Origin of the sequence: Oribacterium sp. Sow4_G1_1, assembly GCF_052116105.1 — a bacterium.
Lineage (GTDB): Bacteria > Bacillota > Clostridia > Lachnospirales > Lachnospiraceae > Oribacterium.
Window position 1 is genome coordinate 1 of the sequence record NZ_JBQKLS010000009.1, and the last position, 57,671, is coordinate 57,671.

General features: G+C 53.5%; 41 protein-coding genes (1 of these 41 running past the window's edge). 4 read left to right on the top strand and 37 right to left on the bottom strand.

The window, feature by feature from the left end:
- Positions 1 to 832 (top strand): ExeA family protein (locus ACTQ52_RS06970; protein ID WP_441982168.1); only part of this gene is annotated, 832 nt, incomplete at its 5' end.
- A gap of 265 nt (positions 833 to 1,097) precedes the next feature.
- Here ACTQ52_RS06970 and ACTQ52_RS06975 read toward each other — a convergent pair.
- The 12 genes from ACTQ52_RS06975 to ACTQ52_RS07030 all read right to left on the bottom strand — a co-directional run bounded on the left by ACTQ52_RS06975 (position 1,098) and on the right by ACTQ52_RS07030 (position 18,745).
- Complete coding sequence (locus tag ACTQ52_RS06975; protein WP_441982169.1) at positions 1,098 to 1,958, bottom strand: IS1595 family transposase; 861 nt, start codon at positions 1,956 to 1,958, stop codon at positions 1,098 to 1,100.
- A 122-nt stretch (positions 1,959 to 2,080) separates the two neighbouring features.
- Positions 2,081 to 2,605 carry a hypothetical protein gene (locus ACTQ52_RS06980; RefSeq protein ID WP_441982170.1) on the bottom strand — a complete coding sequence of 175 codons (525 nt, stop codon included), beginning with the start codon at positions 2,603 to 2,605 and terminating at the stop codon, positions 2,081 to 2,083.
- A 244-nt stretch (positions 2,606 to 2,849) separates the two neighbouring features.
- On the bottom strand, positions 2,850 to 3,065 hold the full coding sequence (locus ACTQ52_RS06985) for a DUF3791 domain-containing protein (RefSeq protein WP_410043510.1): 216 nt from the start codon (positions 3,063 to 3,065) through the stop codon (positions 2,850 to 2,852).
- Positions 3,062 to 3,532, bottom strand: coding sequence for a DUF3990 domain-containing protein (locus ACTQ52_RS06990; RefSeq protein ID WP_410043509.1), 471 nt, complete (start codon positions 3,530 to 3,532; stop codon positions 3,062 to 3,064). The genes ACTQ52_RS06985 and ACTQ52_RS06990 overlap by 4 nt, the downstream gene beginning before the upstream one ends.
- Positions 3,529 to 3,768 carry a DUF3791 domain-containing protein gene (locus ACTQ52_RS06995; protein ID WP_410043508.1) on the bottom strand — a complete coding sequence of 80 codons (240 nt, stop codon included), beginning with the start codon at positions 3,766 to 3,768 and terminating at the stop codon, positions 3,529 to 3,531. The genes ACTQ52_RS06990 and ACTQ52_RS06995 overlap by 4 nt, the downstream gene beginning before the upstream one ends.
- Before the next feature lie 300 nt (positions 3,769 to 4,068).
- Positions 4,069 to 4,857: a metallophosphoesterase family protein gene (locus tag ACTQ52_RS07000; RefSeq protein WP_441982171.1), complete on the bottom strand. Its 789-nt coding sequence runs from the start codon at positions 4,855 to 4,857 to the stop codon at positions 4,069 to 4,071.
- A 155-nt stretch (positions 4,858 to 5,012) separates the two neighbouring features.
- A complete protein-coding gene (locus ACTQ52_RS07005) occupies positions 5,013 to 8,060 on the bottom strand; it encodes a type III restriction-modification system endonuclease (protein WP_441982172.1) in 3,048 nt (1,015 codons plus the stop codon).
- Complete coding sequence (locus tag ACTQ52_RS07010) at positions 8,044 to 9,135, bottom strand: PDDEXK nuclease domain-containing protein (RefSeq protein WP_441982173.1); 1,092 nt, start codon at positions 9,133 to 9,135, stop codon at positions 8,044 to 8,046. Before ACTQ52_RS07010 ends, ACTQ52_RS07005 begins: the two co-directional genes overlap by 17 nt.
- 13 nt (positions 9,136 to 9,148) lie before the next feature.
- Positions 9,149 to 11,164, bottom strand: a complete 2,016-nt coding sequence (locus ACTQ52_RS07015; protein WP_441982174.1) for a site-specific DNA-methyltransferase — start codon at positions 11,162 to 11,164, stop codon at positions 9,149 to 9,151.
- A gap of 13 nt (positions 11,165 to 11,177) precedes the next feature.
- Complete coding sequence (locus tag ACTQ52_RS07020) at positions 11,178 to 14,813, bottom strand: YobI family P-loop NTPase (RefSeq protein WP_441982175.1); 3,636 nt, start codon at positions 14,811 to 14,813, stop codon at positions 11,178 to 11,180.
- Positions 14,814 to 14,840: 27 nt separating this feature from the next.
- The gene (locus ACTQ52_RS07025; protein ID WP_441982176.1) at positions 14,841 to 15,491 is read right to left on the bottom strand and encodes a DUF4391 domain-containing protein; all 651 of its coding nucleotides are present in this window, start codon (positions 15,489 to 15,491) and stop codon (positions 14,841 to 14,843) included.
- 23 nt (positions 15,492 to 15,514) lie between these two features.
- Positions 15,515 to 18,745 carry a helicase-related protein gene (locus ACTQ52_RS07030; protein WP_441982177.1) on the bottom strand — a complete coding sequence of 1,077 codons (3,231 nt, stop codon included), beginning with the start codon at positions 18,743 to 18,745 and terminating at the stop codon, positions 15,515 to 15,517.
- Positions 18,746 to 19,305: 560 nt separating this feature from the next.
- On the opposite strand from ACTQ52_RS07030, the gene ACTQ52_RS07035 reads away from it, so the two are divergent.
- Positions 19,306 to 19,521 carry a DUF3791 domain-containing protein gene (locus ACTQ52_RS07035; RefSeq protein ID WP_441982178.1) on the top strand — a complete coding sequence of 72 codons (216 nt, stop codon included), beginning with the start codon at positions 19,306 to 19,308 and terminating at the stop codon, positions 19,519 to 19,521.
- A 207-nt stretch (positions 19,522 to 19,728) separates the two neighbouring features.
- Positions 19,729 to 20,982 carry an ATP-binding protein gene (locus ACTQ52_RS07040; RefSeq protein WP_410043502.1) on the top strand — a complete coding sequence of 418 codons (1,254 nt, stop codon included), beginning with the start codon at positions 19,729 to 19,731 and terminating at the stop codon, positions 20,980 to 20,982.
- A gap of 552 nt (positions 20,983 to 21,534) precedes the next feature.
- On the opposite strand, the gene ACTQ52_RS07045 is transcribed toward ACTQ52_RS07040, so the two are convergent.
- The 19 genes from ACTQ52_RS07045 to ACTQ52_RS07135 form a co-directional block, all read right to left on the bottom strand.
- The gene (locus ACTQ52_RS07045; protein ID WP_441982179.1) at positions 21,535 to 23,397 is read right to left on the bottom strand and encodes an AAA family ATPase; all 1,863 of its coding nucleotides are present in this window, start codon (positions 23,395 to 23,397) and stop codon (positions 21,535 to 21,537) included.
- A 220-nt stretch (positions 23,398 to 23,617) separates the two neighbouring features.
- Positions 23,618 to 24,319 carry a histidine phosphatase family protein gene (locus ACTQ52_RS07050; RefSeq protein WP_441982180.1) on the bottom strand — a complete coding sequence of 234 codons (702 nt, stop codon included), beginning with the start codon at positions 24,317 to 24,319 and terminating at the stop codon, positions 23,618 to 23,620.
- Positions 24,320 to 24,499: 180 nt separating this feature from the next.
- Entirely contained in the window at positions 24,500 to 24,874 is a 375-nt protein-coding gene (locus ACTQ52_RS07055; protein ID WP_410043499.1) for a bifunctional adenosylcobinamide kinase/adenosylcobinamide-phosphate guanylyltransferase, read from the bottom strand.
- Positions 24,875 to 24,990: 116 nt separating this feature from the next.
- Complete coding sequence (locus ACTQ52_RS07060; RefSeq protein ID WP_441982181.1) at positions 24,991 to 25,791, bottom strand: adenosylcobinamide-GDP ribazoletransferase; 801 nt, start codon at positions 25,789 to 25,791, stop codon at positions 24,991 to 24,993.
- Positions 25,792 to 25,916: 125 nt separating this feature from the next.
- On the bottom strand, positions 25,917 to 26,447 hold the full coding sequence (locus ACTQ52_RS07065) for a bifunctional adenosylcobinamide kinase/adenosylcobinamide-phosphate guanylyltransferase (RefSeq protein ID WP_441982182.1): 531 nt from the start codon (positions 26,445 to 26,447) through the stop codon (positions 25,917 to 25,919).
- A 14-nt stretch (positions 26,448 to 26,461) separates the two neighbouring features.
- Positions 26,462 to 27,865, bottom strand: a complete 1,404-nt coding sequence (locus ACTQ52_RS07070; RefSeq protein WP_441982183.1) for a nicotinate-nucleotide--dimethylbenzimidazole phosphoribosyltransferase — start codon at positions 27,863 to 27,865, stop codon at positions 26,462 to 26,464.
- Between the two features lie 57 nt (positions 27,866 to 27,922).
- Positions 27,923 to 29,443, bottom strand: a complete 1,521-nt coding sequence (locus ACTQ52_RS07075) for a cobyrinate a,c-diamide synthase (RefSeq protein ID WP_441982184.1) — start codon at positions 29,441 to 29,443, stop codon at positions 27,923 to 27,925.
- A 24-nt stretch (positions 29,444 to 29,467) separates the two neighbouring features.
- Positions 29,468 to 30,793: a precorrin-6y C5,15-methyltransferase (decarboxylating) subunit CbiE gene (gene cbiE, locus ACTQ52_RS07080; RefSeq protein WP_410043494.1), complete on the bottom strand. Its 1,326-nt coding sequence runs from the start codon at positions 30,791 to 30,793 to the stop codon at positions 29,468 to 29,470.
- 58 nt (positions 30,794 to 30,851) lie between these two features.
- Entirely contained in the window at positions 30,852 to 31,931 is a 1,080-nt protein-coding gene (locus tag ACTQ52_RS07085; RefSeq protein ID WP_410043493.1) for a precorrin-6A/cobalt-precorrin-6A reductase, read from the bottom strand.
- 32 nt (positions 31,932 to 31,963) lie between these two features.
- Positions 31,964 to 32,869 carry a precorrin-3B C(17)-methyltransferase gene (locus ACTQ52_RS07090; protein ID WP_410043492.1) on the bottom strand — a complete coding sequence of 302 codons (906 nt, stop codon included), beginning with the start codon at positions 32,867 to 32,869 and terminating at the stop codon, positions 31,964 to 31,966.
- Between the two features lie 14 nt (positions 32,870 to 32,883).
- Positions 32,884 to 34,323, bottom strand: a complete 1,440-nt coding sequence (locus ACTQ52_RS07095) for a TIGR02679 domain-containing protein (protein ID WP_441226602.1) — start codon at positions 34,321 to 34,323, stop codon at positions 32,884 to 32,886.
- A complete protein-coding gene (locus tag ACTQ52_RS07100) occupies positions 34,313 to 38,545 on the bottom strand; it encodes a TIGR02680 family protein (protein ID WP_441982185.1) in 4,233 nt (1,410 codons plus the stop codon). The genes ACTQ52_RS07095 and ACTQ52_RS07100 overlap by 11 nt, the downstream gene beginning before the upstream one ends.
- Positions 38,546 to 38,653: 108 nt before the next feature.
- Positions 38,654 to 39,769, bottom strand: coding sequence for a TIGR02678 family protein (locus tag ACTQ52_RS07105; protein ID WP_441982186.1), 1,116 nt, complete (start codon positions 39,767 to 39,769; stop codon positions 38,654 to 38,656).
- Positions 39,770 to 39,771: 2 nt separating this feature from the next.
- The gene (locus tag ACTQ52_RS07110; RefSeq protein WP_441982187.1) at positions 39,772 to 41,253 is read right to left on the bottom strand and encodes a TIGR02677 family protein; all 1,482 of its coding nucleotides are present in this window, start codon (positions 41,251 to 41,253) and stop codon (positions 39,772 to 39,774) included.
- Positions 41,254 to 41,311: 58 nt separating this feature from the next.
- Positions 41,312 to 41,623, bottom strand: a complete 312-nt coding sequence (locus tag ACTQ52_RS07115) for a hypothetical protein (RefSeq protein ID WP_410043487.1) — start codon at positions 41,621 to 41,623, stop codon at positions 41,312 to 41,314.
- Positions 41,623 to 42,921 carry an AAA family ATPase gene (locus tag ACTQ52_RS07120; protein WP_441226606.1) on the bottom strand — a complete coding sequence of 433 codons (1,299 nt, stop codon included), beginning with the start codon at positions 42,919 to 42,921 and terminating at the stop codon, positions 41,623 to 41,625. The genes ACTQ52_RS07115 and ACTQ52_RS07120 overlap by 1 nt, the downstream gene beginning before the upstream one ends.
- Before the next feature lie 243 nt (positions 42,922 to 43,164).
- Positions 43,165 to 44,571: a cobalt-precorrin 5A hydrolase gene (locus ACTQ52_RS07125; RefSeq protein ID WP_441982188.1), complete on the bottom strand. Its 1,407-nt coding sequence runs from the start codon at positions 44,569 to 44,571 to the stop codon at positions 43,165 to 43,167.
- A 107-nt stretch (positions 44,572 to 44,678) separates the two neighbouring features.
- Positions 44,679 to 45,473: a precorrin-4 C(11)-methyltransferase gene (gene cobM / locus ACTQ52_RS07130; protein ID WP_441982189.1), complete on the bottom strand. Its 795-nt coding sequence runs from the start codon at positions 45,471 to 45,473 to the stop codon at positions 44,679 to 44,681.
- Between the two features lie 322 nt (positions 45,474 to 45,795).
- Positions 45,796 to 46,584 carry a ZIP family metal transporter gene (locus ACTQ52_RS07135; protein ID WP_441982190.1) on the bottom strand — a complete coding sequence of 263 codons (789 nt, stop codon included), beginning with the start codon at positions 46,582 to 46,584 and terminating at the stop codon, positions 45,796 to 45,798.
- An 873-nt stretch (positions 46,585 to 47,457) separates the two neighbouring features.
- Between ACTQ52_RS07135 and ACTQ52_RS07140 the strand changes: the two genes are divergently transcribed.
- Entirely contained in the window at positions 47,458 to 48,462 is a 1,005-nt protein-coding gene (locus ACTQ52_RS07140) for an SGNH/GDSL hydrolase family protein (RefSeq protein ID WP_410043482.1), read from the top strand.
- A gap of 56 nt (positions 48,463 to 48,518) precedes the next feature.
- On the opposite strand, the gene ACTQ52_RS07145 is transcribed toward ACTQ52_RS07140, so the two are convergent.
- The 6 genes from ACTQ52_RS07145 to ACTQ52_RS07170 form a co-directional block, all read right to left on the bottom strand.
- Positions 48,519 to 50,159 carry a cobalt-precorrin-5B (C(1))-methyltransferase gene (locus tag ACTQ52_RS07145; protein ID WP_441982191.1) on the bottom strand — a complete coding sequence of 547 codons (1,641 nt, stop codon included), beginning with the start codon at positions 50,157 to 50,159 and terminating at the stop codon, positions 48,519 to 48,521.
- Positions 50,156 to 51,073 (bottom strand): ABC transporter ATP-binding protein, encoded by a 918-nt coding sequence (locus ACTQ52_RS07150; protein WP_441226611.1) that lies wholly within the window; start codon positions 51,071 to 51,073, stop codon positions 50,156 to 50,158. The genes ACTQ52_RS07145 and ACTQ52_RS07150 overlap by 4 nt, the downstream gene beginning before the upstream one ends.
- The gene (locus ACTQ52_RS07155; RefSeq protein ID WP_410043479.1) at positions 51,070 to 52,065 is read right to left on the bottom strand and encodes a FecCD family ABC transporter permease; all 996 of its coding nucleotides are present in this window, start codon (positions 52,063 to 52,065) and stop codon (positions 51,070 to 51,072) included. Before ACTQ52_RS07155 ends, ACTQ52_RS07150 begins: the two co-directional genes overlap by 4 nt.
- Before the next feature lie 60 nt (positions 52,066 to 52,125).
- Positions 52,126 to 54,348 (bottom strand): ABC transporter substrate-binding protein, encoded by a 2,223-nt coding sequence (locus ACTQ52_RS07160; protein WP_441226612.1) that lies wholly within the window; start codon positions 54,346 to 54,348, stop codon positions 52,126 to 52,128.
- A 2-nt stretch (positions 54,349 to 54,350) separates the two neighbouring features.
- Complete coding sequence (locus ACTQ52_RS07165; RefSeq protein WP_410043477.1) at positions 54,351 to 54,959, bottom strand: thymidine kinase; 609 nt, start codon at positions 54,957 to 54,959, stop codon at positions 54,351 to 54,353.
- 130 nt (positions 54,960 to 55,089) lie between these two features.
- Positions 55,090 to 57,671, bottom strand: the 3' portion of a protein-coding gene (locus ACTQ52_RS07170; RefSeq protein ID WP_441982192.1) for a glycoside hydrolase family 3 protein. 199 nt of this gene lie beyond the right edge of the window; only the last 2,582 of its 2,781 coding nucleotides appear in the window; the start codon falls outside the window, past its right edge — the gene reads right to left on this strand; its stop codon occupies positions 55,090 to 55,092.

The window sequence follows — 57,671 nt, forward strand, 5'->3', positions numbered from 1 at the left end:
AAGGAGGGACGCGCTCATGTATGAAGCATTCTTTGGCATGACCCATACGCCATTCACCAGGGACCTTCCACCGGAGTGCCTGTACGAGACGAAAGCGATGAGTGATGTGCTCGGTCGTCTGATGTACGTTGCCGACAAGAAGCTGTTTGCAGTGATCACTTCAGAACCGGGCTGTGGCAAATCCACACTGCTCCGTAAGTTCGATGCCATGCTTCCGAAGGACAAGTACATCCTTCTGTACCTGTCTGATTCCAAACTTACACCGAAGTGGTTCTATAAGGGCCTTCTGGAACAGCTGGGCATCGATTCGGGCTTCTATCGTGGAGATGCCAAGCGCCAGCTGCAGGCATCGATCGAAATCATTCAGGGCGTCCAGAAAAAGCGGGTGGTCTGCATACTCGACGAGGCGCACCTCCTCGATAAGGAAATGCTCGAGGAGTTCCGCTTCATGCTGAACTACAAGTTTGACTCTGAGAGTCCGATGGCCCTGGTGCTTGCCGGACAGACAGAACTCTGGGACCGCAAGCTGAAGCTGCAGCGATACGCCGCGATACGGCAGCGGATCGATATCTACTGTACGGTGCCACCTCTCGACCGGGCGGAATGCGAGGACTACATCAATGCGCACATGCAGTACGCGGGCTGCACGCAGAACATATTTACCGACTCGGCCATCGATCGGATCTACCAGATCTCGAACGGTGTTCCACGGATGGTGAACCGTGTCTGCGAAAAGAGCCTGATGTATGCCAGTCAGACACAGAAGCGACTGATCGATGACCACATGGTCAGTTATGTGGCAGAACACGAAATGCTTGTTGTGAATGAGTAAGCGAACGCCGCCGAAGACGACCTCCGGCGGCGATAACCCATACGACATTCATGACGCAAAGTTGAGCAGTTCAGCGACAGCTCATGAGAGCAGCTCCGTGACAGCTCATGAAATCAGCAACAGGATTTCACGATACTTGGTCATAAATGGCCTCCTTATAATAAATTTACATCGAATCCGATGTATGAATTCATTATAAGAAAGGTCGTTCGGTGCGGCTATACTCCCGGAATGGTGCTGTCATCTTATCCGGAATGGTGCTGCTCTAGCTCCGGTTTACTGCTGCAAAATGGCCCATAATATTCAAACTATTAATCTTTTGGATATTCAAGCTTCCTACAGAATGCTTTCCTCTTGGGATTTGATGCAGATCTGCACCGACTGATTTGCTAAAACGTCTGTAGGCAGTGGCTGAATCGGATACAATAACAGACCCTGGAGTAATATTTCCCGCAAACGCTTTTGACAGCGTCGGCGCATTGATTTTTCCTCGATTAGTTATTTTGGCTACATATTTCCCGTCAGAATCCATGAGGCAAGGAATGCAAATTTGCTCACGCGAAATGCCACGCAAAGACGCGCTGCTGCCTCTGCTACGGCTGTCTCGTGCCGCCGGCCACACCGCATGGTTTCCTTTATAAGAATCTTTAAAAAATGTTTCGTCAGCCTCTATGGTCCCTTGCAGCTCCATGTTATTGCTTAATTCAATCAAGGCGTCGAACACTTTATTTCGCCACCTGAAAGCTGTGGTTTGAGATATACCGCATCTGCCGGTCAGTTCATTGATTGTCGCATCCATTAAAAGCATCTCCAAAAATGTCCGCCATGTTGACGAATTCTTTCGTGTACGCTGAAGCGGAGTACAAGTATTGGCGGTAAAGTTTTTACCACAGTCTTTACAGCGATACATTTGGTGACCAGCAACATTTTTGCCATTTTTGACGGCTTTGCCAGAGCAATACGGGCACTCGTATCCGCTAGTCTTCTTATGCTCTAATAAAGCCTCTGAAATGGTCGGGCTCTTTAACATGACAGTAGCGATCTCGTCGTTGATAATTCGGAGCTCGGCATCAGAACAAGAATTAATAAACATTAATACAGATGGCAGATCTACGGTCTTTGGCATAATTATACCTCCTACGTGTATTATACCAGAAAGTAGCGTAGAATCCTATGTTATGTATAAAAGAGCCTTTAGTTATGTCGTAAGAATCAGGACAGAGTACCGTCCCCTGATCCTACTAGTTATTAACTAGCTGGAAAAGCAATCGCAACTGTATCTGTTTTTTCAATATAAGTAATTGTGCAAGTCTTACCTTTCTTAGGTGACATGGCAGACACATCTATGCCTGCAATTTCTTTAATACTAGTATTCTGCCATCCGTCCTGAGCCTGCTTAAGGGTAACAGTACCAGTCCATATACCTGTATTAGCATCACCGTCGGTATATTTAATGGAGTAAACAGTAGCGGCAGTTTTAATAGTGCCCCGAGAAGCACTTTCAGTAGAGCCCTTTTCATTTGTAAGAGCGGCAGTCATAACTTCTGCATAGCATGCACGAATGTTTGCTTCATCAGTAGCTTCTCTAGATTTCTCCAACTGCGTAGTGAAAATCGGAATGCTAATTGCCACCAGCACGGCCACGACACCAGCTGGCGTGACGAGCTCGGCGACCTCAATCGGAACCCCGACTACCGCAAGCGCATCGGCGACAAGGCCTGCTACCTCGTGCTGTTTGAAGGATTGAATGCACGAACCGGGAATTGACCACACAGGGGAGTCTGCGCGAGCAGACTCCCCTCATTTTGACCATCTGCGATGGAATCAACTTATGAAAGCAGTTCTGGTCATGAAGCAAGTTACCAGCAAGTTAAATCAGGCACTTCCTGCTCTACTGATCTTTCGAAAAAGCGCATGAAAACGTGCTTCTTTTTAAGCGCCTTTCGAAAGATCAAACACAAAAGCAAATTACCGGCAAGTTACTTCCCCAGGCTTGACTCAAATGTCCCACAGATGATCACATAGTCTTCTCCGCATATTCCTGTCCCAGTTCCTCTGCCAGATATGCGTCGCTCATGCAATGCATATCTGAAACGCCGTCATGAATCAGCTGATAAACCTGGGAATGATAAAAGAAATCCAACCCCGCATCCAGCGAAAGCCCCTGCTGTTTGGCAAAGCACTCAATGACACGACTATATTTTTTCTGAAGCAAAATTGAATTTGCTGTCATAGTTTTTCACTCCCTTCAAAATGCAGCAGCGACAGTGCCTTATCTGTGCGGAAACAGATTTGCAGGTTCGGTTTTTCATACCGCAGGCGGTTGATTGCTTCCGTCTTATCAATCAATCCGTCAAAGAACAGCTCCACAGTATTAAATACCTTATCATTGGCAACACCACCTACAACAAGATCATAATCTGTCAAATCTTTTCCGCTACGGCAGTTCAGGATAAAATCCAGCCATTCTTCGGAATAAGAATCGAACTTCAACGTTTTCAGTTCGACTTCCCGTTTTTCATCGTACTCATATCGAGAGATAATGCCGTCTTTACCACGACGCTTGAACTTGCTACACCACTTCGCCGCCTGTTCATACAGAGGCGTGGCATAGAATCCACACCCGAAGTCTACATTAAGGCGAGAATGAACTAAATCCGGTTTTTTAATTTCCACAAAAGAACCATGATAGATTATCATACTGTCACGCCCCTTTCTTTCATCACATCCAGGAGGTCGTCAACGATGTATTCACGGCTCTGCGTATGCAGTACTTCATATTCCGGCACGATGTAACCGTTCAAAATATCACTCTGTTCAGTAAATGCCTTATAAACACGCTCTGCATTCACACCCAGCTTCGCCGCTACATTTTCAATGCAAAATACAGCGAATTCCAGCTCACTGGCATTTTTGATTTTTTCATCTGTCATCATGCGTAAGCCCTCCTTTATCAGGCACTTCAAATGCTCTTTAACCGGCAGTACTTTCTCATACTTCACTTGCAAAAGTCTGCTTCCTTTTTTACTTTATGTTGCATATTATACCATATCCAGGTATAAATCCATCTCAGATACGAGAACGAGAAGAATCCCGACTCCGAAAGCGCATCGGAGACATGGCCTGCTACCTCGTACTGTTTGAAAGCCTGAACGCACGAACCGGGAATTGACCAATATCAGAGAGCCTGCAACTGCAGGCTCTCTGCGTACTTTTTTCACTTGTTTTTTCTTTCGTCACTCCACCTGCAGGATCGAATAATATATCGCCGTTTCCCTGTCGTTTATTCTTCGATCCTCATGATGGTGTCCGAAGAACCATTCCCGGTACGTCACCGTCTGTCTGAGCTCTTCAAAATATTTATTTAAAGGGTCTGCGGTGATTCCGCCTCCCAGCAGGACGAGATCCGAAATCGGTCCATCGTGCGATATGATAAAATCCACCTGCATGTTATGCTTCTTAAGATTCTCAAGTCCGGCATCCATTTCGTCCTGTGTCGGCATCTCTGCCCTCCACCAGTTCTGGTTTTCGATTCTCGCGGATGAGTAATAATTTCTAACCATTTTCAGCTTTCCATAAAGGTGTGGATCATCCTTCTGTAGAATTCCGGCAGTGTAATCCTTCTCTAACTCCTCTTCGCTTGCGAGCCCGGCGATATCATGTGATCGCGCACCACCGAAAGCGAACACTGCAGTTCCGTTCAGATCGAAAATCTCTCCACGCATCAGATGGATGACATGATCTCTTACGAGGTGTACATTTCCCCCATGCCAGGAACGGACCGGCAGTGCATTTAAACGGTCGAAATTCTCGTGGTTTCCATCAATGAATAAGGTTGTAAAGTTCTTATCATTCAGCCCGTCAAGCAGATCGTTTTCCTCTTTGTTTTCTTTCAGCGACCAGAGCATTCCGAAATCTCCACAGATGATCACATAATCCTCTCGTGTCATTTCATTCTGCACAGGAAATTCTTCTACTGAAAATCGGTCGGGATCTCCATGGATATCCCCGGTAATAAAAATCATATACTCACCCAATTTGATTTCTAAAACATTAAGAGTCAATGCTATTTCGGCACAGTCTTCTCCGCATACTTTAACCGACAGTTCCTTTTTATTGAATATCCGAAACGGTGTTTCGGATATTCATCTCCTATAGCTCAGATAAATCTTAACCGGACTCATCTTGTAACCAGCTCCAGCAGGCTCTGATAGCTGTCTACCACATCATAAACCACTTCACCATTGCTGATTGCCTTGAAATGCTCTCTGGCACAATGAATCTTGGACTCTTCGATCAAGCGCAACTGCATCGAATTCATCGAGCCCTTCGTTTCGGCCACAAAATAGATATGCTTGACTGTTCCCTCATAGAACGCGATCGCCCAGTCAGGATTATAATGCCCTACAGGTGTTGAAATGTAGAACCCGTCCGGAAGCTTCACATAGACCGCAACATTTGTATTCGTGTCCAGTTCCGTAGCAAATTTCTGCTCATTGCTGGAGTCGTATACGATATGGTCGTACAGATGCTTCTTTGCCTTCATGGCATTCACACCGAGACGGCCCTTGATGGTCGGATCCGTGAAAACATCCGTGCCATAGTGATCATCCATCACATCATAGGTAATGTGCTCAATAATCGCCGTAGCCTTTTCATCATTGATAAGAGCCGCTGCTTTCATGATAAATTCTTCCGGATTATCCTTAAACTGATTGAATACACTCGGTTGAATGCCCTTCAGAATCTGAATGACCGCCTTGCGGGTAAGTCCAGTTTCCTCCACAAGCTTTCCGATCAGATCATATTTCACATTTGTACTGACCGTTTTGGTGCTACCATAGCTTGCAGACTTCTCTTTTACAAAGGAAGTTCCGGATGCCAGCGCTTCCTTTGATTTGATCGTCTCCATGGTTCCGGTTTCCACTTTGAAGACAATTTTCGATACTCTGAGTTTGCAGTCAAGCGACTGAATGGCCTTGCGGATCAGCTCCTCGGTATCAAAGTCAACCACGTAGGTAGACTTGGAATTGATCTTCGCCCACAGTGCCTTAAATTCAGGCATTGCAAGCTTATTCTCATCCACATGCAGCTCCACGTTATTGCTCCGGGCATTTTCAGGCACCATGGATCTGCCGTCATAGATGGTGTCGATGATTTCAATGATAGAAGCCGCTGAGTCCGCCACCTCCTCGGCGACCTTGATCTCATGATTGGCCTTGTCGGCATAATATTTATCGGTGAGAATGCCTTTCCGGTCAATATAGCCATTGACAATCAAATCAAAATGGATAGCTCTTGCTGTATCCTGATCGACAACCTGCTCATTGCCCTTATCATCCTTAATCACCTTACCAACAAACAGATCTTCCGTAACTGCACGAGGTCGATCCGCCACAGCTTCAGCGATTTCTGTCTGCAGTCCCTTCGCGAAACTGTCATAGCTTTCACTGGCAATGACAGTCAGCACATTGACATTCTGAACGTCTTCGCCCAGCACGTTGGCGTCCATACGCTCACCGTCCTGATTAACGCAGAGACGCAGGCCACGTCCGACTTCCTGCCGCTTACGCACCTCACTATTGCTCTGCTTCAAGGTGCAGATCTGGAATACATTCGGGTTATCCCAGCCCTCTCTCAACGCAGAATGAGAGAAGATAAAACGAACCGGAGAGCGCTTCGGATCGCGATCCAGCAGCAACTCCTTGTTCTTCATAATCAGCTCATAGGCATCGACATCATCCGTCGTAGTTTCCTTGCGGCCCACCTTGGAGTCAATCATCTTGCCCTTTTTGTCGATAGAGAAATATCCGGCGTGCGTCTTCTCCGCTGGAATCGCCTGCAGATACTTTATGTAGTCATCCTCGCCGATACCGATCTGCAAATGTCCGACGATGTCGTTATACTCCTCAACAAACATCTGCGCATAGATACCGTCTGTCGCCTGTCCGGCTTCATCATAGACGCGATATTTTGCCACTTCATCGATGAAGAACAGGGACAGCACCTTGATGCCCTTATAGAAAAGCTCGCGTTCTCTCTGAATATGAGACAAAATCGTCTCTCTGATCTGAATGCGTCGTAACTGGTCTTCGCTGACCTTACCGATCACATCACCGGCATAGATTTTGATGCCGTTCAGAAATTCAACGGAATCATCGCGTCCGTCGATGCGGGATACCACAAAGCCCTGTTTATACTCTTCCATATCGCCGGAGTTATCGTATAGATTGTAACCTTCCGAAACGGTACGGGTGATCTTGCGAATACCACTTGCACCCTTAAAATCAAACTGAATCGTCGCCGTAGGCGCAGCCTTTGAAAGGTTTATACCTTCCAAATAAACATAGCTTTCTGTTGCCGTACTGCCGGATTCCTCGATGCCCTTTACAGCAATCTTCTTTACCAGTCGCTTGTTATACGCCTCCATCGCATCCAGACGGTAAACCATGTTGTAAATGCTGTCGCTCTTATGGGTAGCGGAATAACGAAGGGTCAGCAGCGGATGGAACTGCTTCAGATTCTCCTTGGTCTGCTTCCCTTCTACAGACTGCGGCTCATCGATAATCAGAATCGGATTCGTCTTCGCGATGATGTCAATCGGTCTCCGGGAACGGAACTCATCCAGCTTCATGCTGATACGTCTTGCATCCTTACCTCTTGCGTTGAACGCCTGAGAATTGATGATCATGGCGCAGATGGAATTATCCGAGGCAAAACGATCAATCTCCGTCAGCTGTGCAGAATTATAGATGAAGAAACGTACCTTCTTACCATATTCCTCCGCAAAGTGCTCCTGCGTTACCTGAAAGGATTTGTACACGCCCTCACGGATGGCGATAGACGGTACAACTACGATAAACTTCGTCCAGCCATAATGCTTATTCAGTTCATACATGGTCTTTATGTAGGTATAGGTCTTACCGACGCCCGTCTCCATCTCAATGGTCAGGTTGAAGTGCCCCTCCAGCTTTTCCGACGGCTTGAGCTGATTCGTCCGCTGCACCTTTTGCAGGTTTTCCAGAATGATTCGATCAGAAAGCTCTGGCACGATCTTATGGTTGCTCCAGCCGGTAAAATCCTCATCATCGGTCAGCGTCTGCTGGTAATACCCATTTCCTCTGTCCATCATGTATGAAGGCGTCAGATATGGCTGTCCGGCGAAAACATCCACCACGGCCTTCGCTGCATCAGCCTGAAATTTCTGATGCTTAAATCGTAGTCTCATCGTCTTCGCCTCCATTCTCATCTGATACCTGTTCTTCCAGCAGTTTTTGCAAAGCTTGCTTACTCGGTAGTACTGTCTCATATTTACTTGCAAAAATCTGTGTATTATCCTCTGGCAGCGTCATTTCTACAACAGCGTTGTTCTTGTCTCTGCACAGCACGATTCCGATCGTAGGATTCTCATCCGGCAGTTTCACCTTCCGGTCATAGTAGTGAACATACATCTGCATCTGACCGATATCCTGATGCTTCAATTCGCCGATTTTCAAATCAAACAGAACAAAGCAACGCAGCAGACGGTTATAGAAAACGAGATCTACCATGAAATGCTCTTCGTCAAAGGTGAACCGCACCTGCCTGCCGATAAAGGCAAAACCGGTACCAAGCTCCAGCAGAAACTGCTGCAAATTGTCGATAATGCGGCTCTCCAGCTCGCTTTCAGAGTATTCCGGCAGTTCTTTCAAACCAAGAAACTCCAGAACATATGGGTCTTTGACAGCATCTTTTGCTGTCTCAACCGTCTGTCCTTCCAGTGCCAGACGGTAAACCTTCTCCTTATCCGTACTAAGTGCGAGGCGTTCGTAGAGCGAACTGTTATATTGCCGTTTCAGCTCGGTGAGGCTCCAGTCATTTTTTATGGATTCAATCTCATAAAAATGACGTTCGTCTATATTTTCTATCCGCATGAGCTTGAGATAATGAGACCAGCTCAGATAGAACTTTCTACCAGTGCTGACTTCAGGAAGATTCTCGAATTGGTCAGACAGTGTCTGACCAATTCGATCCTGCGAATAAACCATGTAAAACTGACGCATTTGCTTCAAATTTGTTACCGAAAAACCTTTTCCATATTTCTCACTAAGGTATTTGGACAGTTCCCGCAAAATCTGCTTCCCATAGACGGCTCTGTTTTGCCCATGCTGTTCTTCCTCAACGATCATTCTGCCGATTTCGTAATAGGCATAGACCATGGCGAGATTGACGGCTGTTTTTGCATTCTTTCTAGCCTGCGCCAGCACTTCGGAAACGCTTTCCAGGAAGATTGGACTGATTGTCGTTATTTCGTTTTTGCTCATACTCTTCCTCTCCTTACAGCACCTTCACAGAAGTATCCGGTGCCAGTTCTTTGAAAATCTGGGTTACATTAATTTTAGCCGGGCTGCCCGTAAAGCTGCTGTCACGGAATACGGCACGCAGTGGCTGGCGCTTTGCAATCGCCTTAATCACACTGTCAGGAATATTCTCGTCAAAGCAGGCAATCAGGTCGCCATCATTATAGTTATGCACCGTGCATCCATCGATACTTTCAGACTGGTACGGTAGCGACAGCGGTAATCCCCACTCCAGAAGGCAACCAAACAACAGGTCAAGGTCGGTACGATCTTCCTTAATGTTGCTCTCCAGCTGATCAAGAAAATTCTGCTGATAATCCGCAGGCGCGTAATACACATCCTTCATGTTGGTGTCATCCAGCTTGAAAACGCGGAAACCTCCATCAAACTTTGCATCCGGATGTTCCTCGGCAATCTTCTTGGCTGCACGACGGATACGCTCTAGTCCAACCTCACAAAGAGATGGATATAAAGGAGATTTGCTTTCTTCTCTGATTTGTACCAATATATAGTGCATTTTTTTGGATTCCTCAGCATTTTTCTTCATTACCGAATGTGCTGTTGTTGATGAACCGGAAAAGAAATCCAGTATCAATCCATTTTCATCAGAAGCAATCTCAAGAATTCGATCAATCAAGCGCGTAGGTTTAGGGGTGTCAAATGGTATATTACCATCAAATAATGCCTTAACTTCTTTCTTTGCTTCATCCGTATGACCAGTTTCTGTAAAGGGCCAAAAATTCGTTGGAAGCCGTCCTCCCATATCATCAAGATAGGTTTTTCTTCGTATTCCACCTTTTCCTCCATTTGTGAAATAAAAGTATGGCCAATTTCCTCTGTCCATAACCGCTTGAGCCTCTTTTCTCGATATTTCAAGAGGCTTTGTTAAAACTATTCCCTTAACATCTTTTCTTACATCTTTTACTTCGATGCCACATACCCTAGCACGTTTTTCTTCATCATTCAGATTTCTCAATTCATATCCACACCATTGTTGCAGATTTTCAAGCATTTGTGATTGTCCTAAAGACCAACATCTACTTGTAGTAGGGTACATAAGTTCACCAGTAAAGGGATGCTGTATTGCATATACCATTCCTTGATGAGTCACAGCGCCCGGAGCAGTAACCGAACTACTTGTCCAAGCTCTTTGGTCGTTGTCAGGGTTTTTATATATAGAGTTCATTTCTGCGGTGCGTGGTAGTTTTCTAGGGCTCCACCCAGGCAACTTGCTGTAAATGATAATGTGTTCCACTTCATTTACTATTCCTGTCGAATCATTTCTAGTCGAATAAGTTCTCTGCCACGAAACATTCGAAACAAAGCAACTTGCCCCAAATATTTCATCACATATCTTTTTAAGATTGTCTGCTTCGTTATCATCTGTAGAGATAAAAATTGCGCCTTCATCAGCTAACAAATTTCTTGCAAGCATAAGCCGTGAATACATCATTGAACACCAATCCGAATGAAATCTTGGATTTGAAATATTATTTTCACAGAATCGTCTATTGCCCTCATCATCGAACAATTCAATTTGTTCTTCATATACGTCCTTATCAGATGTGAAATTATCATTGTATACAAATCGGTCTGAACCAGTGTTGTAGGGTGGATCAATATATATTACTCTTACCTTGCCGAGATAGCTCTCCTGCAACAGCTTCAGCACTTCCAGATTATCACCCTCGATGTAGAGGTTCTCCGTGTTGTCCCAGTTAACGCTCTCTTCTTTGCAAGGACGCAGTGTTTTTCGGATCGGCTTATTAGCCTCTACGATAGCCGCCTTTTTGCCTACCCAAGTAAATTCATAAGCTTCATCACCCTCAATTACATCTCTGGACAGCATCTGCCGCAGCAGGTCAAAGTTAATAGCCTTCTTTGGCCTACCATACGCATCCTTCGTCTCAGTAATGCAGTTCGGGAATAAATCCCCGATTTTCTCTATATTCTGTTCGGTCATATCAATGGATTCCATACGCATTTTGTCCATTAGTGTTTTCCTCCTATTTTACCTGCTTAATATGCAGCCTTAGAATTTTTCTTGTTTTCTCACAATCTGTGGCTACATCGAAGTATTTTTCAGCTTTTTCTTTCCAGCTCGTAAGATAACCAATCTTCTTCAAGTGTTCTGCCAATTCCCTGTTTTTATCCTTTACTGGCAAACTAACTTCGTGTCTCCGAGAACGATCACTAAGCTCTGAATATGGTGCACTGAGCTCTGCAAAATACTGTTCAAGATCTTCTGCGTTTAGTATTGTGCAATAATCGAGCAGCAGCTCAATGTGGTCTTCCTGAGCAGTACAATTCCATGCAGCCTCAAAAATATCCTTTGAAACAGGTAAATCATGTACCTTCATTTGCATGGCAATTTTTTCTGTCATGTAGCTTTCCGCATAATCGCAGAATAGTTGATGTCTGTTGCTTGCAGCAAAATCATCGTTAAAGATCAACTGTTCCAGCAGACTTGAAGTCATGGGAATGCTATCGCTCAAGCTCATATAGTCTTTCTGATTTTTCAGGATGAACTTAATTCCAATCTCAAAGGAAGCATCGTTTACCGCAGTATACCTGTCAGCAGTAAATTCAAAATAATTGCAGTCAACCATGATATTCAGTGTAGGTTCTGCGATCGACGAAATTTCAAGGTCGAATTTCTCCAACCGCAAAACAGGAAGGAGTTTTCGCTCAATTTCCTGCTCAAAATCTGCTTCGATAAATGCTTTTATAAAGCTATCATTGACAACCACTGCATCTATCTCAGCCAGTTCTCCTGCGTTTAAATCTACATATTCCTTCAACGCCTCGCTAAACTGGTACACTTTCCAATAGTCAAAAACATTCTCCCAGCTTATCTTTACGGCATTTTTCTTTAACAGTGCATTCCAAACCGACATCCACGCATTTTTGTTGGCTCGCACATGTTCACCTGCGCAATCATCAATGTAGTCTATGCAAAAACTCTCTTGCTCAACCAGTTTGACCTGAATTTCTGTTTCCCCTTCAAGCCTAATCAACATATCTACTATATCTTCCGGGCTGTCAGATAAGTTTCTATGCGCAAGAACAATTTCATCAACAAACTTTACCATGTTGTCCTGAACATACTGTAGCAATGCCGGATAGTTTAGTGCGATCAATGCAGAATAAGGCTTCCCTTCAAACTCGTCAAGGAAATCGCTGTTCTTATACGCAATTATAGCCTTGATCATTTCTTCATTTATCACATAGTGGCGATTTTCAAAAATGCTATCCAATACATTGAAAGGAACCGTAGCTGTACGGAGTGCTGGAAAATGCACATCCAATCTGTCTATAACAATAATAATTTTTTCGTTATTGCAATCTCTCAGTTTTTGGAGAATATCGGAATGCTCTTCAAAATAATGTGTCATGCAGCTGTCTATATTCTGCGCCTCGATCGTTGAAATCTCCGACTCAGACAATATATTTTGCAGGTACATAAGCTGATGATCATATGTCAGTGTTTCGTCCGCTGATATATATGCCCACATGCCAGTCCAATTTTTAGATAACAAGCGAATGAATAACGGTAATTTTGATGTCTGATTTACAAACTCATCAATAAAACGCCAGCTGAGCTCATCACCATCGGCCAACTGCTGAATGAATGCCATTAGTTTTTCAGAATTTTCTTCTCCTAATAGTTCTTCCAAAAGGTCAAAATTATAGATAGCTTTTTGCTCGAACTCATATTCTTGTAAGCGCTCGACAACCATTGGGATTTTCGTCAGGTGATACTCAAAATCCAGCGGTGCTTGATTTTTTATCGCCAGAATAAAATTCATGTCATCCTTTGTAATGCTTGTTCCCTTGAAATAGTTAATATAACTTGCATACTTTTCATCAATATAACCACGTCGCAACAGAAAAACGAGCAGCTTATTGGCCTTCACATTCTCAGAGAAGACTTCATTTATAGGATATACTTTTAACAGTTCTACAATGGACATCCCAAATAGTTTGTGCTGTCTTTCGCGAAGTTCCTCTAACTCTGCCTGTAAGTTTTCCAGCCCCTTATCTCTAACTTCTTTTATCGCCTTCCATCGTTCAACATAAGCGGCCATAATTTCAGCATCAATAGTAGTATATGTTTGATTATGATTTTGGTTCATGTAGTAAATATATGTATAGTTTTCCTGCATAAGCCGAACCATATCATAATCATCACTCATAATTGTATTGGTTTCTACACTCGATGAATTCCAATTACTATTTCTAAAACTATCAAATTTATAGGGTCCGCCCATCAATGTTCCCAACATAGCGTACTTAAGCTCTCGCATGGACTTGCAGGTATCATTTTGGGCACGTTGGATAACTGAAGCGTAGTTATCAATGATATCCTGGATGCTCTGTTTCTTTCTTGCAATAAAGTCGCTCTTATCCATAAACGCTTTTTTCAGAATGCCTTTTTCGTTCTGAATATCTGCAAAATCACTCGGATACAAGTTTTTAAATACCAACATTGCAAGCATCTGCTCATCTGACAAGGAAAGTTCTTGGGACATGCGCAATGTTTTTTTATAGACAACAAACTCGTTGTAGATATTCTGAAGAATACGCATATCATAGATGAACGGCGATATATCAAGCACAAACCCCTGAGAAACATCATGCTCAATTCCATTTTCTTTTGCTTCCTGAAGCCTCTGAAGCAAAATTTCCCCTGAGTTAGTTGAATTTACCACCGGAATAACCGGAATGATGAAGTCAAAGAATTTGGTTCGATCTTCTTTAGAAAAAATATCATCTCTGACTGCATACACAAAGACGATCGGTTTAGCCTTTATGGCATCATCATTGTTGAGAAGATTATTCAATTCACGCAGATGGACAAAGATTTTCGGATCGTCTAAGCGATCCAAATCCTCAAAAAAGACAGTTCTATAGCCTGTCTCCTCAAAGAAATACATGATTTCATCAAGATTCCTGTTGAAAACAGAATCTGCTTCCTCAACACCATTTTGAACAATTGTATCGGTAGGCAGCTTAATCTCCTTCACTCTAAATTTTGAAATTGCTGTCCGATACAAGCAGGTAATAATCCATGCAAAAAAAGCAAATAGCAGGACTGCCGCGATTTTGGTAAAAAGAGGAGTTGGTAGTCCTGATGGAACTAAACTCTCAATCACTTTCATAAACTTGTCACAGGTGGTCGGTGTCATTACCTCCATGAAAAACAATATGACAAGCATGGCAACGAGAACGTAGAGAAAGGTTTTAAACTTCTTAATCGGATGGAGCTTTCTATAGCGACTCTGTGGAATTCTACCCGGCTTCACTTTATAGAAGAGTTGCTTTAGAATACCTTTTTCCACCTCATCAGCATCTACCTGGATCTTTCCATTTGGATCATCTGTTGCAGTGTTTCCTTTTAAGAATGTTGCCATGGATATTTTGAGAGCTGAAGATCGAATCTTTTTATGAGTAGACTTGTCTTCGTCATTTTTACGCAAAAAAGTTTCTATTATGCTGCTCTTTCCTGCACCATAAGGTCCTGTCAACGCAATATTCTTTACTTTTTTATTCTGAAATGCCCAATTTAACGCTTCAATATATTCATCTCCGTTTTCTATACTGTCTATTGGAGTTAAATCTCTATATTCAGAATAGGCCATTATATCTCACCTCTCTATCCTGCTATTTTAAGCATTAACAAGTGCCTTCTTCAGTTTCTTCATCTCCGCCTTCAGCTCCATTTTCCGGTTGAGCTGCTTTTCCTTTTTCATCTTTAGTTCCAGCGCAGTAATCTGCTTCTCAATCTGCTTTCGCTGTTTCTGCTGTTCTACGCTTTCCTTCAGCGTCGTGTTTTCACCACCGGCAAGCTGTCCCCCTGCAATCTGCCAGATGAAATTCTCATATACTGCATCGATCGTCAAACCTTCCAGATGCAGTGGCAGTTCTTCCTCTGTACACCACTCTGTGCAGTAATATCGGTCAACCTTAAAGGCTGACTTACCGGAACCTGCAGTTTCTTTATATCCCATGGCAGCTTGATATTTCCCGTCATATCCCAGCAGGAACAGGATGTGATACGGTATCTCCCGGTCAATCAGACGAAGGACATTTTCATCGAGCGCAGTCGATGTAAGCCTGAGCTCGAATACCTCGATTTCTGTGACCAGCTCACCGGGTGAGAGATTCAGTGTGGTCGCTGCCAGCTTATTTCGCCAGTAGATGATTTTAATCTGCTCTGCGAATGCCGCTTTGATGGCCGGCGTGACAGACAGATGTTCGTAAAACTTCTGCTTCGGAATCCTCTTGTTGAACTCCGTCGACTTCGGTAACCCCAGCACGACGCACACCTCCTCACATAAGATTATTTCACAACCAGAAAACAGATCAGTTCAAAATCATCCAGTCCAGACACTGCACTCATCAGGGCTGAGGTGCCTCCTGCAGAAAACAGGCTGTCAATGTCGCTTTCTTCTTTCACATCGATGATGGAATTGATTGCTTCACTCAAGAGCTCCGACATATCCGCCATGTTGCGTCCATCGTCGGTTTCACGATTGAAACGCTCATATACTTCCGATATCGGCCTATTTTTTCCACGGCAGAGTAGACGTACATCATCCAGCAGCTTCTTCGGATTCAGATAGTCACAGATGATCTCTCCATCGGTGCCGATATATACCATATAAAACGGATGAATTCGATTGCGGTTGTCTACGTTGACGCTGTCGTTGATGTTTTTCAGGACGAAAATCACACCCTCCGGTAGCTCTTCCGTGGCCGGAACGACCGCATGGAGTCCGCGCGGTTTCTTATCCATATCGCCGTTACGCTTCATATAATCCAGCAGATCGAGGCGGAATTCGTTTAAGCCCAGGTCCATGATGGAGATACCATCTGACATATCTTCGATATCCACGACTTCTTCCTGGAGCCGCTTGAGCTGTGCCTTACGATACTCCAGGTCACCCTTCTCCTCCGGATTGATCAGGTCATCGTCGCCCGTGGAGGTCATAACCGTAATCTTCATACGGGTCTCCACACGAGACTTCAGATTGATATAGTCGTCCAACGTAAGATCCGGCCAGAAGTTCACCAGCTGAATCACCTTATTCCGGCTTCCGATACGGTCGATACGACCGAAGCGCTGGATGATGCGAACTGGATTCCAGTGGATATCGTAGTTGATGAGATAATCGCAGTCCTGTAAGTTCTGACCTTCTGAGATGCAGTCGGTAGCGATCAGGATGTCGATCTCATTTCTACTGTTCGGCATCAGCGCATCGCGGTCTTTGGAGATCGGCGAGAAACAGGTCAGCACATTGTTCAGCGTTGCCTGAAATCCTTTGATCGTTGTGCGTCCGTCGATGGTTCCGGTAATAACTGCCGTATCCAGTCCATACTTATCTTTTATGTATCTGCTCACATGGTCATACAGGTACTCCGCCGTATCCGAGAATGCAGAGAATATGAGCACTTTTTTATTATCCGGGTTGATGGGATTCGTAATCTTCTCATCCAGCAGACGCAGAAGCTCCTGCAGCTTCGTGTCGTGCTTCGGCGTAATATCCGCCACCATCAATGTCAGCAGTTCCAGCACATCGGCATCCTGCTGCAGTTCCTTCCGCCAGCTCTTCCAGTCCATATCAGCAAGCTCGATTTTCACCTTCTTACCGACTGTAAAGAGCTCTGTGTTTTCATCATCGATATCCCAGTCATCTCGAGCTGCTTCATACATGGATATGTCTGCGGAACCATATTTTTCGAAGCGGTTGATGGCGTCAATCGTACCCTCGATCAGCTCCTTGATGCGCGTCAACGTCAGCTGGAAGGAATTGACAGAGCTTTCCAGCCGCTTCAGAAGATTGATGCTCATAAGGCGCTGAATACCGCGCTCTCGTCCAGTCTGCGTCAGATTCTCGCCCTTGTTGTGGGTGAGGTCCTTATACTTCTGCAGCTTACTTGGAAAGATGTAGTTCGACGGCGTATACACGCACAGCGTCAGCTGCATCAGCTGGTCATAAATCTCGTTGTAATTGATCGCATTATTCAGGTCTGTCAGGCATGGGCGCAATGAGATCGGCTTCAATCGTTCCGGAAATTTTCCGATTTCCTTCGTGTCGTAATACTTTTCGATATGCTTACGAGACCGGGCAATGGTGACACTGTCCAGCAGCTCGAAGAAATCAAAATCCAATGTCCGAAGCAGCGCGTCCGTGGTACGCTGTTCCGGCTCCAGCTTACTCCACGCGTTGAACGCCTTCTGCGCCTGCTTGAAGATATCTTCAAGGCTCTTTGTAGTATTCAGCCGCTCATCCAGATTCTCAGCATTGCCCTCATAGGCTATGGCGAGCTGATTCTTCAGGTCCACGAAACGATTGTTGACCGGCGTTGCGGAAAGCATCAGAACTTTCGTTTTTACACCGGCACGAATGACCTTTTCCATCAGCTTCTGATAGCGGTTCTCCTGCGTGTTGCTGTGGGTTCCGATACCATTGCGGAAATTATGCGACTCATCGATGACGATGAGATCATAGTTTCCCCAGTTAAGGCGGCCCAGGTCCAGTCCGTTAGACATGCCACCATCACGAGACAGGTCGGTATGAAACAGCACATCATAATTCAGTCGATCCGCAGCGATGGGATTATTGACGTAGTTATCCTTATAAGTATTCCAGTTCTCTGCCAGCTTCTTTGGGCAGAGAACCAGAACCGATTTATTCCGGTTTTCGTAGTACTTCACGACTGCCAGTGCGGTGAAGGTTTTACCGAGACCGACGCTATCCGCGAGGATGCAGCCGTTGTACTTTTCAAGCTTATTGATAATCGCGAGGACAGCATCCCGCTGGAAATCATAGAGCATACCCCAGATCTTACTCTGCTTAAATCCGGTCGCCTCGTTCGGAAGCACATCCTCCGAAATATCATCCAGGAACTCGCTGAAGACATGGTACAGGGTCATGAAATAGATGAATTCTGGAGAATTTTCAGCATAAACTGTACTGATGTTTTCCATCACCACGTCCGTGACATCCTGCATTTTTTCACGGTCATTCCACAGCTGGTCAAACAGCTGCATATACTTCTGGGAAAATGGAGTCTCCATGCAGTTGACCAAATTGTAGGTATTGTTACCGCGCTCACATCCGAGGTCGACCGTGGTGAACCCGGCCATCGGCGCATACGCTGTCTGTGCATCTTTCGCATCGACAGTCATAAAACCCATCATGTTTTCGCCCGTCGTGTTCGACTTAAATCTTGCTTTCCTGCGAATCCAGTCTGCGCATTCCTTCGCAATCGCACGCTGAGTCATCTCGTTGCGAAGCTTAATCTCAAATTCTGTACCGTACAGGCTGGTTTCTCTAGAAAGGCGAGGAATATAAAACTCGCGCTTCTGCTTCTCTGATTTTTCCTCGACAAAAGTTGGTGACGTGAAAATAAACCGGAATTCCTCTACGGATTCCAGCTGTTTCTTTAATTCCTGATATGCATACATAGAGAAGCAAGCGGCTGCAACAGAAATCCTGCTTCCACGCTTTATCTCCACCCGCAGATCATCGCGGACAGTATTCGTGATGTTATCTAATACTTTCATGTCACCCACTCAATCACTCGTTCTGGCTTCATCTTTCGGTGTCATCGCCCCATTGTCCGGGCCATAAAACATATTGTAAAATTATATCATATTCACTTTGCTAAGTAAGCCAATAATAGTGACTTGTCGGCTGCGCCATTGTCCGCGCCATCTTCCTTCCATGAAACACGCACCGATATCTACCGGCTCCGTGATGAACTTGCAGCCAGAAGCATTGGCCTATGGGCGCAAAGCGTCACAAGGCTGGATCGTGGAGTCACGGAGCTCAGGTCGCATAAGACAGGACGAAGGTGGACTCTGCAGCTCTAGGGCACCGATCCCTATGACCTGGTGCAGGCTTTCATCTTTTCCAGTGCCCACGAGCGGTCGATGTACGGTCTGTCTTCATAAAGCTCGTATTCGCCTCCTGACAATTATGTTGTAGCAGAGGGATCAGGCAAAATATTGTACATGGCTCGCAAATCCTGGTCGAGACATGTTAAAATATGGAAAACAATGACATTAAATCCAGTCCTCCGTTAAAAGGGGCGATGGAGAAAAGCCGTTTTAAGGAGATTCTGATGGATGAGAATAGTTTTTCCTTCACGATTTACATGATACATGCCTGCGCTAATCGTTGGAATGTCGCGCCTTCACGGGTGTATCAAGCGTTGAAAAAAAGCAGCTGCCTGGACCGGTATCTGCTCCCGAGCTATGACATCCTCCATACACAGAGTACGGATTATGTGGTGCAGGATATCGAGGAGTATCTGGAGGAGAGGGACGTACCTGTATGAACGGAGATGTGCTCGAAAAATACTACAAAGAGGCACTGTAGTTTAAAGCCATAAAGAAACCAGGCTTGCGATGAAGCTATGAAAGATTTTTGCGTATAACCGCAATAATCTTTCATATGCTGCTTGCAAGCCAGCCCCGCTCGGGGTATGATGCTATTAAAGATTTTTGCGTATAACCGCAAAAATCATCGATAGGAGGTATGCTATATGGAAATCAAAAGAGATCGCTACCTGAATACACTCATCAGCAAGGAGCATAACGGTCTTATTAAAGTTATTACCGGTATGCGCAGATGCGGTAAGTCTTATCTTCTTTTTACGCTCTTTAAGGAGCATCTGCTGTCAGAGGGTGTAGCTGAAGATCACATCATTGAGATCGCTTTTGATGCTTTCGAAAACAGGAAGTATCGCGATCCTGATGTACTGTACCCATATCTGAAAGAGCAGATCAAAGATGATGCGATGTATTATGTACTGCTTGATGAGATACAGCTGCTTGGCGAGTTTGAATCTATTCTCAACAGCCTGATTCGTATGAAAAATGTGGATGTTTATGTGACCGGAAGTAATGCCCGTTTTCTTTCAAAGGATGTCATTACGGAGTTCCGAGGACGCGGCGATGAAGTGCATATGCATCCCTTAAGCTTCGCTGAATTCATGTCCGTCTATCAGGGTACGAAGCAGGACGGGTGGAATGAGTATATGCTTTATGGCGGTATTCCTCTGGTGCTTGAGTTTACCACCCCGGATCAGAAAATTGCGTTTTTGAAATCTCTCTTTGAGGAAACCTATATTTCAGATATCGTTGGCAGGCATCATATTCGCAATAAGGCAGAACTCGAGGACCTTTTGAATATTCTGTCCTCGGCGATCGGCTCTCTGACCAATCCGGAAAAACTGTCTGCGACATTTCAAACGGTTAAGAAAAAAAAGATCAGCACTTCGACACTCAGGCGGTATATTGATTATCTCTGTGATTCCTTCCTGATTGACAGCGCTATTCGATATGATGTGAAGGGAAAGAAATATATTGATACACCGGTAAAGTATTATTTTACGGATATGGGGCTTCGCAATGCCAGGTTGAATTTCCGTCAGATTGAAGAAACGCACAGCATGGAGAATATCATTTTCAATGAGCTGAAAATGAGGGGCTTCAATGTGGATGTAGGTGTGATCGTGCAATACGAAACCAATGGTAAAGGCAACGGCACCCGCAAACAGCTGGAAATTGATTTTGTCTGCAACCAGGGTTCTAAGCGCTATTATATCCAGTCTGCTTATGCGATTCCTGATCAGGCTAAAATGGAGCAGGAACAGCGATCTCTGATGTTGACAGGAGATTTCTTCAAGCGATTGATCATCACCAAAGACACACCTGCCCCTTATTACAATGAGTCCGGCGTACTGATTATGAGTGTCTATGACTTCCTGCTGAACCAGAACAGTCTGGAATATTAATCGCTTCATGAGGTCACTTTATGGGACAGCCCCATTAAACCATCCGTCGAATGACAAACCCTGTCCGCCGCCGACCCGCGCAGCCCCGTGACTGCGCCCAGGCGTAAACATTGACAATCAAATACCGTACGAGACTTTACTATTCATGCTTGTGCATGGCTTCGGTTAAGGTTTATCGTAAATGCTTATCGGTTATCGGTTACTTCTTATCTGTGAAGGTGAAATGTTTCTAAATATTCAGGTCTGAGAACCATATCTGTTTACATTCTGTAAACGCTGTCTCGTAGAAAACCTGCAGGAAACTGCGTGCAGAGGTTCGGTTTCAAGCACAGACGGAGGGGTGTCACAGGGCACTCCTCTTCTTTTTATGCGTGGACACTTTATGGGGTCTGACCCCATCTTCCGATCTGTTCGTTACGGCAGCCTGCATTGGCAACTGAATCGGTAATCAGCTGATGCTGCTGAGGATATCAGAACCCGCAGAGGTAATCATAGAACTCCTGAATTTAACGGGTCTGATCACACGAAGAGATCCCTAAAGGTCTGTACTGCTTAATTCATACAGATATCAAGTTCCTTTCCGGAAAAAGCGATGCCAAACTTCAGCGTTCGGCTGACTCCATTTTCCTGCAGTTCTTCTTCGTAGTGATTCGTTTCGATCTGCGCCATGGCTTCTTTCGCCAGTAATTCCAGAGACTGACTGCGCAGATCCTTTTTCCATTTCATTTCCATGATGATACCAGGATACTGTTTGCTGCGTGGAATCATGCAGATATCATATCGGTCCTTGCCGGATTCTCTGTTTGACTTTATTTTGTACTGATTATCCATTAAAGCGATCAGGCCGAGCACCAGGCCATGATAAAAGCCTTCTGCACCTGCATCATGAAAACTGATGCAGTGATGCAGATAATCTGAGATAGCCTGCTGCAGCTTTTCACAGTCATTTGCATACAGGCTTTCTGCGATGCGGTTTGCAGTAGTTTTATTGATCTCGCCAGTATGCAGAAAATGCGATAATATCTCAGAGGCATATACCGCAGCGATTTCTTTGTTTGGGATCAGGACTTCGCACAGGTATGAGCCGTCAGCCTGCAGTTTCCTGCTGGAGGCTTTTAAATAGCCGGCGACCAACAGCAGGCTGTAGACATTTTCCAGATGCTGTGTCAGGGATCTGTAGATGACATTTTGATCGATTCTGGCGATCGCAGGCTTCCCCTGCAACAGAAGGTACAGCTTCTCTGTGATATCATCGGTCGCAGCATTCAGAACGTCCTCCAGGATTTCGTTTCGGCCTGTATTCGCCCAGTAGGCCTGCGGCATGCACCCATTGGCAACATAGTTAACGACAGACCATGGATTATAGATATCTCTGGTACCGAACAGGTATCCATCGTACCACGCTCTTAATTCCTGCTCTTTGTCCAGGACGCCGTAATAACGTAGCATCTCGCGTACCTCTTCCACGGTAAAGCCGAAGTACTGGTCGTAAGCAGCGTCCAGAACCGTGTTTACGGACAGATTATTCAGACCGCTGAAGATACTTTCCTGCGCGATTCGCAGGATGCCAGTCAGGAATCCATAGGACAGATTTCGGTTATCCTTGAAGGCACCCGAAAAGAAATTCCGCATGAATCCGATGATTTCCTCATAGAAATTTTTCGAATATCCCTCTTGGATCGGCGTATCATATTCATCGATGATGATAATCGGCGCCTGATGGTAATGCGCAGTCAGCATCTTCGAGAGTTGTTCCAGCGAGGCAGCGAGGTCCACCTCATCCGCGTTTCCGCTTAAGATCTGGCGGAAGAACTCCTTGTCGTAGTCCGCGATCGTGTCGTCGGTCAATATCTCCTGATGCCTGCCATACTCATCCTGTAATAAGCGCTGGATCTTCCGCACGGTGGCTGCCCATGTGTCGAATTTGACATCCTTAAAGGTCAGAAAAATGACCGGATATTTTCCCTGATATTTGCGATATGCCTCTCCGCACTTCCAGATTTTCTTATCCACGAAATACCGGCTTGTATCTTCATCAGAGATTTCGAAAAAGACGCGGAGCATATCCATGTTCAGCGTTTTACCGAATCTGCGCGGACGTGTAAACAGGGACACCAGCGGCTTTCGATCCAGAAAATCCTTGATCAGCATCGTCTTATCGACATAGTAATACTCTTCCTGCGCGCGTACATAATCTGAAATTCCGATCGGCAGCGCCTTTCGTACCGGTGCTTTCTTTCGTTTCATATAATTCCCGGAGCTCACTCTTCCATCCGCCGGCTTCACCGCATCATCCGGAATCCGCCATGATTTTCCTTCCTTAATAGCACCTGGGATCTCCCCTCTTCGGCACAGATCATTGACTGCATGGTCAGAAATTCCCCACTCGTTTGCGATTTCTTTATTCGTCTTCATGGTCTTCCTCCTTTTTAGTGGGTCGTATCCCGTATTAGTACATCTATATCATACTGCTTTTCTCCCAATTCATCAACGAGAATCCATATTTATCCCGTACTGTTTGGCATGTATCCCGTATGCTTGGTACTGATTCCACTTTATGGGGTCTGACCCCATAAACTTCTGTTTAGATCCTCTTTAGAAAAATTTAATGGGGTCTGACCCCATTACGAAATTCTTAAGATCGGCATGTTAAGTCGAGGCGGTAACCTTCCCCGGGTTTTACGCTCCACTCGAAGTACGGTTTGTGCGGCTCGGCATAGCGTTCCATCAGGGCCATGATCGTGCCGCCGTGGGCGACGATGGCGATGTTTTCGCCGCTGACTTCTGGTCGTTCTTTTTTTACGTTTTCTGAACTTCCATCGTACTGCAGTTTAAAGACAATCTCTCGCTCCATGCCCGCCTCTGTTTCACTGGCTACGGATGCATCCGCTGTCTTCATCAACGTCTGGATTCTCGGCAGTACGGCGCGTTCGAAGCCGTCACACACGCGTCTCGTAAATTCGGCCTTGCTTTCACCGCCGGGGAAGGCGGTTTCGCCGCCAGAGTCGATGTAGCGCTGGTACGCGGCGCGGTGCGCGGGGTCCGGGTCCTGGTTGATTTCCTGCCAGCTCATGTATTCGAACACGCCGAAGTTCATCTCCATGAATTCCGGGACCACGATCAGCTCCGGTGCGGTGCCAGGAAACAGGCACGCTGCCGTTTCTCTGCAGCGGCGTGCGGGGCTCACGAAGACGATCGCCAGTTGAAGATTCATATCCGCCGACTTCGCCCGCAGTCGTTCTTTCTCCTCCGGCAGAAGGCCTTCGTCGGTCGCGCCGACGTAGCGGTGCTCCTGATTTCCCTTCGTCATACCATGACGGATCAGCCACAGTTTCATTTCATAATCCCTTTCTTCCACTCATCCCACACAGATGTGGTCCCTCGCATCCAGCGTTCGACATACGAATCAGCTTCCAGCACTTTCAATCGCATCCAGCGCTGACATCACGCAATTCTTCGTAATCCCTCCGCCGTTTCGTCGCACCCATACGCTTCTCTTCCGGCGACTCCCGCTTCTCTACTTGATCCTCTGCGCGATGCCGGCGACCACGCGATACACCTCGTCAGCTTCGGCGGCGATGCGGCACCCGACACGCCCCACGGCTTCCCGCCACGCGCGCTCCTCCGGGTCCAGCGGGACCACGCCGCTGCCGACCTCCGGATAGATGAGGACGAGGTCCTGCGTTTTCGCGAGATCGTCTGAAGAGGTGCTCTCCCACATCGTGACGAAGTCGCGGACAGAGGCATTGGCCTCCGCCAGGGGATCACGCCCGGCCCGTACCGCGTCGCGGATCTGCGCGGCGAGCCCGTCGATGCAGCGGACATGCGCGAACTGTGCGGCGAAGGCGTGCTTGCCCTGCGCCATGCCGCCGATGATCATAATCAGTTTCATCTTACCTCCGATTCCGGCCTTTCTTCGGCCAATGTCTTCGTCCTCTGTGTACATACCCGCTCTCGTCTTCGACGGCTGCGAAACCGCGTGAGCCAGCGGGGTGTTCAACCTCCCGATCAGTGCGTGAACGCGCTGCTGAGAATCAGGCACAGCAGGTTGCCAGCGAGGATGGCACGCTCGCAGTTGCACAGAAAATAGCCGCAGAGGTCGCCGGTCGTGCCGCCGAAGATCGGAAGGATGCGGCGGCGGTACCACCAGAAGCAGAGGCCGGCCATCAGGAGGGTCACGAGTGGGTACAGGAGCGGGGTGCCGCCGAGAAGGGTCGGCACGAAGAGGAGCACGCCGGCGGCGATGAGCTCCGCGGTGAGGATGCTGGCCACGTGGCGGTCTGCTGCATCCGCCATCGCACGAACCATGCCGTCCTTCCGCGCCTTCGGGAAGCGCACGACGCTGAGTCCGGAGAGGATGCGGGACAGCACGAAGCCCCAGCAGATGCACGGGAGGGCCTGCGCCGCGGTGGTCATGGCGGCGGTCTCGGTCCAGCAGGCGAGGACGCTCAGGATATAAAGGAGGCCGTAGATCGCGGCGAATGCACCGATGTGCGGGTCCTTCAGAATCTCGAGCTTCCGCTCCTTAGGAGCGTAGCTGTGGAGCGCGTCCTGGGTGTCGAAGTAGCCGTCGAGGTGGATGCCGCCGGTGAGCACGATCGGGAGCGCGGTGAGGCAGCTCGCGGTGAAGAAGGCATGCAGCCCGAGGCGCGTGAGGACGAGCCAGGCGAGGCTGATCAGGAGCGCGAGGACGACGCCGACCAGCGGAAAGAAGCACATCGCGTATTTCATGCTGTGCTCGTTCCAGTCGGCCGGCGGGGTCGGGATGCGCGAGTAGGTCGCGAAGGCGATTTTCAGTGAATCGAACATAAAACTCCTTCTGAGCGCCGCCCGCAGTGGGGCGACGGAGTATCGGTGTGGTTTGTGACGGGGCGGTCAGCGTGCCCTGGGAAGCGGCGCGGCAGAGCGCCGTCGTGTTTCAGTACGCCGCTGTCTCAGGCTTTCAGCTGTACCGGGATGCCGTAAACGACTTCGGTCACCTGGTCGGCGGCGGCGCTGAGCGCCGCGGCGAGGTCGGCGAGATCGCGCAGAAAGCGGTCGGTCTCTGGCCCGTAGTCGATGCCGTCGCTGTAGAGCTCGTTGGCAACGATGATGAGCGCACCGGCCTGCTGCCTCAGCTCGAGCAGCGGGGCCACGATCTCGTGCGGATGGCCCGACGTCCCGTAGACTTCATTGGCATACAGATTCGTGAGATCCTCGAGGAGGAAGACGGCGTTGTTCAAGGCTTGCGCGCGGAGCTGCGCGATGTCCGTCGGGCACTCGATCGTCGTGTAGCCGCGGCCCGCGCGACGCTTCTGGTGCTTCGCGATGCGCGCGGCAGCGTCAGCGTCCCGCGGGGCGGGGTTCATCGTCGCGACGTAGTAAAGCGGCCCGCCGAGCTCGGTATGCAGGCGCTCCGCAAGCTGCTCCGCATATTCTGATTTTCCGGAACCGGCCCCGCCGGTGATGTAGTAAAGTCTGCCCATGTTGCTCCTGTTTTTCACTTAAATCGCTGGTACGCCTCGACGTGAATGTCATCGAAGCTGCCCATGCCGCGGTAGACCGCCAGTGCGGCGTCGAGCAGCGGCAGGAGAAGCACTGCGCCGGAGCCCTCGCCGAGGGACATATCTGCGTCGATGATGGCCCGCAGGCCGAGCGCCTCGAGTGCCTTCCGCGCCGCGCCATCCTTCGACACATGCGAGGCCAGCGTGACGTCGGCGACGGAAGCATGGATTTCAAAGTCTGGCAGCGCGTCTGCCGCGCTTTCTGCAATTCGCTTTACCTCTGGGTTCGACATCTGTTCTGGCTTCGATGCACTTACTGTGGCCACAGTTGCAGAGTTGGTGGTATCCGAAGCGTTTGACTCCGCCAGAATCCGGCTCGCGGCGAGCGCCGCGGCCGTCGAGATCGCGCCGTCGATCACGATCGGCATCTGCTCTTCGACCGCTCCGAGAAACATCCCGGCCATCGTCGCGATCTCCAGACCGCCCAGCTCGAACAGAAGCTGCTTCGCATTTTTATGGTTGACCCGGCGAAGCGCCCGCCGGACGCAGTCGCGTTTCCGCTCGAGGCCCTCGTCACTGAGGCCGGCGCCACGACCGACCGTCTCTTCCACCGGAAGCCCGAGATACGCCGAAAACAGCGCACTCGTCGGCGTCGTATTGCCGATCCCCATCTCTCCGGTCAGAAGGATGTCGTAGCCCTGTGCTTTCAGCTCCCGGACGAGGCGGCGGCCCAGCGCCAGTGCCCGCTCGCCCACCTCCTCTGACATCGCCGGCTCGATCGCGATATCACCGCTCCCATGCTGGAGGCAGCGATCGTTGACGCAATCTGTACGGAGCGCCGTGGATGTAGGCATTGGCCCGGAAGAAGCGGAAATCTGTGATGAGCTGGTGGCTCTGATTTCGTCGTCTGTCGGCACTCCGGACGATCTGCTGTCACCTGCGCTGAGCATGCCGACGTCGATCGGGAAGAGGTCCACTGCGAACTGCTGCGCCAGCACGCTCGTCGTGGTCAGACCGCGCGCAAAGTTTTCAGCGACGATGCGCGTCACCGAGCTGTCCGTCTGCGTCACACCCCCGCGCACGCAGCCGTGGTCCGCGCAGAGCACCGCCAGTGCCCGCCGTGTGATGTGCGGCTGCGCCGTCCGCTCGATCATGCAAAGCTTCGTCACATGCTGCTCGAGCACGCCCAGGCTGTCGATCGGCTTCCCGAGGCTGTCCCAGTGCTGCTGCGCCAGGGAGCGGTAGTATTCTCGATCACCCGCGCACTCATGTGTGCGGGTGCCGACAGCGTCACATCCCTGGCTGCTGGTACCGGCGTACTTTTCATATTCTTCATGCACAGTATGACCGGCATGATCCATTTTCTGCTGATCGATGTCTCTCTTCATAGATTTTCTCAAGTTACTCTCTTATCTGTCGCTTTTACCACCCGGAACTCTCTCGTCACCTCTACTCTATCAGAAATTTCCCTGCTGTTTCTTCCGCCATGTCCGACAGCTGTCGAGGAAGTGGGCGAGGGCGGCGGGGTTACTCCAGTAGTAGAAGTGCGGGAAGCCGGCGGCGAGGCTATCCGTAAGGTAGATGCCTTCGTAACTGCGGGCGCTTGTCGCTGCGTGGCCGTGGCCGGCCGCGGGTTTCGTAAGCGTGCAGTCCGCGCCGTTGAAGTCGCAGTCGTAGCGGTGAAATTCATGCCCGCGCAGTACCGTACCGGCCGGGCCGAGCACGCTGTCCCGTCGGGTCTCCGCCTCGACATAGCCGAAGCGCACCAGCCGCGGCTTTCGCTCTGCGTCACCCGGCAGAACGCCGCACATCGCGACCTGCTCGATGGCCTCCCGCAGATACATGTAGCCACCGCACTCGGCGATCGTCGGGAGCCCCTGCCTCACCGCCTCCGCCACGGATGCCCGCATCGAAGCATTGGCATGGAGCGCATCCCTGTAGAGCTCAGGATAGCCGCCAGACAGGATCAGGCCGTCGACCTCCGCCGGCAGTGCTGCGTCATGCAGCGGGCTGAACGGCACGAGCTCTGCGCCGAGCTGCCTAAGCAGCGCACGGTTCTCCTCGTAGGTGAAGTTGAATGCTTCGTCATCGGACACCGCGATCCGCACGGGCTGCGGCCTATCCGGCTGCGGCTTATCTTCTTTCAGTGGTGACTCCACACCGGCGATCTCCAGCAGCCGCTCCACCTCCACGCTTTCTTCCATCTGCGCGGCGACGCGTTCCGTCCAGCGCTGGAAGTCTTCGATCTCTCCCGGCTCAACGAGCCCTAGGTGGCGGGACGGGACCTTCAGCTCCGGCAGCTCCGGCAGGTAGCCGAGGACCTCAATGCCCGGACAGTACGCTTCGATCACGCTCTTCAGGCGCGGATAGAACATCGGCGACACGCGGTTCAGGATCAGGCCGCGGATGCCGCTCTGCCTGCTGCCTGCCTTTTTCGCTGGCTCATGACGACGGCCTCCATCCGACGGGCTCGCTGCCCCGGAATCCCCAGTGCACGCCGGTCGGCCCGGCGTCGATCTGCCGTTCTCCGCACTCATCTCTTCCCTGAACTGCATCATCCCGCGTACGAGGGCGGCGATGCTCACACTGGCGCCCTTCGCGTCCATCACGAGGATGGTCGGGGCGTCGAGGATGTGTGCGATTTCCCAAGTCGATGCACGACTCGACACGCCGCCGAGCCCGTCATAGTACCCCATCACGCCCTCGACGAGCGCGAGTTCCGCACCGCTCTCCGCCACACGCTTCGTGAAAATCCGCCGAAGCGTAGCCGCATCCGTGAAGAAGCTGTCGAGGTTTCCAGACGGCACGCCGAGCACCCGTCGGTGGAACATCGGGTCAATGTAGTCGGGCCCGCACTTGAAGCTCTGAACCTTTACGCCCCGTTTTTTCAGCACGGCAAGAAGACCACAGCTGACTGTGGTCTTGCCTGCGCCGCTTCGATCCGCGGCGATCACGATTTTCCGAAATGTATGTCTCATAGGGTTTGTGTTCTGAACGCCGCCTCACCGTCTCGAGATTCTCGTGATGGTGATCGGGTTTTCCGCGCGGTGCATGTGATAGCTGCCGCGGCGCTCGAGGCTGGTCGCCTGGATCTCCACCATCTCAAACTGGTAGTCCGTGAGCCGGCGTTCGATCTCCAGCACCTCGGCGCTGGACTCGAGGGTCACCGTATTGATGACGATGATGACATTCGGATTGATGCCGATCGCCCAGTCGACGATCGCACCAAGATTGCCCTTACTGCCGCCGATGAAGACGCAGTCCGGGATCGGCAGCGGACCCTCGTCGGAGACATTCTTCCGCTCATCCGGTGCCTGGAAGCTCTCTGTCGCGAAGCAGGTCGGGGCGATGCCGCGCACGATGCGGATGTTGTCGACCTTGAACTGGTAGCGGTTCTGCTCGAGCGTGTAGATCGCGTCCTGATCCACCTCGACAGAAATCACCTTTCCCTCCGGACAGGTCAGCGCAGCCTCAATCGACACACTGCCGGTGCCGGCGCCGATGTCATACATGATGCTGTTCTCGCGAAGAGCGAGACGGCAGAGGCTCAGCGCACGCACATCGCGCTTCGTCATCGGGATCCCATCGAGCCGGTTGAAGCGCTCATCCGAGATACCGAAGCTTCGTATGGATGCACGGAAGCCGTCATTCTCAAACAGCGCGATGGCGAGGCGGTCGAAGCTCTGATTCCGAAGCTCGCGCGGGGAGCCGACGGTAAACTTCTCATCCTCGTAGCTCAGGCGCTCGCCGACCGTGATGCGCACGTTATTGAGGCCGAACTGTACCAGCTCCTGCGCGATGATGGAGACATTGTCCTCGGCACCGAGCAGGGCGCAGACGAAACGGTTCTCGCGGATCAGCGGCACCATGTCCTTATGCAGGCCGTGCAGGCTGACGAGCTTCACGTCCGCCATGCTGATCGAGCGCTTGCTGAGGAAGTACTGGATGCTCGACACGCCGGCATAGTTCCGGATCTCGAGCTGCTCGAGCATGCGGTCGTCCTCATAATTTTCGTCGTGTACCTCCGCCATGTGCTTTTTCAGCGCGCGACGCAGCGGAATCGCGCCGGAGTACACGCTGGTGTCGCCGGTGAAGACCGCCGAGATGGTTTTCTTTTCCGGGTGCGCGAGGATGTACTCGACCATCTCCTCCGTGCGGAAGGTCTCGAACAGCTCCGGGCCGCCCTCTGCCGGCAGCGCCGCCCGTGCCGTGTTCAGCGCCCGCGTCGCCCCCATCACCACATCCGATGCCGCGATGGCATCGACCGCACTCTTCGTCAGCATATCCGGATTTCCAGGGCCTACCCCGATCAGGTTTACGATTCTCATGTCCTACCTCCATATCTGCAGCTGTCCGTCCGTAGAGACGGCAGCGTCGCTTCGATCTTCATATTATGCCGCGGTCTGCTGCTTCCGCCTGCTCTTCGCTGCGTTCGGTCGCGTTTCTCCCGCACGTCCCCACTCTTCCGATCTCGTGGATCCGTCGCAGCACCGCATCTGACTTCTCTCTATCATACCACGCCGCGTCCGGGATCGAAACCTCCTTTGGTCGGCCGACACAGATGACCTCCACACCGAGCGCGAGTGCCGCTTCACATTTCTCTGGGAAGCCGCCGGTCTCGCCCGACGCTTTCGTGACGAGGTAGCCCGCGTCGGCATACCGAAGCTGTGCGACATTCATCTCTTCAGAAAACGGACCCTGCATCAGGATGAGATGGTCCCGCCGGAAGCCGAGCACCTGACACTTCTCCAGCGCCTCCACCGTCGGCAGTGCCCGCACATAGCAGCGCGCCGCGAAATCCGGGATCTGCGTGTAGGGTGTGAGCTCCTTCGAGCCCGTCGTGATGAGGATGTTCGGACGCTGCGCCGCTGCAGAGGATGACCGGTCCGACTGTGCTAGCCACGCCGCTGCCTCCTCGATGGACTCCACCCAGTGAAACGCCGCACCCTCCGACGCACTGGCCTTTCCACCTGCACCGCTATCCTCCCGCTCCACGCGGATGCAGCGGACCCCTGCTGCCGCACACGCCGTCAGGATGTTCTCACTCACCACCGCCGCATACGGATGCGTCGCATCGATCACCAGCCGCTGTCCGGATAGCTGACATCGTTCAGCCTGCCTGCATTGCCCTGCTGATTTCGGCGATTCGGATTTCTCCAGCTCTCCGTCTGTATCATCTGGCATGAGCTTCAACTGCTGCCGGGCCGTCTCATCTGACGTGAATCCCGTCGCCTGCCTGGCTGCCTCAAACAGCGCCGTCATCTCCTCTGCGTCCAGTCGACCGACATGCACCGTGATCCCTGGCCCCGCCGGCAGCAGACTCGCCCCATACGCCGTCGTCACATACACCTCCGCAGCGATCGGCAGCCCCGAGGACTCATGCGCCGCCCACGCTCTATTCACTTCGACGATCGCTTCTGCGATCTTCCGCCCCTCGGTCGTCCCACCAAACAGAAATATATGCATCTCGCTCCTTTGATACTACACTTATGCTTCAGCTAAGCATCCAAAACGCGCTTCCGCTCATACCCGCGCGGGGTCACCATCCGCGGGCCGTCCGGCGTCTCGATGACGCGCGTCTCGCTGTTCCCGACGAAAATCGTGCTCAGCATGTCGATTTCCGGCTGTACTTCAGCGGCACTGTCTGCGGTCGCATCCTTTGCCGAGGCGCAGCCACCGCCGACATTCGCATTTTCTACCGCATCACCACACTCTCCAACCGTTACCGCAGCCGTCCCACCACTCGCGAGCCCGGCGAGCTCGTTCAGCAGGAAGATCCGGCTCTTCTGTCCGTCGCGGCCAATGTTTCGGACGTACGCACATACCCGGTCTTCCGGGAGCGTCTCCGAGAGGATCGCGCATGCCCGCTGGTACTGCGCCAGCCGCGTCCGGCTGACCGGATTATACAAGACGATGACGAAGTCTGCTTCTGCGGCGGCCTTCAGCCGCTGCTCGATCTTCGCCCACGGCGTCAGCAGATCCGACAGACTGATGACGCAGAAATCATGTCCCACCGGCGCACCCAGCACCGCACTGCCGCTCAGCACCGCACTGAGTCCCGGCACCGTCACGACCTGCACGCCCCGGTACGCATCCTCCTCGGACAGCGTATAGAGCAGCCCCGCCATACCATACACCGCACTGTCACCAGACGACACAACCGCGACATTCTGCCCCTCGTGCGCCAGCCTCAGCGCTTCACGGCAGCGCGCCTCCTCGGCATGCATGCCCGACACCAAAAACCGCTTCTCCGGAAACTGCGCCTCGAGAAGCTTCACATAGGTCTGGTAGCCGACGATCACATCGACCCCCGCCAGCACCTCCCGTGCCTCTATCGTCTCATAGCACTCATCGCCGGGACCGAACCCGACCGCATATACCGTTCCGCTATTCTCTCTACTCATCACGCAATCCCCCATCAAGTGTTTTCCTCTGAAAGATACATCTGCAGGATGTTCTCCTGGTATCCGGCGACGCCCTGCTTCCGAATCAGCACCGCTGTCGTCTTCAGCAGCGAATCCTGCAAATGGTCGAGCATCTTCATCCGCCGGGCTTCGATCGGTTTTCGGGATTGTGCCGAACGATAGTCCGCTTCCGACATATGCCAGAAGACGCACTGCCCCGGCAACAGGCTCTGCTGCACCTTCTCTGCGATGCAGAGCCCCTCCGGGTCGAAATCACCAGCATAGTATACGCGGGTTCCGGCGGCACGAAGAAGCCTGAGGATCAGCCAGGCACTTAGCCGTGGCTGTCCATTCATGCACATGAGCGAGCGCGTGCGTCCGAAGCGCTCGCAGAGCACTGCATACACCACCGGATTTTCCACGATCCAGAGGGTATTATCCCGACAGCGAAGCTGCGCCCACCCAGTGATTACCGAGAGCGGTACATTCACCGGTGCGCCATCGGCAGCGAAGCCTGCCATGCCAGCATGGACCAGTCCATCTCGTCCGATGGCTTCCACACCACAAAGCATCGCATAATTCGATACATCATCGAGCAGGATGCCGGCAGACAGGTACCTTGCCTGCCGCCGAAGCGACGGAATACTGTTCATCTCATCAGCTTCGACTCCCCGCTGTATCTCAAGCCACTGAAGTAAAAGCTGAAGAAGATGTGCATCGCGCGTTCCCGGATCCAGGCGATGCGGGTCTCCGAAAAGCACTGCTGCAAAGACTGGAAGATACTGATAACGCTTCTCTACACAAAGCCGATTCAGAATCTCCAGTGCCCGCACCAGTATATGCAAATCTTCTGTGAGTGCGCATAAAAGCTTGTTTTCCACCAGCTCCTGCCGTCCACTCATCAGCTGCCGGTAAAGCGCCGTCACCGCTTCTTCGGATGTGCATGTATGCGCAGTATTGTCAATCGCTCCGATGCTGGGCACATCCTCAGACGATATCGCAGGTTCTTCTTTCTCCGCCACCGCTCGCAGTTCATGCAGCAGCTGCCTCGACGCTTCACAGTCCGCATACGCTTCCTGCTGACCGATTGCTGCTTTCCAGCAGCGTGCGATGCACGCCTTTCGCCGGCTCTCTTCCTCCCGCTTTCCAGAAAGCGGTGCTCCTGCAAAGGCCTCCAGAATTTCTTCCGGCGACAGTTCTACGAAGCGGGTATGCTCAAGCGCCCGCCGGAAGGCCTGCGCAGAAATCGTCGCCGTTTTCTGATTATGATAGCTCCGCGCGAAGAAGCCCTCCAGCGCCTCCCGCTCATCCTCGCTTCGAATGTTCAGTCGGGCACTGCCACAGAAGCAGCCATAGGAGCGATACTTCTCGCAGAACTGAGAGAGCAGCCGCTCAAACACCGGCATGCTACGAAAGTACGCAAGGCACGCTTCCCGAAGTTCATCATTTTTCAAGTCGTTTACTCTCCTCTTCCATCTCTGCTGCATCCTCCATCAGCACACGAACATTTCCATTCCAAAGGAAGGAAAGCGCCGTGACGAACTTTGCATTGTTCGGGCGCACGAGCTCATAGATCGCCAGTGCATCGAGGGTATCCGCATCACCCCAGAGCACCTGGGAATTGATGATGAAATCGAAGTCGAACTCCCGCATGAGACGGAACATATCCCGGATATTTCGGTTATCGACGCCAGCGAAGGCCTCATCGAGGGATACGATCTGCGGCGCATCCGGACGGGCACCCCGATACTTCGCGGTCACCGCCGAGAACAGCGGAACATACATGGACATCGCCTTCTCACCACCAGAGAAGGTTCCGAATATCGAGTTCGTCAGCTCCTTCTGCCGCTCGCCCGGCTTCTCACAGAAGAGCTGGAACTCAAACCACTTCCGGTAGTCCAGCGCGTCCTGCATCACCTGATAGAAGGAAGCGCTTCCACCGCTGTCCTCCGCGATTCTGCGCGACTCCTCCACCTTCGAACGGAAATGCTGGCTGAGGCGTGCCGCCTCTTCCTCCTTCATGGAGCGGTAGTCCTTTCGCAGGAGCTCCACGAGCTCGGCGGTATCCAGCTGGGATTCACTCTCCGCTGTCTTACTGCGCCAGCGAAGTCGAAGCTTGAGACCGCTGGAGGTATTCATACACTCCATCTGCCGGTTCATGTTTTCGACCCAGCTCTGCGCACTGTTGATGCGGCTTCGAATCTTCCGACTCATCGTGTTCGACAGGATATCCTCGAACAGCTCCCGATCCGTCTGCTTAATCAGCTGACGCAGGCTCTCGAGCTCCTCATCGAGGATACCCGACAGCTTCTGGAACGGAATCCGACTGCCACGATAGCGCGCCTGGTAATCCAGTCGCTGTACCGGTGTTGAAAGCAACGTCTCCTGCGGACGCTTCTTCCAAAGCTCTGCAAACTGCTCGAAGGAGCTGATCTGATAATCGACCAGATAGCCGTTGCACTCAAAGTATACCTGCTGCACCTTCGTCTTCAGCGACTCGAGCTCCTCCGCAGACTTTCGGAGCTCGGCCACCGTCTCCTGCGCACTCTTGATATACACCACAGTTTTCTTTTCTTCTGCTTGCGCCAAATCCGCCACAGCATTATACGCTTCCGTGCCCACGCTATCCGATGCCGCACTTCCGCGCTCTTCCACACGCCTTTCGTCTGCCACGACCTCCTCTACCGGAAATACATAGCCAAGCTTATACTCCTCGATGTAAACCTCCTCCGCATATGTCTTTTCCGCTTCCAGCAGGATACGTGCCGCCGACAGGTTCTCGATTTTCTCCTTCGTATTCCGACATTCCGTTTCCTTCCGGCCCCGTTCGTTCTCACAGTTGCCGCGCGTCTCATCATAGTGCGCGAGCCACACGATACAGGTATCCAGTCGCTCCTGAATCGCCGCATAATCCGTGAGTGCAAGCTGCTTCTCGATAGACGCCCTGCGGTTCTCCGCATCGCGGATATCCTTTTCGAGGATGCCCTGGTCATAGCGAAGCTGCTCGAGATCGGCCTCGATGCTGTCGAGCTGATCCTGCTTCTGCCGGAGTGCTGCGACCTGATCGAGATACGATGCATGGGTAGGCACCAGTACACGGAGACCGCTCTGATATTCCATCGCCGCCTGCGAAGCCTGCACAAACACCTCCAGGCTGTTCCGGAGATACAGCCGTTCTGCAATCTTCGCCGCCTCGGTTCGATCCTCCTGCAGCGCCTGGATGAGCGCATGCACCTCTGCATCGAGCGCCTGCTTTTGCTTATTCTGAAGATCCAGCCACTTCTCCGCCTCTTCGCAGATATTGAGTGCATCCTTCAGCGCCTTTTCCTTCGGGAAGCCCTTATACTCTTCCTCGAGGCGCCCGATCCGATTCTGGAACTGCGCTGCTTCTTCCGAAAGTCTGGCGTTTTCTGCTTCCAGCTCGGTGATGCGCTCCTTTAACACACGAATCTTCTCTGCACGGTTCCGCTCTCTGGCCTGCGTGCCGATAAATCCGGCATGGTACTCCCCGCTGATCGTACCGGCCAGCACGCCGTTTCGCCAGCTGCCATTCGCGGAAATCACGGTCTCCGCATTGTCCTCCATCGAGATATGGCTGAGAATATCGGTCATCTCCATGTTCAGGAACACAGTGTTGACGCTATCGTTCAGGGTCAGCATATCGAGTGCGGTTTTTCCGAGAATCTTCCCTGCATTTTTGCGTACGAAAATATAGCGATCGCAGGCACCCGGGTCCAGCCGCAGTACCTCCTCCCGATAGTTCTCTTCAATCACCAGCGCATCCAGCAGCCCCATCTCGAGAATCGCCTCTTCGATGCGATTCCGCGTCTCGTCATCGAGCGAATCCGCGAATTCGAGCGTCTTATAAAACGCATGATACGGGATGCCGCGCTTCGTCAGTCGACGACGGTTTTCCAGCACCGCTTCACTCCGCTCCGGCTCCGGCTCACGTTCGTTCTCCCACTCGCGAAGCTCTGCCTCGCAGCCCGTCTTCTCTTCGACCAACATCCGGCTTTCCCGCTTTCGGGCTTCCAGTTCTTCCTTCAGATGAATCCCCAGGTCCTGGAGCTGAAGGTCTACCGGACGCTTCGCCTGCGCATAATCCGCGCCCTCATCATAGCTGTCTGCGAAACGGCAGAGCCCCTGCAGTACCTCCTCCGGCAGCTTCAGCTCCTGGTTCTCGCCATGCCAGATATACAGAGCTTCCTTCCAGCTGCTCTCTGCTTCCGTGAGCGCCGCCTCTGCCTCACGCAGCTTCCGCTCAGCGCGGTCCGCGTTGTCCTGCTGCCGGGCGAGCTCGTCCCGCTTCTCGCAGAGCTTCTCTTCCCCCTTCGCGAGGCGCTGCTGCACCACGAGACCTTCCTGTATGCCCTGCTTCGTTTTCTGAAACTCCGCCTCATAGGTTTTAAAGGAAAATGCCTCGTCGATTCCCTTTGTGAGCTCATCCTTGAGGAAGCTCTGCGCCTGATAGTTCATGTACTCTGCCTGCGCAGACATATTCTCGAGGCAGTTACCGATCTCTGCGCGCTTCGTCGCTTTTTTCTCATCCAGCTGCTGAAGCTGTGCCCGGCACGCACGCTCATCATCCTGCTTCTTTTCGATCCGCGCTTCCTTCTTCGCGTGATTCTCTTGAAGCCCGGAGAGCTGTCCGACGAGCCTCTGCTCCTCCTGCTTCAGCTGGTAGGCATCGCTCTTTCCAAGCTCCTCCCGTTCCTTCTCCATCGTCGCCTTCTGTGAGGAGAGCTGCGCCAGCTCGTCGGTTAATGCTGTCAGCCTGGACTCTGCCTCAGAGAGCTTCGTCTGCTCCTCCGAGAGGGCCTGGGTGTTCGCCTTCAGGCGCTTTCCTGCCTGGTCGGCCGCGCTCGCCTTCGCATACAGCATGCTCCGGTTATAGCGATCGAAGACGCGCGCGATATGGTCGACCGCCTTTCGCGCAACCTCCTTGGTCTCCAGCTGAAGTCGGAGGGAATCCATATTCTCGATGGCCTCCGTCATTGGCCGCAGATCCTCCTCGGAGAGCCCCTGCAGCGCAGAGCTCAGGATGTCGTTGATGACGGATGGCTTGAAATCGCGGGACAGCTTCGGCGTACGGAGCTGGATAAGAAGATCAAGCATCTCCCGGTAGGCATCCGTCGTCGCAAAGCCGAAGAGCTGCTGGTTCACGAACTCGATATAATCGGCCTGTCGATCATAGACCCGTCCGCCCTCCGCGAGGCGGTTTTCGAGCTCCTTCCGGGTCAGGGTGAGCTTCTCCGCGCCACTGCGATAGAGCGAAAAATCGACGCCGACGCGCCGACCATCGAGGATACCGAAATACCACTTGTCCAGTGGCTTTCCACGGCGGGCGCGGATACCCATGCCGATCGTGAAGTAGGCTTCACTCTTTTCACGCTTAAACTCCATATAGAGATAGCCGGTCCGCTCCTCTCGCTCATCGCCCTCCTCCAGGAGATAGCCAGACATCTTACGATCACGGGAACCGAATGGATCCAATCGCTCCGGATTCGCATTACCATCGAGGAGAAGCGGAATCGCACTCTGCATCGTAACGGATTTTCCAGAGCCGTTCGAGCCGCGCAGCAGAAGCCGCCCCTTTGCAAAGCAGAATTCCTGCTCATCGTAATACCAGAAGTTGATGAGGCCGAGCTTATTCGCATGCCATCTGTTTTGTCCCATAATCTATATCCTGTCTTTCTGCGCGGCACCCGGCAGGTGGAACGCGCGATTGAATAATTCCAAATGTTGTAGGCGTGCCGGCAGGGGCCCCGGAGGACCGGCAACGAATTATGCTTCCACATATCGTCCTGCGAGCTTCGCGCAGGACGGCTCCAGGCGGAGCCGTCCGATCTCTGCGTCTCTCGAAAGGAAGGTCCAGAGCATCATCTGTGCCTTCACTTCCTTCAGGAAGTCCCCCTCCGGAAGGTCGCGGTAGACCTTCGAGAAGCGACTCAGATTTTCGCTTCGCACCTCGCGGAGCAGCGCATCGAACTCCGGCTCCTCCAGCACGATGCAGTCCCGGACATCCGTCTTCCAGACCTCACTCTGCACGCGCTTCTGGATGGCGTCCAGCACCAGTAGCAGGATATCCGACATCGTACTGGAGCCCGGGAACGCTTCCCCCAGCCCGCTGTCATCGCTTAAAAGCAGCATGGCGCCGCCCTTCGAGATCTCGAGACGAAGCGAAAGCAGGACGCTTAGTTCCTCCCGCATACGGGCACCCTGATTTTTCAGATACTCATAGTCGCCCTCCGCGCCCTCGGAGCGGTACAGCCCCGGTGCAAAGAGCAGTCGTCGGTAGACGCGGTGTCGTCGCACAAGGCCCTTATCCTCATCCACCTCGTACCAGCCGGAGTTCAGGAAATCCTCCAGACCACGATAGTGCATGATGTCCTCTGAAAAGCTGCGCATGTAGTAGAGGGAAACGCCGGTATTTTCATAGAGTACATCCTTCTGCGATTCCACGAAGCTGTCCTCCGAACCATCGGTCCGCTTCAGCATCCCCTGGCTCTCCGCATACTGCAGCACGCGCACCAGCCGCCGACGCTCCTGATAGGATGTCCAATCCACGCCACCACCCGGGAGATTCCCAGCGATGAATTCCGTGAGCTGCGAAAGGATAAACTGATCCTCGGCATGCTCCTCGAGAAACATGAGCAGCATCGAAAAGAACGCATACTCCCGCGGACTTCGGAACTCCTGTATGCCCATAAACGGCTTCGGCACCGCCGGGATCCGCTCGACCTTGATGAGCAGCTGATTTTCGATCATCGGGCAGCCCAGTCGCTCCGTCACAAATTTACGGATCTCCTGCGCATGATCGCGGATCTGATAGTACAGCTCCCGATCCTCCGATTTCAGTATCCAGTGCTTCGACAGCAGCGCTTCCAGTTCTGCCTGCATCCTCAGTTCTCCTCTTCAAAAACGATGCGCATTTTCGGCATCTCGAAATCACCGTCCTCGCAGTGAACCACACAGCGTTCACCCCGGCCCGCACTTTCCAGGGTGAACCGCCGTCCATCCTCGGTACGTGCCGCCCGTCCCGGATCCTCCAGCGCATCAGATACCCAGCGAAGCAGTACCTCTCTCAGCTCTCGGGTGAGGCAAGGCAATGCTGAGAAATCGATGCAGCCATCCTGCTCGAGCTCCTGCAGCGCTGCATTTCGTGCTCGCTGCGCCTCCAGAATCTGCTGCCGCATCGCTTTTTTCTCTTCGCTGTGATCCGTGATTGCACTTCGATTGCTCCGCTCTGTGCCCTTCCGGGAGCGGGATTTCAACTGCTTCCGCTCCGGCTCCAGCGCATAGGCGCTCATATTCATGCTCTGGCTGTTCGCCTCCACCTCACTTCGAAGGTGCCGCGGTGTCTCCACACCGAAGATGCATGCACTCAGCTGATGTGCTTCCGCCAGATCCTCGCAGGCGAGAAAGAGCTCCGCCACCTTGCGGTACTCTTCCCGTCGATTCGAGCCCATCGCACTCTTCTCACTCATCTCCATGGCGAAACGTGTGATGCGACGGATGATGTCATTCGTCGCATCGAACAGCTTTCCGGCCTCATTGTCCTCGCCCTCAGAGGTCTGGAACCAGCGGCGGATGCTCTCCAGCTTTCCGCGGTTATTCTCCGCGATGGTCTCCGGTGCCACCTGCTCCATCCGGGGTATCGCGGCTTCGTAAGCATTGACCTTCTCCAGCACCGCCTCACAGAGCGATGGACTGAGGACCTGCAGCAGCTCCTCGATCACGCCGACGTTCCGCTGCAGACTCGTGACGAAGTTCCGAAGATACTCGACGAGCTTATCCTTAAACAGCAGAAACTCCTGTGTATGCATCATCTCTTCCGCACGCACGCTGCTGAGGTCGCGGATGTAATCATGGTAATTCTGATTGAGACGCGTGAAATTCCGCTCGAGATCATCCCAGAAATCATAGGCCTCTGCCGGCTCGGCATCGACCATCTCCGGGAAGCATTCGATGGCCCGCCGGATACGCTCAAGCAGGGTCGGCTCCAGGGACCCACCCTCGATTTCGAGATGCTCGAGCCGAAGGACTAGACGCTCGATTTCTACGCTGTAGGGCGACATCTGGTAGCGGTAGCGCCGGCTCTGGAACTCCTCGAGGGAGCTCACATGACGCGTGTCCTGCAGTGTTTCGAGATTATGCCAGTTTACGAGGCTCGTGAGATCCTGCTGGCACTGCTCCAGCCGATAATCGCGGAATTCCGGGAATGCCCGCAGCGCATCATACACCTCCTCCTGGTACATCCAGTTGTGAAGCTTCTCCGTATTTTCATAGAAGATACGCATGATGCAGCGATACCGATCCGTATTTTCGGTATTCAGATACTGCACCTCCGGCAGCGGCTTCAGAAGTTTTTCTGTGATCTGCACGCGTTTTGTCCTTTCCGATGGGGCACCCCATCCTCGTTTCTTTATTTAATACAAGTCATTATATACGCAAGCCTGACAAATAAATGATCGCCTCATGAACATTCGAAAAGGTTTTGCAGTTCTTACATAGCCATTCATTTCTCTCATCTGTATCTTCCACCCCCGGCAAACCTTCCGGCAGAAGATTCTTCATCGTCTTTGCCGCATTCGTTACCGCCGTCGGATAATGCTCTGCAATTTTCTCCGTTGCTTTTTTATCACCCTTCACATATCCAGGCTCGAGTCGTTTAAGTTCTGAAATCATCTGCTCACTCTCACCTTCACAAAACACCACGATGTACGGTTTTTGTTTTCTGAACTGGCGAGGCATCACTTCACCTCCTCGATGTCAAGGTCCGGAATCGCACCGTACTTTCCCAGCAGGTATCCCTTACGGATATTCTCTGTCGTTCTGGTTCCGAATTCGCTGATGCTGTAAAGCTCTGATGATCCATCCTCATGATTTTTGTCCGCAAAATATATCTGGTCCTTGCGAAGAAGCTCCATATTCAGAAGCTCTGTATTATGCGTTGTGAAAATCAGCTGCGCCCCCTTCGGATTTGTTTCCTTGCTCTGGAATTTTGCGACAATGTAATCAACGAGCAGCGGGTGGAGACCCTTTTCGATTTCATCCGTCAAAAGAACGCCGCCGTTCGCAAGCACAGATTCGATAGCCGGTGCAATCGACATCAACGTTCTGGTGCCATCCGATTCATCCGAAAGATCCAGTGGATAAAGCTGCCCGTTACCATGCTGATCCTTGCCCTGATGCATGGATATAGCCTTTACTTCATTCATCGCGATTTTGGCATCTGCATTATCTGAAGTCTGCGACAGCGCCTGAAGAAAACGTGCAAGCGCCGATCTGACACCTTCCGGCAGATCCTCTGGCATCTCCAGTTCCTGAATCTCTTTACTGTTCATTTCGAACTGCATATCTTCGATGCCAAAATCTGCTGCCTTTGCATAATCACTGATGGCCTTCAACATTCCGGGATTATCCGAATAATCGAGCAGCTGCTTCGGAATATCCGAATAATCCCTCGAGAAGTAAATCCGCTCTCGGAACCATCGCATCGCACTAACGCAGGCTTGATCATTCATCGTGCAGGCAACCGAAAAGAACAGCTGATTCGGTGCAACCATCTTTGCAATCAGTTTACGCTTAGTTTTTTCTTCCGTAAAATCAAATTCCTGCCCTTCTCTCGTAAAAACAAGTGCCTTCTGTCCCTTCGGCGCATAGTACAGGGACTCGGAATAGACCCGCTCACGATCCGCAGAAAACGCATACCAGTATTTGATACCCTCCAGTGTATAGATGAATTCAAATGCACTCGGTGCATTCTGAGAGTAATCATTTAATCGAAATGGATGGACAGGAATCGGTGCATCTGCATGCTGGGTTCTCTGCGCATTTTTAATAAACTGAACCGCCAGCCAGAATGCACGGATGACATTACTTTTTCCACCACCATTTTTTCCATAAATCGCGACACCCGGAAGAAGACTGGTTTTACTGTTATACTTGATCAGGGAATTTTTATACATTCCCAGACCGCTCGCCTCCATGGATAAAACCGCCTCGTCACGGAAAGATCTATAATTTTTAAATCGAAATTCTATCAACATCCCGCTCACCTCCACCACCAGTATAAATCCAGAGTTCGTGATATTCAAACGTTTTTATCACATTTTATGATTTTTATTGCTCATTTTGAACGTATTAATCGGTTTCTTTCTTCTGTCGGAAGATACAGCTGTAGGATTCCTCTTTAGGTTTCCCTCTTAACTTACGTATATTCTTCGTGACCAGCGTCGGCTTGCACGCACCGGAGGAACCTGCGTATTAGCTTGCGTATATCCTTCGTCCCCCTACGCTTCCACCGCGACGGCAGTCGTCACGCTCCCGTGGATCGTCTTATGCACCAGCACCTCAGCGTGGCCGCTCCGTCCCGCGGCATAGGCCGCCGCCCGCTCGCAGACATTGGCCACCCCCGTCACCGACTGGACGAAGCTGCTGCCCGCGAAGGCCCCCTCCACCGTCCGAAGCTCCTCCGCCGTGTAGGTCACGAACGGCACTCCGCTTTCGTAGCTGTACGCGAGGATCCCCGCCTCCTGCTTCTTCAGGTCGATGCTCGCAAGGGCCACCACCGCGCGTGGGTCAATGCCGGCATCCTCGAGGCAGGTGGCGACTGCCGCTGCGACCTCGGCCTGCGTCACGCCCTTCCGCGCACCCAGACCCACATGAACCCGCTTCGCGATGAGGCGGAGGCCTGTAGCCTGGTTCAGCAGCTTCGTCCGATAGCTGATCACGATGTCAGCGCGGTCGATGTCCTGCGCCGGGACAAGCTCCGCCTCGTGGCGAGCCGGGCGATGCACGAGACGCTCCATCGGGATGTCCGAGTAGATCCGCAGCTTCTCGCCGCGAAGAACCTTCGCGCTCACCTCCTTCGCCTTTCGGAGATCCGTAAGGAGGAAGCCGTTTTCCTTTGCGAAGGTATCTACCGCGAAGGCACTCTCCGCGTCCGTCGCCGTCGTGATGATGGGCTCCGCCTCGATCAGCGACGCCGCCGTGCGGGCCAGTGCATTGGCTCCACCCAGGTGACCGCTCAGCAGTGAGATCACGTAGCGCCCCGCCTCGTCGATGACGAGCACCGCCGGATCCACGGCCTTCCCACAGATAAACGGCGCGATCGCACGCACCGCGATGCCCGTCGCCCCCACGAAGATGATGGCGTCGCACGGATGCCTAGTGCCGGCGTCTCTAGTCCTTGCATCCATCTCACAGGCACCAGATTTTTCTGATTCGAAGCCATGCTCAAGTCCACCAGCACCGAGGGCGCAGATCTCCGGCTTTTCTTCGAAATCGGATAACGAAACACGCTTTCCGTCTGTATCGTCTGCCGGCTTCGTGAACCACTCCCCGACGATATCCTGCAGGCTCCGCGGATCGGAAATCGCCGGCAGCGCCTCCGTCTTCGCATGCAGCTCGATACGTGGCGGCTGTGAAACCTCCTTCGACGATCCCCTGTACGACAAATGCAAATCCTCAGAAAGACCTGCGGCCTGTTGCCCTCCGACAGCTGCCCGGGAGACATCCTGATCGACAGCAGGATCTGAACGCCATAAGGCCTGCTGCCCTCCACCACCTGTCCGGGAGGCATCCTGATCGACAGCATTGGCTGAACCTAACGTATCCGACGCCGTGATCCAGCGCGTGCGCAGCTGCTCCGCCAGCCGATATCCCTTTTCTGTAAATGCGATCATCTGAATATTCATCGATATCCTCGCTGCTTTCTTCTATACTGAATTCACAAATTCTATACTACGCACGTCACATCGTTCGCATGCTGTTTCCACTCGCTCATAGCACGCACTATCATAGCTTATTTCGACGATGCCGATGTACTCCCCTGTCGAAACGCAGTCGTGAAGCCCGGGTCGTAGAGCTTCGAGGCTTCGTAGATCGTCGCGTCGCAGATGGCGCGGCCGACGATGATGAGCGCTGGCTTGAGACGCCCGGCCTCGTTGCGCGCCTCCGACGTTTCGAAGGCCTCCGGCAGCTTTGCGAGCGTCGTGCGCACCACGCGCTCGTCCGGCCAGGATGCACGGAATACGACCGCGGTCGGCGTGTTCTCCGGATAGCCACCGGCGAGAAGCTCGGTCTTCACCTTGTCCGCGAGGGTTGCCGACAGAAACAGCACCATCGTCGCCTGATGCGCGGCAAGCTTCGCGAGCTGCTCCCGCTCCGGCACCGGCGTCCGCCCCTCTGCACGGGAGATGATCACCGTCTGCGTCACGCCCGGCAGGGTATATTCCGTCTGAAGCGCGGCGGCTGCACCACAGAACGCACTGACGCCGGGACATACATCGTAGTCGATGCTGTGCGCCTTCAGAAAATCCATCTGCTCCCGGATGGCACCGTAGAGCGAGGGGTCACCCGTGTGGAGGCGGGCAACATTGGCCCCCGACTGCGCGGCCTCGAGATACAGCGCGCAAACCTCGTCGAGATTCATATCCTTCGAATCATAGATGCGCGCATCCGGCCGGCACTCCTCGAGCAGCGCCGGATTTACCAGCGAACCCGCGTAGATCACGATCTCCGCCTCGCGGAGAAGCCGCGCGCCCTTCCGTGTGATGAGCTCCGGATCGCCCGGACCCGCCCCGATAAAATGAACCATACTTGCCTCGTTTCTTTATGTGATAGAAGTCATTATATACGTACGTTTGACAAAAAAATGATCAGCTCCTGGGATTTGAGAAAGTTTTCAGTCCCTGCAGCGCCATTTTTCATCATTCATTTTGACACCTGCCATTTTAGCATAAAATGTATACACTTCGTGAAAATATAAAAAAGTATGGTGACAGTGTTACTGTTCACTCGTGGCTCGGCCTCCGGCTGCCGTCCGCCGAGCCGCGCCTTGACTTACCTACGTTTGAACAGTAACGTGACAGTTCAGGCAAGCAGGCAGGGGCCCCGGCGGGGCGGCAACGGTTTTTCCTTCACCCGAGCGCCACGTCCAGCACCATCATCACGCTGAAGCCGGCGGCGAAAAGCAGGGTCCCGACATTCGAGTGGCGGCCCTGCGACATTTCCGGAATCAGCTCCTCCACGACGACATACAGCATGGCACCGGCGGCGAAGCTGAGGAGATACGGCAGCAGCGGAACGATGAGCTGCGCGGCGAGGATCGTCAGCACCGCACCGATCGGCTCCACGACGCCCGACAGCACACCGCCGAGGAAGGCCTGCCGCTTACTCTCCCCCTCCGCGCGAAGCGGCATCGAGATGATCGCCCCCTCCGGGAAGTTCTGAATCGCGATACCAAGCGAGAGTGCCAGCGCACTGGCCGCCGTGATCTGCATGCTCCCCGACAGGAAGCCCGCGTACATCACACCGACCGCCATGCCCTCCGGGATGTTGTGGAGCGTCACCGCCAGCACCATCATCGTCGGCCGCTTCAGCCACGTCTTCGGTCCCTCCGCCTCACTGCTGCCGACATGCATATGCGGAATCAGGTGATCCAGCACCAGCAGAAACAGCACGCCGATCCAGAAGCCGACGAAGGCCGGCACGAAGGACAGCTTCCCCCAGCCTGCCATCTGCTCGATCGCCGGAATCAGCAGACTCCAGATGGATGCCGCCACCATGACCCCCGCCGCGAAGCCGGCCAGCGCCCGCCGCACCAGATCCCCCAGCGCCCGCTTCATGAAAAACACACACGCCGCCCCGAGACTCGTCCCCAGAAACGGAATCGCGATACCGATCACTGCATTCATTTCGTTCGTCATTTCTACCCTCCCTTTTATCCATCGGATGTGCTGCGTAGCGCCGCCATCGTCGCACACGCGTATATATCGGATAGGCGCGCGGAAACCGATGTTCACGTTCTGCCATCGTCGCGTATATATATATCCTGTCCAGATAGTTAGTTTATATTAACTTTTTGGCAAATGCCACTGTTTTCTACCATTTATCTAATCTGGCCTGATTTTGAAGATATTGGATATGCTTTTTGTCTGGAAGCGTTGGAAGAAACTGGAAATTATCCAATTTTCTAAGATTTCAAAAATACTGGATATCAGACGCTTTATTTCATAAGAGAGCTCTGCTCCCAGGTATCCAGCTTTTAGGAAAAAAGCGATTATTGGATATGCCTTCAACGAAATGCTTCACCGAAGCTCCAAATACATATCCACTTTTTTGAAAAGCAACGGCTATTCGATAGTACGCATATATGCGTATATTTCATTTCACAGAAAACTATCCAATAAGTGTCCTATTTTGAAATCGTAGATATTTTTGCCCCACTCTCAAAAATGATAAAACTTGTTATAAATATCCATTATCTCAAAAACCGACAGCTATTGGATAGTGCCACCGATTTTCATTTATTATGGCCGCGCTGCCCATGAAAAACCCGCTCAACATTACTGTTCAACCGTAGTTAAGTCAAGGAGACGGCAGACGAGTGGAGTGGCTCGGCTGCTGTCCGCCGGGCTACGTCTGAACAGTAGTCGCTGAACATTACGAATCTATGAAGAATTCTGCCTTCACTGGCTTTTCCCCATCGAACTCGCTACAATGAAATCAGTAAATCAATCGAATCCTGCATGCCTTCGAACGCACCTTACTTTTTGAAACCTCAACGAAAGGAGCTTCCCATGACCCACCCGAAAAAATCTCTGAAACGAACCCTTTTCTTCACCTATCTGCTGCTCGCTTCTTTCGCATGTAAGCTCAGCGCCTTCGCCGGTGTCGCCGGGCGTGGCATCGATCCGTCCGTTCTCGAGGCCAATGCCTCCGGCCCAGGCGCACATACCGATGGCGCTTCTGCCTTGCCCGCCACCACCCAGAGTGCCACGTTGACTGCCGGTCAGGTGATAAATCAGACAGGCAGCAGTCCGGCCATGGTAGAAGCGACGGGCGCAACCGCAAATGCATCATCTGATTCCGGCGCGCCGACCGGCATCCCAGAGACGCAGCCGGTGCAGTCACTGCTTCCGCCGACCGAAGAAGAAATCGCGAACTACTTCCAGGGCGCCTACGTCACCGGTGATTCCGTCGCCTACGGCTTCCAGCTCTACGCGAACCGCCAGAAGGGAAGCAGCGCGATCCTTCAGAACCTCGGCTTCCTCACCCGTGGCAGCTTCTCTGCACACAACGCCTTCATGGCCATCTCGAAGAAGTCCGTGCATCCGACCTACCAGGGCGCGCAGCACTTCATCTGGGATTCGCTTCAGATGGTCGGTGCGAAGCATGTCTTCATGTTCTTCGGCCTCAATGACCTGAATATCGGCGGCGTTGACAGCACGGTCGACTACTACGTCCGCCTCATCAACCAGATTCGGGCCGTGAATCCGGACATCGCCTTCACCATCATCAGCACGACCCCGATGTACCAGGGCTCAGAAAAGGGCAAGCTCACCAACGCAAATATCGATGCGCTGAACGCACGCATGCAGGCCCTCTGCACAGAAAACGGCTGGGGCTACCTCGACATCGCCTCTCACCTGAAGGCTGCCAACGGCACCCTCGCCGCGCAGTACTGCTCCGACCACTACGTCCACGAAACCAATGCCGCCTACGCCATCTGGCTCCAGTGCTTCCACGACTACGCACAGGAAAAACTGCTCGCTGAAAAGCTCGACACACAGACGAAGGCCTGAAAAACGAAAGATGCCAACACAGAATGGAAATCCGTGTTGGCATCTTTTTCATTTTATCAACTTTTGATGCAGCAAAATCCTTCCAGCAGCCGCGCCGCGCCCGCGGTTTCCCCGACACGCCCGAAGCGCTCCGAATACACGATCACGCCGAAGTTCATCTGTCCGCGGATCCGATGCGCCATGTGCGCTTCGATCTCCCCCATGATGGAGGCCATCACCGGCACCCGCAGCCCCATCTCTTCGAGCCGCGTCAGCATCTCCTCGGTCGTCGTCGCCTTCCGCATCGCCGCCACCTGCGCCCGCGTACCGCCGCACAGCGCGAGATGCGCCGCGAAAATCTCCCAGCGCCCGTCCGCCACGCGACTGTGTGTGTTCATGATGCCCGCCGCGAGCTTCACCAGCTTTCCGACGTTTCCGACCAGCAGAAAATCCGTCGCCCCATAGGACACCGCGAGGTCGATTGCCTCGCCGATGTAATTCGAGACCTCGACGACCGGCACCCCGCGGAGCCCCAGCTGCTGCTCGACGTAGCGCTGTCCGTAGTTCCCCGGCACAGCCAGGATCCGCCGCGCGCTTCGGCCAATGTCTCCATCATCCTTCCGCCCGCTTCCTGTCAACTCCTTCTGTTCGCCATGCGCTGCGGGCGACTGCAGCTGTCCCACAGCTTCATCTGCTGCCGTCCGTTCTTCGGAAGTTTCCGTTTTCTGGTCTGCGGACACCTCTTCCTTCCTCAGCGTCTCCGTCTTCGAAACAGCGGCATCCTCCATCGCGAGCACCTGCCGGATCGAGGTTTCGATCGTCGCGACGATCGCGGCCTCCGACATCGGCTCTACGATGCCGGTCGTCCCGAGGATCGAGATGCCGCCCTCGATCCCGAGCATCGGATTAAAGGTCCGCTGTGCGAGCTCTGCGCCCGCCGGCACCGAAATCGTGATCAGATAGCAGGGCTTCTCCGATCGTTCTGATTTTTCATTTCCTTCATTCAGGCACTTCGATCTGATGTATTCAGCGTCCGGTTTTCCATCCACATGTTTCAGCTTGTTTTCCATCTCGAGGGATGGTGTACATCCCTCGGTCCGACGCTTCTCGTCATCCTCGAACGCGTCCAGCACCTGCTGCACCGCGTCAAAGATCATCTGGCGCGGCACGCGATTGATCGCGCTCTGCCCGACCGCCTGCTCGAGCCCCGGCTTCGTCACCCGGCCGACCCCCACGCCACCGGTGAGATACAGCCGCCCGTCCGCAGACGCAAACGCGCCTTCTGGCACGACCACCACATCACAGACCTGAATATACGCCCGGATCTCCGTGCCGTTCGTGACATCCGGATCATCGCCGGCGTCCTTTCTGGTCGCGAAGCCGCCATCCGCCGTCGGATACACCGCAAGCGTCACCCGCTGATCAAACGATCTCGAGTCACTTTCCGCGGATCCCACCCGCTGCAGCGGTGACCGTCCATCGCTGTTCTGCTGCGTTCCACGATTCGCTCGATTATCTGCAATCTCCGCATGAAGCTTCGCTGCAGCGACGTCCACCTGCACGCGCTTCCTGCTCTCCGGCAGTCGCACGGTCACCTCCGACCGGACCTGTCCGGTGAGGAGCCGCAGCATCGCAGCCTGCGCGCACGCCGCTGCGCAGGTGCCGGTCGTCAGCCCGCAGCGAAGCTTCTTCTGATTTTTGAAAACAAATTCGTTCATGTACGCTCCTCCGCGCGTCCGTACAGCAGCCGGAATTCCTCCGCACTGATGTCATAGAGCGGCGCGATGATCTCCTCGCGGAAGATCTCCTCCGGTGTGCCGCTGTGCCCGGCATGGCCGTCCTTCACGGTCAGCAGCTGATCCGCGAGCAGCCGTGCGAGCTCGATCTCGTGAAGCGACGCCACGATCGTCATCCCGGCCTGTGCCTTCGCCCGCAGCACCCGAAGAAGCTGCAGCTTATAGTGGATGTCGAGGTAGCCGGTCGGCTCATCGAGGATGAGAAGCTTCGGGTCCTGTGCCAGTGCCCGCGCGAGCAGCACCCGCTGCTTCTGTCCGTCACTCAGCTCCCGGAAATCCCGCTCCCGAAGCGCCATGACATCCATGGCCTCCATCGCGTCCTTCACCTGCACTTCGTCCTCTGCATCGAGCCGCCCCAGTCGCCCGGTATATGGATAGCGACCGAGCGATACCACATCCCGCACGGTCATGAGCTCCGGCTTCGCCCGATCCGTCAGCATGACCGCGAGCTCCCGCGCGAGCGCCTCCCCGGAGTAGCGCTGCAGATCCCGGCCATCCAGTGTCACGGTCCCCTGCATCGGCAGAAGCGCCCGGGACAGCGTCCTCAGCACGGTCGACTTCCCCGCGCCATTCGGCCCGATCAGCACGAGGATCCCGCCCCGCGGCACTTCGAAGCTGAGCCCGTCCAGCACGACCTTCCCATGATAGCCCGCTATCACATCGCGCACAGCCATGTGATGCGCTCCAGCCATCTCTGCCCCCGTGCTTTCCGTCGCCAAACTGCGCAACACATCGCCCGTACCATCTTCCATCACAGAAGCGTCCTTCCCAGCCGCATCGATGGTCCGCATTTCCTGCACTCGCTGTTCCTTTTTTCGATTCTGTTCGCGCATCATCTCCCCCTCTCCTGCAGCAGCATCCAGATGACGACCGGCGCGCCGATCAGCGAGGTGACGGTCGAGATATTGAGCTCGGTCGGGCTGAGCCATGTGCGCGCCAGGAGGTCGCAGGCCGCCGTGAACGCCGCGCCGCCGAGGAATGCTGCCGGTATCAGCACGCGTGGCTCCGAGGTACGGAGCAGGCGTCGCATGATGTACGGGGCCGCCACGCCAACGAAGCTGATCGGGCCGGCGAAGGCGGTGACGGTCGCCGACAGGATACTCGAGAGCAGGATGAGGATCGTGCGGAAGCGCCGGACATCGACCCCGAGGGAGCGCGCGTAGCCCTCCCCGAGCCGGAACGCGCCGATCTGCTTCGACATCGCAAAAATCAGCGCCATCGTCACGCCCACGACCGCGAGCGACACGCGCACATCCTGCCAGTCCGCGCCCGAAAACGAGCCGAGCGACCAGCCGTGCAGGTTCACGATGTCCGCGTCCTCCGCGAAGGTGATGAGGAAATCGGTGATCGCACTCGCGACGTAGCCGATCATGATGCCGCCGATCAGAATCGACGCCATGTGCTGTACGCGCTTCGAGATCAGGAGGATGAAGCCGGTCGACAGGAGGGCGCCAATGAAGGCGGCCACGACATTGATGGCTGCGCTGGTGGTGCGGAGCCTGGTCAGGGTGAGCAGCATCGACAGCGTGACGGTCAGCTTCGCACCACTCGAGATGCCGAGAATGTAGGGCCCGGCGATCGGATTTTCGAAGAAGGTCTGGAGCAGGAAGCCGCTCAGCGCGAGCGCACCGCCGAGGATCATCGCGAGGCAGACGCGCGGCAGGCGGATGCGCCAGAGGATGGTCTGCGACACGAGATCCGCGCGCAGTGCGACCGTACCGACGGAGACATTGGCATAAAAAATAAGAAGAAGCACGAAAAAGAGGCATGCGAATACGATCACATACCGCCGCGTGCGTCTTCGGTTTTCCCGCTGAAATTCACTCATCCGCGCGTCCCTTTCTGTATACAGCATCGTTTGATGGCTTTCAGTATACTCGATTTTCGTTTACGCAACCTTTTTCAGGAAATGCATGTCATCCTGGTCCTGCAACATCCGGCTGACATCTTCAGCGAAGTCCGCCATACGGTCGCTCAGCTGGTAGAAGTCCTTGTCGGTCGTGTAGACATGGCCCTCCTTTACGGCCTTAAAGTCCACGAAGAGCGCATTCTTTCCGAGAAGCTCCCGGATGGAGCTGAGCGGGCGGTCGAGGGTTGCGGAGTAGATGAGGTAGTCGGCATCCTTACAGCTACTGTAGAAATCCTCAAGGGAAACCGTAACGTTGCTCTTCCGACTGCCACTGAGGCTCGACATGTCCGGCGCAAGGTAACGCGCACCGGCAAGCTCGAGCAGCTCCGGGATGTAGTCATGCGGCTGCCGCACCTGGATCTGCCCGGAGGAGTTCACATAGAAGTAGACGACCGTCGGACGCTGATCCGCTGTCGTATCTGTACCGGCACGCCCACTGCTGGTTTCGGTAGACGACGCCTCGTTTTTCGAGTTCCTGGAAGTTTTTGTTTCTGATTTTTCTGCAGACTTCCCACTCTGAGAAGCTTCACCAGACGACGTCTCCGCATCCTTCTGTATCGCACGGATGCGGTCGCGCTCCGTCTGATACCACTGCTGCGCCTCCTCTTCGTGGCCGAACAGCGCGCCGTACACACGGATCCACTCGAGGCGGCCGAGCACGTGCGGCTCGTAGCTGGAGTAGTCGATGTAGACCGGGATGCCGAGGGCACTCAGCTTTTCGATGACCTCCGGTGAGCGGTAGATCATCGTGGATTCCAGCGCGAGGTCACAGCCCTCCCGGAGCAGCGTTTCATAGTCCGGCTCCGAGTACCTGCCGGCGAAGAGCATCGAGCCTGCCTTCATCGCAGTGCGTGCCTCGTCCACGTACCAACCCTCCTCCCGGAGACCGGAAAAGCGGATCTGGCTGACCGCGCCGAGATCACAGAGCGGGGCCATCACGGCACTCGCCGCGACATACGTCGTCGTGAGCGGCTGCTGCAGCACTGTCAGCTCCAGCGCATCGCCCTTCTTTTCCTTATTCGCGCTGTTCTCCTCCGACGCCCGCGCCGTGAAGTGACCGTTTTTTTGATCGACGCCCTGTTTTGAGCCGGACTTCGCCGCTCTGGTTTTCTCGCCGATGTCTGCTGGCGCGCTTGACTTCGCCGCCTTCTTTTCACTTGAATTCTTCACGGAATCCGCTTGCGCTGAGGCCTTCGGCTCAGCTATTCCCGATGACTTGTCGGCTGCCTGCGGATCTTCCGGCGCGATCAGGTAGCGGTGCAGGCCCCCGGCGGTTTCCAGCAGCTGGTACTTCGCGCCGGATGCATCCTCATAGACGCTCAGACGGAAGTACTCTGCCACATCGTTCTTCTCAGACGAAACGAACCTGAGTCCGTCGATCTCCGGTGCCGCTGACCAGTGGACACTGCTCTCCCCCACCGTACCGGAGGCGCCAGCGGTTTTCGTGCTCGTCTCTGCCAAGGCGGTCGTGCTGTTTCCACTTCCTCCGGCGCTGCCGGAAGTTTCCGCATCTGTCACCTGCGTGGTGGCCGACTGCATTGTCCGATTCACCTCGTCGCTCGGCAGGGGATGCGCCTCGGCCATCGACGCGTCCGCCATCGGAAGCAGCGCGCTGCCGTCGAAGCTCAGCTGGTACTCGATTTCGTACGGCTTCGACATCGCGGTCGTATCGGCGAGCACCGGGATGGCCGTGTTGAGCGCTGACACCGGGATCGTCATCGCGGAGTGTCCGGCAGCGTCGGTGAAGGCGTCGTAGCGGACGCCGTCGAGCTTCATGTAATCATAGCTTGCGCTCGACCAGTGGATGTCTGCCGTCGCCTGCCCTTCCTTTACATAGAAGCCCGTCGGCGAGCTGATCGACGCGCGGCCGGAGCCCCCCGTCATCGACACCCGGATCCAGTAGCTGCCATCCGGGATCTCGGAAAGCTCGGAGAACGACAGCAGGCCGGCCGCGGTCACGCTGGTGCCGGAAAGCTGCGCACCGGACGACGACTTGTCAGTATCAGCAGCAGATGACGATTCCCCCGATACTTCTGCTTTTCCCACGACCTGCGCTGATTTCGTCACAGCCACATCCGCGGCCCCTGGACGGGCACCGCATCCGGAAAGCAATAGCAAGAACACAACCATGACTACAGCGAGCATGCGCCGCGCTGTCCTCCGATCTCTGCTGCTGTTATTCACCTTCTGCTGATTTTGCATGGTCATACCCCCGCGATGTCCTGCGTCAGGTCCTCATGTGGGCGATCGCCGTGCAGCCGGCCTTCGAAGTAGTGCTTTCGGCACAGTGCCACGTAGGATTCATTGCCACCCAGCATAACCTGTGCACCAGTGCGCACGATCTTTCCGTCGCTGAAACGCGTGTTGAAGTGTGCCTTCTTGCCGCACCAGCAGAGCGTCGGGATCTCCTCGAGCCGGTCCGCCAGCTCACAGAGGCGCTGCGAGCCCGGGAACAGCCGGCTCTGGAAATCCGTCATCAGGCCATAGCAGATGACCGTAATCTCCCGCTCGTCGACGATATGCGCGAAGGCCTCGACCTCCTCCGGACGCAGGAACTGCGCCTCGTCGATGATGATGACGGTTTCCTTCACGAAATCGATCGTCTCGAGCCGCTCGAGAAAACTCGACACCAGCTCGCACTCCGCGTGCAGCCCGATGCGTGACTTGATCTCACTCTTCCCATCACGCGTGTCCGTCGCCGGCTTCAGAAGATACGGCACATAGCCCTTCTCCAGATAGTTGTAGCGCACCATCAGTGCATTCGCCGTCTTACTGCTGCCCATCGCACCGTAGCGGAAAATCAGTTTTGCCATAACACTCTCCCTTACAAATATACTGCGTCTACTATAGCGGTCCCAGCCTCCAAATACAAGAAGCGCTCCCCACAAAAAGAACGGCCTCCATCACCGAAGACCGTTCTGATCATAAAGCGTAATCCACACATCACGCGAAGCGTGCGTAGTAACTCGTCGCGTCCGCATATCCGTTCGTCCGGAGCACGATGTTCAGTACGCGCTCCGCACAGCTTCGGATGTCCACCTCGCTGAGCCGTCCCTCCGCATACGCCTGCTCGATATTCTCGAGGTCAGAGGTCGCACCTGGCATGATGAGGTCGTTGCCCGCCGCCACGCAGCCGGCTGCATCTGCTCCACCGAAGTCCAATGTTGTCGCCCAGTCGGTCATAATCACGCCCTGGAAGTGCCACTCCCGCCGCGCGATCTCCGTGCAGAGGTCGGCATTGTTCGCACTGTGCACCCCGTTGATCTCGTTGTAGCTCGTCATGATGCACATCGGCTGGCTCTCCTTGATCGCGATCTCGAAGCCGCGCAGGTAGATCTCACGCAGTGCCCGCTCGGACACGACGGCATCGACACCCATGCGGTTGTTCTCCTGATTATTGCAGGCGAAGTGCTTCACCGTCGTGCCGACACCTGGAAGCGTCTGCACGCCCTTCGTGATCGCCGCCGCCATCTTTCCACTGAGCAGCGGGTCCTCTGAATAGTACTCGAAGTTTCGTCCGTTCAGCGGATTCCGCTGGATATTCATGCCCGGTGCGAGCCACCAGGCGACATGGAACTCCTCCATCTCGATGCCCGTCGCGCGGCCCACCGCCCCGAGCAGCTCCTCATTCCAGGTCTGCGCGAGGTTCGTGCCCACCGGCCATGCCGTCGTGAACTGGTACCAGCGCTCATACTTCTCCGGCTCAGCCGGTTCCGACGCGAAGAAGCCGTTCTCGAAGTTCGCCTCGATGCCGGTGCTGAGCTTCTCGCCCGTCGCCCGCTCCACGAGATACGAGCGGCTCAGGCGCAGGCCCGCCGGCCCATCCGCCATCGAGATCCCCGGCACATGAAGGAGCTCCTCCAGGGAGCGGCTGGTCTCGCCCGCCGTTCCCGGCACCCGCTGCCCCGCGGAGCCGAGCGCCGACGCATGCATGTCGAACTCGCCCATCAGGAGCGGGATCAGGTCCTTCACCTCGAGCGCACTGGCGATTGCATGCGCCATCCGGTCGAGGTCATCCTGTGCATTTCGGAACACCGGCTCCTCGCCCGGCGCCCACACGGTCTCTCCGAGCGCCTGCGTCCAGCCCAGCTTCCCGCAGAGTCCCGCGATCCGCTTCCCCTGCTGCGCCGCCTGCTTCATCGTCGCCCAGGTATCGCTCCAGGCCTGCGTCTTCCGGCGGAGGCTCTCCACCGGCGCCGCGCACTCATGGAAGTCCGCGTCCTTCACCGGACAGATGTGCGGCACGATCTCCAGCACCTTCTCCTCCGCGACCTCGACCACGCCCGCGAGCTGCAGCCGGCTCTCCTCCGAGCTGCTGCCGACGAAGATCGCATAGCGACCGGCCTCGATCACCCACGCGCCATGCGCCGCATCGTAGTCCGTACGGAAGCTCGCGAGCGCGCGCCCGTCCACATGGAGGGTCATCGTCTCCTGCTCGCCCGGTGCGAGGAGCCGCGTCTTCCGGAAGGCCACGAGGCGCTTATATTCCTTCGCCTCGACCTTCGCCTGTGCCGACGCCTTCACGCCTGCGCCGCCATCTCCAGCATCTTCGGTCAATGTCTCCGCCGGTTCCCCAGATGCCGCTGCCTTCACGCCATCCTCACCGGAAATCACTGCCGGCTGCGGGCAGGCCGCATAGACCTGCACGACCTCCTTTCCGGCATACGGATTTCCGGTATTCTCGACGGTCACCGGGATGTACAGTCCATCCGCTGCGGCCCGCGGTGCCTCCGCCGTGAGGACGAACGAGGTGTAGCTCAGGCCATGACCGAAGTGATAGCGCGGCGTCACCCCGAAGGAATCGAAGTAACGATAGCCGACATAGATGCCCTCTTCATAGCGTGAACGCGCAAGCAACGCGTCCCGGTCGATCGTCTCCGCCGCGCCGTAAGCATTGTCCTCGTCGAGCTGCGCTCGGACATCACTGAACTCCATCGCACCCGGATAGTCCATATAGCGCTTCGCCCAGGTCGCGGTCAGCTTCGCCGACGGATTCACGAATCCGAGCAGGATGCGCGCACAGGCGTTACCACCCTCCTCACCGGCCTGCCCCATAAAAAGGATCGCCTTCACCTCCGGCATCGCCTCGAGCACCGTAAGATCGATCGGCGCACCGGCATTGATCACGATGACGATCTTCTCGACCAGGGTCGCGAGCACGCGGATATCCTCGAGCTCATGATCCGTGAGGTAGTAGTCGCCCTTCGCGAGGTGACGGTCGCTGCCCTCGCCGGCCACGCGGGAAATCACGTAGACCGCCGTCTTCGCATCCTGCACATCCGTGTCCTCGATCGGACGCCCCTCCGGCATCTCGAAGGCGTGGCTCGTATAGGTATCGAAGAAAAGCTGCCCGTCGGTGGTGCCGCCGCACTCGTCGAGGATCTGCCTCTTCCACGCCTGCCGCGCGAGCTCATAGCGCTCCTCATAATCCTCGATCCAGTCCTTGCTCGTCACCCGCACACGTGCGAGCGTGAAGCCGTCATAGATCGACACACTGTGCCGCACATTCACATCACCGGAGCCGG

What these genes read in the sequence shown, in the direction of transcription:
- ACTQ52_RS06975 (WP_441982169.1), bottom strand. Translation starts at nt 1,958, where the DNA reads ATGCCAAAGACCGTAGATCTGCCATCTGTATTAATGTTTATTAATTCT.
- ACTQ52_RS06985 (WP_410043510.1), bottom strand. Translation starts at nt 3,065, where the DNA reads ATGACAGCAAATTCAATTTTGCTTCAGAAAAAATATAGTCGTGTCATT.
- ACTQ52_RS06990 (WP_410043509.1), bottom strand. Translation starts at nt 3,532, where the DNA reads ATGATAATCTATCATGGTTCTTTTGTGGAAATTAAAAAACCGGATTTA.
- ACTQ52_RS06995 (WP_410043508.1), bottom strand. Translation starts at nt 3,768, where the DNA reads ATGATGACAGATGAAAAAATCAAAAATGCCAGTGAGCTGGAATTCGCT.
- ACTQ52_RS07000 (WP_441982171.1), bottom strand. Translation starts at nt 4,857, where the DNA reads ATGATTTTTATTACCGGGGATATCCATGGAGATCCCGACCGATTTTCA.
- ACTQ52_RS07005 (WP_441982172.1), bottom strand. Translation starts at nt 8,060, where the DNA reads ATGAGACTACGATTTAAGCATCAGAAATTTCAGGCTGATGCAGCGAAG.
- ACTQ52_RS07010 (WP_441982173.1), bottom strand. Translation starts at nt 9,135, where the DNA reads ATGAGCAAAAACGAAATAACGACAATCAGTCCAATCTTCCTGGAAAGC.
- ACTQ52_RS07015 (WP_441982174.1), bottom strand. Translation starts at nt 11,164, where the DNA reads ATGGACAAAATGCGTATGGAATCCATTGATATGACCGAACAGAATATA.
- ACTQ52_RS07020 (WP_441982175.1), bottom strand. Translation starts at nt 14,813, where the DNA reads ATGGCCTATTCTGAATATAGAGATTTAACTCCAATAGACAGTATAGAA.
- ACTQ52_RS07030 (WP_441982177.1), bottom strand. Translation starts at nt 18,745, where the DNA reads ATGAAAGTATTAGATAACATCACGAATACTGTCCGCGATGATCTGCGG.
- ACTQ52_RS07035 (WP_441982178.1), top strand. Translation starts at nt 19,306, where the DNA reads ATGGATGAGAATAGTTTTTCCTTCACGATTTACATGATACATGCCTGC.
- ACTQ52_RS07040 (WP_410043502.1), top strand. Translation starts at nt 19,729, where the DNA reads ATGGAAATCAAAAGAGATCGCTACCTGAATACACTCATCAGCAAGGAG.
- ACTQ52_RS07045 (WP_441982179.1), bottom strand. Translation starts at nt 23,397, where the DNA reads ATGAAGACGAATAAAGAAATCGCAAACGAGTGGGGAATTTCTGACCAT.
- ACTQ52_RS07050 (WP_441982180.1), bottom strand. Translation starts at nt 24,319, where the DNA reads ATGAAACTGTGGCTGATCCGTCATGGTATGACGAAGGGAAATCAGGAG.
- ACTQ52_RS07055 (WP_410043499.1), bottom strand. Translation starts at nt 24,874, where the DNA reads ATGAAACTGATTATGATCATCGGCGGCATGGCGCAGGGCAAGCACGCC.
- ACTQ52_RS07060 (WP_441982181.1), bottom strand. Translation starts at nt 25,791, where the DNA reads ATGTTCGATTCACTGAAAATCGCCTTCGCGACCTACTCGCGCATCCCG.
- ACTQ52_RS07065 (WP_441982182.1), bottom strand. Translation starts at nt 26,447, where the DNA reads ATGGGCAGACTTTACTACATCACCGGCGGGGCCGGTTCCGGAAAATCA.
- ACTQ52_RS07075 (WP_441982184.1), bottom strand. Translation starts at nt 29,443, where the DNA reads ATGAGACATACATTTCGGAAAATCGTGATCGCCGCGGATCGAAGCGGC.
- cbiE (WP_410043494.1), bottom strand. Translation starts at nt 30,793, where the DNA reads ATGAGAATCGTAAACCTGATCGGGGTAGGCCCTGGAAATCCGGATATG.
- ACTQ52_RS07085 (WP_410043493.1), bottom strand. Translation starts at nt 31,931, where the DNA reads ATGCATATATTTCTGTTTGGTGGGACGACCGAGGGGCGGAAGATCGCA.
- ACTQ52_RS07090 (WP_410043492.1), bottom strand. Translation starts at nt 32,869, where the DNA reads ATGAGTAGAGAGAATAGCGGAACGGTATATGCGGTCGGGTTCGGTCCC.
- ACTQ52_RS07100 (WP_441982185.1), bottom strand. Translation starts at nt 38,545, where the DNA reads ATGGGACAAAACAGATGGCATGCGAATAAGCTCGGCCTCATCAACTTC.
- ACTQ52_RS07105 (WP_441982186.1), bottom strand. Translation starts at nt 39,769, where the DNA reads ATGCAGGCAGAACTGGAAGCGCTGCTGTCGAAGCACTGGATACTGAAA.
- ACTQ52_RS07115 (WP_410043487.1), bottom strand. Translation starts at nt 41,623, where the DNA reads ATGCCTCGCCAGTTCAGAAAACAAAAACCGTACATCGTGGTGTTTTGT.
- ACTQ52_RS07120 (WP_441226606.1), bottom strand. Translation starts at nt 42,921, where the DNA reads ATGTTGATAGAATTTCGATTTAAAAATTATAGATCTTTCCGTGACGAG.
- ACTQ52_RS07125 (WP_441982188.1), bottom strand. Translation starts at nt 44,571, where the DNA reads ATGAATATTCAGATGATCGCATTTACAGAAAAGGGATATCGGCTGGCG.
- cobM (WP_441982189.1), bottom strand. Translation starts at nt 45,473, where the DNA reads ATGGTTCATTTTATCGGGGCGGGTCCGGGCGATCCGGAGCTCATCACA.
- ACTQ52_RS07135 (WP_441982190.1), bottom strand. Translation starts at nt 46,584, where the DNA reads ATGACGAACGAAATGAATGCAGTGATCGGTATCGCGATTCCGTTTCTG.
- ACTQ52_RS07140 (WP_410043482.1), top strand. Translation starts at nt 47,458, where the DNA reads ATGACCCACCCGAAAAAATCTCTGAAACGAACCCTTTTCTTCACCTAT.
- ACTQ52_RS07145 (WP_441982191.1), bottom strand. Translation starts at nt 50,159, where the DNA reads ATGAACGAATTTGTTTTCAAAAATCAGAAGAAGCTTCGCTGCGGGCTG.
- ACTQ52_RS07150 (WP_441226611.1), bottom strand. Translation starts at nt 51,073, where the DNA reads ATGATGCGCGAACAGAATCGAAAAAAGGAACAGCGAGTGCAGGAAATG.
- ACTQ52_RS07155 (WP_410043479.1), bottom strand. Translation starts at nt 52,065, where the DNA reads ATGAGTGAATTTCAGCGGGAAAACCGAAGACGCACGCGGCGGTATGTG.
- ACTQ52_RS07160 (WP_441226612.1), bottom strand. Translation starts at nt 54,348, where the DNA reads ATGCAAAATCAGCAGAAGGTGAATAACAGCAGCAGAGATCGGAGGACA.
- ACTQ52_RS07165 (WP_410043477.1), bottom strand. Translation starts at nt 54,959, where the DNA reads ATGGCAAAACTGATTTTCCGCTACGGTGCGATGGGCAGCAGTAAGACG.